We start from the raw sequence: 57,671 nt of genomic DNA on the forward strand, positions 1-57,671 counted from the left end.
TGCGCGCCGCGTAGGCGACCGAGACATCGCGAGCCAGCGGCCCGGTCGACCAGCCGTCGCCTGCGATGTGGTGCACCACTACGACAAGGACGTGGTGCTCGGGCTCCAGCTCGAACAGCGCGGCACGGATAGGCACTTCGCAGGCCAGGTCGAAGTCGTGCTCGGCCGTCTCGGCGATCGCGCCCGGGAGTTCGGCGTGTCGCACCGTGTGCACGGACGGCTCCCACACCAGGTCGTCGAGGTCGACGACCTGCTGGTACGGCTCGCCGTCGGCGACCGGGAACCGGGTGCGCAGTACCTCGTGGCGTCCGATCACGTCACGCAGCGCCGCGATCAGGGCCGGGCGGTCCAGGGGCCCGCCGAGCCGCAGCCCCATCGGGATGTTGTAGGTGGATCCAGGTCCTTCCAGCTGGCCGATGAACCACAGGCGGCGTTGCGCGAAGGACAGCGGGATGCGCACGGGGCGCGCCATCGGGACCAGTGCGCTCTGGGCCCTACCGGCACCGCCGAGGCAGGGAGCGAGTGCGGCGACGGTCGGCGCACCGAACAGGGTACGCAGGGGCACCTCGACACCCAGGACGGTGCGGATACGGCTGATGAGCCGGACCGCGAGCAGCGAGTGTCCGCCTATGGCGAAGAAGTCGTCATGGATGCCCACCGAGGGCCGGCCGAGAACCTGGGCGAAGATCCCGCAGAGGATCTCCTCATGCGGGGTGGCGGGGCCGCTGGCCGCCGAGTCCGCGCCCTCGCGGTAGGCGGGGACGGGAAGCGCACGGTGGTCGAGCTTGCCGTTAGCGGTCAGCGGCAGGCTGTCCACGATGACAATCGCCGACGGGACCATATAGGCGGGCAGGCGGCGGGCGGTGAACTCGGCGATACGTGCGACCGGTTCAAGGGGCTGTCCTGCTGGGACGACGTAGGCGACGAGCCGCTTGTCGCCGGGGTGATCCTCGCGTACGACCACGGCCGCACGGGCCACGTCCGGGTGGGAGGCCACCACGGACTGGACCTCGCCGAGTTCGATACGGAAGCCGCGGACCTTGACCTGTTCGTCGCTACGGCCCAGGTACTCGATCTGGCCGTCGGTGTTCCAGCGCGCCAGGTCGCCCGTGCGGTAGAGGCGCTGCCCGGTCGTGGAGAACGGGTCGGCGACGAACCGTTCACCCGTCTGGGCCGGGCGGCCCAGGTAGCCACGGGCCAGTCCGGCCCCCGCCACGTAGAGCTCGCCGGCGACTCCCACCGGTACCGGTGAGAGCGACCTGTCCAGCACATAGGTGCGGGTGTTGGCGATCGGGGTGCCGATCGGCACCTCAGTCACATCCGGCTCGCACCGCCAGCACGTGGCGTCGACCGTCGTCTCCGTAGGGCCGTAGGTGTTGAAGAGGGTGCGGCCACGTGCCCAGCGCTCGATCAGTGCCGCTGAGCATGCCTCGCCTCCGACTTCGAGGACCACGTCCGGGGCGATCGCCGCGACCTCGATGCCCTCCAGCACGGCCGGCGGCAGCGAAACGTGGGTGATGCGCTGCTCGGCGAGGAACGACGCCAGGTCCGGGCCCAGCCGGCGGTGCGCCGGGACGACCACCAGCGTGGATCCCGTGGTGAGGGCCAGCGACCACTCCAGGCAGAAGATGTCGAAGCTCGCCGAGGCGAATTGCGCCACCCGGGAGCCGGGAGCGGGCTGGAAACGGGCGGTAGCGCCCGCAACGGTGTTGGCGAACCCGGCGTGGGTGAGCACGACTCCCTTGGGACGGCCGGTCGAACCCGATGTGTAGATGACGTACGCCGGGTGATCCGGACGCAGCGTACAGCCCGGGGTGCCAGAGGGCAGTTGGGCGAGAGCGGTGAGGGTGTCCGCGTCGTCCAGGACGAGCACCGTGGCATCCGTAACAGGGATCGCTCCGACTGTGTCGCGGGCGGCGATAATCGCCGCCGGCGCGGCGTCACCGAGCATGTAGGCGATGCGTTCGGCCGGATACTCCAGCTCCATCGGCAGATAGGCGCCGCCTGCCTTCAGCACGGCCAGCACCGCCGTCACCAGGTCGGCGCCCCGCTCCAGGTACAGGGCCACCACGGACTCGGGACCGACGCCCTGGGCGATGAGATGGCGGGCCAGCCTGTTGGCCCTGGCGTCCAGGTCGCGGTACGAGAGGGCGACGTCGTCCACGGTGACCGCCACGGCGTCCGGGCTTCGGGTCACCTGAGCCTGGAACAGGTCGATCACTGACGCGGACGCGACGTCGACGGTGGTCGCGTTCCACTCTTCGAGCACCTGGGTGAGCTCCGCCTCGTCCAGGACCTGCACCGCGCTCAGCGGCGTGTCCTGGCCGTCGTCGAGAGCTCTTGCGAGTGCGTCCACGAGGTTGCTCGCGGCGGTGCGCACCAGGCGGCCGACCATCAGCGAGTCCACGGGGGCGACGGCGTCGACGGCCAGTTTGATGCCCTCACCGTTGTCGTCGACCGAGAGCGCGAGGGGAAAGTTGTCCCGCTCCTCGGCGAAGCGCAGGGTGATGCCTTCCAGCTCTCCCCGCGGGGTACTGCCATCGGACCGGTCGGTGTGGTGGCGGTAGTTGAATAGGGCAGTGAACAGCGGGGTATTGCCAGGGATGCCACTGGCCTGCTGGGCGACGGCCAGCGGTGCATGCTCATGCTCCAGAAGCTCCGCCAGTTGACGACGCATCGCGGAGACCGCGCCGAGCACTCCGAAGGCCTCCGTGCGCATCCGCACGGGCAGAGTATTCATGTACGGGCCGGGGACCTGGTCGGCGCCCTCGCCCGCGTTCATGCGGCCGAACAGGATCGTGCCGAACACCACGTCGTCTCGGCCGCTGACGGCAGCCAGCACCCGGGCCCACGCGACGTGCATGACAGTCGCCGGGCTCGCCCCCATGTGGCGGGCGACCGCCCGGAGCTGCCGCGTGAAACCGTCGTCGAGGCACAGCACTTCGCGGGAGGACGCCATGCCGTCGCCGCGCACGTCCGCGACGCCGAACGGTGCGGTGGGTTCGGTGACGTCGCCGAGCAGGCCGGCGAAGTACCGCTCGTGTTCCGAGCGCGCGACGGCACCACGTGTCTGGGCGACGAAGGTGCGGAACGGCAGCGGCCGGGCAAGCTCACGGCCGCGGCCGGCGAGGATGGTTCGGACCTCGTGGAAGACGATCTCCAGGGCGGTGTGGTCGCGCACCACGTGGTGCGCGCGCAGCAGGCCCAACCACCTTGTGGTGCCTGGCAGTTGCGCGGCGTGCATCTGGATCAGCGGCGCCTTACCCAGATCCATCCGATATCCGCCGACCGCCAGAAGCTGCTGCACCGGGTCGCCTTCGGCACAAAGATTCACTTCGTCGACAGGAAGTGTGGCGCGGCGCCAGACGACCTGGACGGGCTCGCGCAGGCCCTCCCATACCATGGAGGTGCGATAGATGTCGTGGCGGTCGATGACGGTCTGGAGAGCGTCCGTGAACGCGTCGAGCCGGTCTCGGGAGTCGAATTCCAAGACCGTGGGCAGGACATAGGCATCGTCCCCGCCGTCGGCCAGGAGGTGGTGGAAGAGCAGGCCTTCCTGAAGCGGGGCCAGCGGGTAGATGTCCGCGATGTTGGCCGGCCCGCCCTGCACGGTGGCAGTGATCCGCGCCAGTTCCTCGGCGCTCAGGTCGACCAGCGGCAGCATCTGCGGGGTGATCTCGGTGGCACCGGCCGGGATCAGGTTCTCCGGTACGGCGATGGGTACGGCCGCTGTCGAGGCAGCGAGGCCGGCCGGGGTGGGCGCCTGGAAGAAGGACCGAACCGACACCGAGACACCCTGCTTCTGCAGCAGGGCAACCAGTCGGATGGCGAGCAGCGACTGACCGCCGAGCTCGAAGAAGTCGTCGTGTACGCCGACACCGGCCAGACCCAATACCTGGGCGAAGGCTGCGCAGATGATCTCCTCGCGAGCGTTGGTCGGGCCTTGGTCCGCCGTGTGCGTCCCGTGGCTCGGCGCCGGCAGCGCCTTGAGGTCGAGTTTGCCGGTGGCGGTCAGCGGCAGGGCCTCGAGCGCAATCACCGCCGAGGGGACCATGTAGGAAGGCAGGAGGCCACTTGCGAACTCCGTAATGGATACGGCCAGTTCGTCGTCGTGTGCGTCAGCTATCACGTAGGCGATGAGGCGGTGGTCTCCAGGTGTGTCTTCCCTGACGATCACGGCAGCCTGGCTGACCTGAGGATGCGCAGTCACCACGGCTTGGACTTCACCCGGTTCGATGCGGAATCCGCGGACCTTCACCTGATCGTCTGCCCGGCCGAGGAAGACCAGCTGACCGTCCGCCGTCCACTTCACACGGTCGCCCGAGCGGTACATCCGCTCACCCAACGCGGAAAACGGTGAAGCAACGAAACGCTCCGCAGTCAGACCCGCACGGTTCACATACCCCCGGGCCACACCAGCACCCGACACATACAACTCACCGGCCACACCCACCGCCACCGGCTGCAGGAACTCATCCAGCACAAAAACACAAGCATTGGCGACCGGCCCACCAACCACCACACCGACAGACGAAGCCAGCCGGGCAATCGCCGTATCGACCGTCGCCTCCGTCGGGCCATAGAAGTTGAACCCCTCCACACCCTCCAGCACACGCAACCGCTCCCACAGACCGGCCGGGACCGCCTCACCACCCACCCCGATACGCGAAGGACACACAGGCCCCTCAAAGAGACCCTCATCCACCAGAACCTGCAGATACGACGGAGTGACCTCAGCAAAATCAATACGCGACGCCCGCATCCACCCGACCAGAAGACCCGCATCCAGCCACGTCTGCGCATCCACCACATGCAGCTCATGCCCCACAAACAGAGCCGACAGCTGATTCCACGACGCATCAAAAGACACCGACGTAGTCAACGCCACCCGCAACCGGCCACCACCCCCGGCAAACACCGTCCGAGCGTGCCCCTCACACAAACTCACCACACCCCGATGAGCCACCACCACACCCTTGGGCCGACCCGTCGACCCCGACGTATACATCACATACGCCGCATGCTCCGGAAGGATCGTCACGTCCGGGGCAGCATCGTCTAGCCCCGCCAGCGCCGCCACAGTCTCCGCTTCGTCGAGCATCACCACGGCCGCTTCAGTCGCGGGCAGCACTCCGGCCGTCCCGGTCGAGGCGATTACCGCCGCCGGGGCCGCGTCCTCGACCATGTAGGCGATGCGGTCGGCCGGGTAGGCCGGGTCCATGGGCAGGTAGGCGCCGCCGGACTTGAGGACGGCAAGGATCGCGACGATCAGATCCGCACCGCGTTCCAGGCACACGCCGACCACCGACTCGGGACGCACGCCCTGCGCGGCGAGGTGGCGGGCCAGGCGGTTGGCGCGGGCGTCCAATTCCGCGTACGTGACGGCAGCGCCGCCCGCGACGATGGCCACGGCGTCCGGCGTACGAGCCACCTGTGCCGCGAACAACTCCGGGAGCGACCCGGCGGTGACCTCCGCGGCGGTGTCGTTCCAGTCCACCAGCATCTGATGGCGCCCGGCGTCATCGAGGACCGGGAGCTCGCGCAGCCGGGACTGTGGATCGTTGACCAGCAGCTCGATCGCCCGGACCCAGCAGGCCACGAAGCGTTCGGCCGTTCCGGCGTCGAACAGGTCCGCCGACGCAACCACCGAACCGCGCAGACCGGCCGGTGTGCCGTGGACGTCGAAGGTCTCGGTGACCGTCGCGTCCAGGTCGAACTTGGCCGCGGACGCGCCAGCTTCGAGTCCGGAGATCCGCACACCTGGCAGGTCGAGGATGGCCTCACCGGTGTTCTGGACCTTCAGCATGATCTGGAACAGCGGGTGGCGGGCCAGGGATCGGGCCGGGGCGAGTTCTTCGACGAGCTTCTCGAAGGGCACATCCTGGTGAGCGAAGGCGGACAGACTGGTTTCCCGTACGCGCCTGAGAACTTCCAGGAACGTCGGACTTTCCGTCAGATCGGTGCGTATCACCAGGGTGTTGATGAAGAAGCCGACCAGATCGTCGAGCCCCTCATCCGTACGGCCGGCGTTGGCCACACCGATCGGAATATCTGTCCCGGCACCCAGTCGCGACAGCATCATCGCCATCGCCGCCTGCAGGATCATGAAGGTGGTCACGCCCTCGGACCGTGCCAACTGCACCAGACGCGCGTGCGCCGGCGCCGGCACGGACAGCGCGATGCCGTGCCCCAGGTGCGTGGGCACCGCGGGGCGGGGCCGGTCGGCCGGGAGATCCAGCTCCTGCGGAGCACCAGCCAGCGCCTGCCGCCAGTAGGCGATCTGGCGCCCGACCACACTTTGGGGATCCGACTCGTCGCCGAGCAGGTCCCGCTGCCACAGGGCGTAGTCGGCGTACTGGACCGGCAGAGGCTGCCATTCGGGAGCATTCCCTACGCTTCGCGCCGCATAGGCAGCCGACAGGTCCCGTGCCAGCGGCTCCATCGACCAGCCGTCGCCGGCGATGTGGTGCACGGCCATGACGAGAACATGCTCGTCGGTAGAGATCCCGAACAGACAGGCCCTGATGGGAATGTCGGCGGCCAGGTCGAAGGGGCGCGCGAGCGCGTCGGCAACAGCACCGGCCAGCTCCGCCGGGGCGACCTCGGCGACTGACAGCTCCCAATCGAGCTCACCGAGCTCAAGAATGCGCTGGTACGGCTCACCGTCCGCGACATCGAAAACCGTACGCAGCACTTCGTGCCGCCCGATCACGTCGCGCAGAGCTGCGCCCAGAGCGCCCCGGTCGAGGGCACCCGACAGCTTCAGCATCACCGGGATGTTGTAGGTGGCGCCAGGCCCGTCCAGTTGGCCCACGAACCACAGACGGCGCTGGGCGAAGGAGAGCGGGGTCCGCTGGGGGCGTGTCGCAGGAGCGAGTGCGGCGCGGGCCGCGGGCGCGCCGTCGAGGCGGGCCGCGAGCGAGGCCACGGTGGGTGACTCGAACAGCGTCCGCAGCGGCACCTCCACGCCGAGGACCGTACGCACGCGGCTGATCAGACGAGTGGCGAGCAGCGAGTGCCCGCCGAGTGTGAAGAAGTCATCGTCGACGCCCACCTCGGACAGGCCCAGGACCTCGGCGAACACGGTGCACAGCAGTTCCTCAGGAAGCGTGGCGGGGCCGCGTCCCGCGGTCGCTGCGTACACGGGGCTGGGCAGGGCGGCCCGGTCGAGCTTGCTGTTGGCCGACAGCGGCAGGGCTTCCAGGACCACGACCGCCGAGGGCACCATGTGCTCAGGCAGTCGCGCAGCGATGAACTCCCGTACGGAGGCGGCTATATCGGCGCCGTCCTCGGCGGGTACGACGTAGGCGACCAGGCGCCGGTCGCCGACGGTGTCCTCGCGGGCGACGACTGCCGCGTGGGCGACGGCGGGGTGCTGGGCGGCTACGGCTTCGACCTCTCCGGGTTCGATGCGGTAGCCGCGGATCTTGACCTGGTCGTCGGCGCGTCCGAGGTACTCGAAGCGCCCGTCGGTGTCCTGGCGTACGAGGTCGCCGGTGCGGTACATACGCGCTCCGGGCTCGAACGGCGAAGCCACGAATCGCTCGGCGGTCAGGCCCGCGCGGCGTACGTAGCCCCGGGCGAGGCCGGCGCCCGTCACATACAGCTCTCCCGCTACTCCGGGGGCGACCGGGCTGAGGCTGCGGTCCAGGACGTAAGCCCGGGTATTGGGCAGGGGACGGCCGATCAGTGGACGACCGCCCTGGTCCGTGTCGTGATACAGCACGTGCACGGTGGCCTCGGTGGGACCGTAGAAGTTGAGTCCCCGCGTTCCTGTTGCCGCGTGCAGCCGCTCCCATAGGGCGGTGCCGACGGCGTCGCCCCCCAGCAGCAGGGCGCGGAGGCGGTGCGCGGAGGCCTCGAGGAGGCCCTCGTCGAGGAGTTGCTCGGCTTGCACGGGGGTGACGGCCATCAGGTCGATGCGCCGGTCGTCGGCGTAGCGGGCCAGCGCGGTGGTATCGCGTCGTACGTCGTCCGGTACGACGTGCAGTTCGTGGCCCGCGACCATCCAGAGCAGCAGCTCCCAGGAGGCGTCGAAGGACAGGGCGTACGTCAGAGCGACCCGCATGCGCGGCTCCGAGCGGGTGACGACACCGGTGCGCTGGAATGCGGCGAGGTTGGCAAGTCCGCGGTGCGGGACGACGACGCCCTTGGGGCGACCGGTCGACCCCGAGGTGTAGATGACATACGCGGGGTGCGCGGGTCGGATCGTCACCGGCGGCGGTGTGTCCTGGCACGCCGTCAGTTCCCCGGCGGTTGTGGCGTCGTCCAGCACGAGCACGGTGGTGTCGTGCGAGGGCAGGGCGGCTGCTGTGACAGTGGTGGCGAGGATGAGGGCGGGCGCAGCGTCTTGGACCATGTACGCGATCCGGTCGGCCGGATAGGTGGGGTCGAGGGACAGGTGGGCGCCGCCGGCTTTGAGGACGCCGAGCAGGGCGACGACCAGGTCGGTGCCTCGCTCGAGGCATACGCCGACGACCGACTCGGGCCCAACACCCCGGTCCGCGAGGAGGTGTGCCAGCTGGTTGGCTCGGGCGTCCAGTTCGGCGAAGGTGAGAGTGGCGTCGTCGCCGGTGACGGCCACCGCGTCGGGGGTGCGGGCGGCCTGGACCGCGAACAGGTTGGGGACGGTTGCGGACGGCACCTCGACGGCTGTGTCGTTCCACTCGGCGAGGATCTGGTGGCGCTGGGCCTCGTCCAGGACGGGGATAGCGGTCAGCGGCCGGTCGGCGGCGCCGTCGGCGGCCGCGTCGAGTGCCTCGAGGAGCCCGGCGAGCGCGGTGCACAGGAGGGTACCTACGGTGTGCGGGTCGACGGGTGTGCGGGCGTCCACGGCAAGTGAGAAGGCGTCGCCGTCGTCGTCGACGGACACGGCGAGCGGGTAGTTGGAGCGCTCCTGGGCGAACAGGATGCGGATGCCGTCGGTGTGGAGGCCGTCGCCGGGCGTGCCCCGCCGGTAGTTGAACAGGGAGGTAAACAGGGGGGTGTCACCGGTGACGCCGCTGGCCCGCTGGGCGGCGGCGAGAGGCGCGTGCTCGTGCTCCATGAGCCGGGAGAGCTGGCCGCGCATCGCTTCGACCGCCTCGTACGCACCGAGTTCCGCGGTGCGTACGCGCACCGGAAGCAGGTTGATGTACGGGCCGGGGGCCTGGCTTTCGCCGGTGGCGGCGCTCATGCGGCCGGATAGGACGGTGCCGAACACCACGTCGTCGCGGCCACTGACAGCGGCGAGGGTCCGGGCCCAGGCCAGGTGCAGAACCGTCGCGGGGCTAGTGCCCAGCCTGCGGGTGACAGCGCGTAGGTGTGAGCCGAGTTCGGGCGCGAGGGGGACGCGGGCCCGGGACGACCCGTCGCCGTCGCCGTGTACGTCGACGAGTCCGTAGGGCGCGGTGGGTTCGGTGACGTCGCCGAGCAGCTGCGTGAAGTACGGGTGGTGGCCGGGGTGTTCGGGCCCGGTGCGCACCCGTGCGACGAAGTTTCGGAAGCGTGCGGGTACGGGCAGTTCGGCACCTCGCCCGTCCAGGAACGCGCGTACCTCCTCGAGCACGACTTCGAGGGCAGTATGGTCCTGCACCATGTGGTGTGCCCGGACCAGAGCCAGCCAACGGTCGCTTCGCGGGTCGGCCGCGATGTGCAGGTCGAGCAGCGGGGCCCGGGCAAGGTCCATCGAGCCACCCCCTGCAGCGAGCAGCTGGTGGACCGGGTCGCCGGCGTCGGCTGCCAGACGTACTTCCTCTCGGGGCACAGGACTGTGGCGCCACACGACCTGTGCGGGCTCGCGCAGGCCTTCCCACGCGATGGAGGTGCGCAGGATGTCGTGGCGCTCCACCACCTGGCGAAGGGCTTCGGTGAAGGCCTCGAGTCGTGCCCGCGAGGCGAACTCCAGGACGGTGGGCTGGACGTAGGCGTCCTGACCGCCGTCGGCGAGCAGGTGGTGGAAGAGCAGGCCTTCTTGGAGAGGTGCCAGTGGGTAGATGTCGGCGATGTTGGCCGCTCCGCCATCCACGGAGGCGGTAATCGTGTCGATTTCGGCCGTACTGAGCTCGATGAGCGGCAGCATGTCCGGAGTAATCGTCGTGGCATCGGCGGGGATGAGGTTGTCCGGTGTCCGAGCCGTTGCGGCGCCCACCGCGGCGGCGATACCGGCTGGGGTAGGCGTCTGGAAGAGGGCACGCACCGGTATGTCGGCGCCCAGTACGGCCCGGGCGCGGCCCATCAGTTCGACGGCGAGCAGGGAGTGGCCGCCCAGCGCGAAGAAGTCGTCGTCAACGCCGACCCAGTCCAGACCGAGTACGTCGGCGAATACGCCGCACACCAGTTCCTCGCGCAGGTCCGCGGGCCCTCGGCCCGCGCCGGTGGTGTGGGTGGGGGCGGGCAGGGCGTTGCGGTCGAGTTTGCCGTTGGCGGTCAGCGGCAGCGTGTCCAGCACCAGCACCGCAGACGGCACCATGTAACTCGGCAGGCTTGCACCCACATGGGCTCGAAGCTCTCCAGCATCCGTCGGCCCCTCCATTTCGGTCACCGGTATCGCATACGCCACCAGCCGAGCGTCGCCCGGTGTGTCCTCACGCACGACGACTGCGGCGCGGGCGATCCGGGGATGGCGCTCGAGGACCGCCTCGATTTCGCCCGGCTCGATCCGGAAGCCTCGGACCTTGACCTGGCCGTCTGTGCGGCCCAGACACTGCAGAACACCACCGGGACGCCAGCGCGCCACGTCTCCCGTGCGATACAACCGCTCGCCGGAGACGAATGGCGATGCAACGAATCGCTCGGCCGTCAAGCCGGGCCGGCCCAGGTAGCCACGGGCCAGCTGGGCGCCCGCGAGGTAGAGCTCTCCTGTCGAACCGGGGGCCACGGGGCGCAGCCGCTGGTCGAGGACATAGGCGCGGGTGTTCGCGAACGGCCGTCCGATGACGACGCGGCCTTCGCCGACTTCGTGGGAGGTGGCCCAGATGGTCGCTTCGGTGGGCCCGTACAGGTTCACCGCCGACACCCCGCACGAGTGGAACCGTGCGGCCAGCTCCTCGGGAAGTGCCTCGCCGCCGACCAGGGCGCGCACCAAGACGGGCCACTCACCGGCCTCCAGGAGCGCGCGCCACAGGGACGGCACGGCCTGCAGTGCAGTGGCCCCGCTGGTGCGGACCAGGTTGAGCAGAGCCTTCGGATCGCGGACCGTCTCACGGTCGGCGAGCACGACAGCGGCCCCGTTGACCAGCGGCAGGAACAGCTCGAGGGCGGCGATGTCGAAAGACACGGTGGTCACGGCCACGAACCGGTCGCCGGCGCTGAGCGGGACCCGCTCGGCGGCGGCGTGCAGGTGGTTGGCCAGCGCCCCGTGGCCGACGACGACACCCTTGGGGCGCCCGGTCGAGCCCGAGGTGTGAATGACATATGCGGGATGCTGCGGCAAAAGACCGGCCCGCCCCGGCAGCCCGGCCGCCCCAGCAGCGGGGAGTACGCCGCGTGCGAGCACGTCATCGACCACCAAGACCGGAACATCCGACGCCGGCACACCACCCGCGCAGCCGGACGTAGTCAACACACACACTGGCCGCGCGTCCGCCAGCATGTAGGCGATCCGCTCCTGCGGGTACTCAGGATCGACCGGCAGATACGCGCCACCCGCCTTGACCACCGCGAGCAACGACGCCACCAAAGCCGCGCTGCGCTCCATCTGCACCGCCACGATGGACTCAGGGCCAACGCCCCGATCAGCCAGCAGATGCGCCAACCGGTTGGCAAGCGTGTCGAGTTCGGCGTACGTGAAGCTGCGCGCTCCGTCGACCAGGGCGACCGCCTCGGGTGTGCGTGCCACCTGGGCCTCAAAAAGCTCCGGCAGGGTGGTAGGGGGGGGGTCGACTGCGGTGTCGTTCCATCCGTGCAGCACCTGGTGTAGTTCGGTGTCGTCCAGCAGGCGAAGGTCGCTGACGCGGGTCTGCGGGGCTTCGGCGATGGCCTCGACGACCCGGACGAGACGCTTGGCGATCCACTGGACGGACTCAGGGTCGAACAGGTCGGCGGCGGCGACGACCGTGCCCGTCAGGCCGCCCGGGACACCGTGGCCGTCGAACGTCTCGCCGATGCCGATCTCCAGGTCGAACTTGGCGGCGCTCTGACTGGTCGCCACGGGCTCGGCGTGGACGCCTGGAAGCCGCAGGGCCGCCTCACCGGTGTTCTGCAGCATCAGCATGACCTGGAACAGCGGGTGCCGAGACAGGGAGCGGGTCGGGGCAAGTTCTTCGACGAGCTTCTCAAACGGCACGTCCTGGTGCTCGAACGCTGCCAGGCCGGCTTCCTGGACGCGGGCGACAAGTTCGCGGAACGTGGGGTCGCCCGACAGGTCGGTGCGCACCACGAGGGTGCTGACGAAAAAGCCGATCAGGTCGTCGAGCGCCTCGTCGCCCCGTCCTGCGTTGACGGTGCCGATCGGAATGTCGGTGCCGGCGCCCAGCCGGGAGAGTGTCACCGCCAGGGCGGCCTGGAGCACGGTGAAGAGCGTGACGCCCTCGGCGAGCGCGACGTCGGCGAGACGCGTGTGCACCCGGGCGGGCAGTGTGAAGGGAACGGTGCGGCCGTCGTGGCTCAGTACAGCCGGGCGCGTCCGGTCGTACGGCAGGTCCAGTTCCTCCGGAATGTCTGCAAGCGACTGGCGCCAGTAGGCGACCTGCCGGGAGAACAAGCTGTCGGGGTCGCTCGTGTCGCCGAGCAGTTCGCGCTGCCACAGGGTGTAGTCCGCGTACTGCACGGCCAGCGGCTCCCACCGCGGTGCCTCACCCTCAATGCGCGCCGCGTAGGCCGAGGACAGGTCGCGGGCCAGGGGCCCCATCGACCAGCCGTCGCCGGCGATGTGGTGAACGACCATGACGAGCGTGTGTTCCCCGGGTGCGGTCGTGAACAGCCAGGCCTTGACAGGAATGTCGGTAGTGAGGTCGAAGACGTGGCCGACGCAAGTGTTGATCTTCTCATCCAACGCGGCCGGGGTGATGTCGGCCGTCTCCAAGTGCCAGTCCAGGCCGGCCGTGGGGAGGACCTGTTGGTAGGGTTCGCCCGCCGTGACGCCGTAGCGGGTACGCAGGATCTCGTGGCGGCCGATCACATCCCGCAGCGCGGCGTCCAGGGCGTCGCGGTCCACCGCTCCGGTCAGGCGCTGTGCAACACGAATGTTGTACACCGCGTTCGGGCCCTCCAACTGGGACAAGAACCACAGCCGACGCTGCGCGAATGACAACGGAATCATCAGGAATCCTCCTGGGTACGCATCGGCCGCAGCGCGGGCCTAGCAGAGCTCACATTTCCAAGCTGACTTATGAGGCCGGACACGGTCCGCGCCGTGAGGAGTACCCGCAGGGGCACCTCGAGGCCGAGCACCGTCCGCAGACGGCTGGTGAGGCGGGCGGCGAGCAGGGAGTGCCCACCGAGTGCGAAGAAGTCGTCGTCGATGCCGACTTCGGGGAGGCCGAGCACTTCGGCGAACGCCGTACACAGGGCTTTTTCCCGCTGTGTGGTGGGCGTCCGGCCGGTGCTCGCCGTGGGCAGGGCATCGGGCAGTGCCTGGTGGTTCACCTTGCCGTTGGCCGTCAGCGGCAAGGCATCGAGCACGACGAGTGAGGAAGGGACCATGTACTCGGGCAGCTTGTTTTGGGCGAACTTCCTTACCTCTTCCGCCAGTTCAGCTCCCCGTGTTCCGTCGTCCGGGACGATGTAGCCCACCAGCCGCTTGCCGCCTGCGTCGTCCTTGCGCGCCACGACGGCGGCCTGGGTCACGTCGGCGTGCGCAGCAAGGACGGACTGCACCTCACCCAACTCGATACGGAAACCGCGGATTTTGACCTGGTCGTCGACGCGGCTGGCGAACATCAGCCGGCCGTCGGCGGTCCAGCTCACCCGATCCCCCGTGCGGTACAGGCGCTCGCCCGCCCCGTCGAAGGGCGAGGCGACGAAGCGTTCCGCGGTCAGGGCGGGACGGCCCACGTAAGCGCGGGCGAGCCCGGCTCCCGCGATGTAGAGCTCGCCGTCGACTCCGACCGGTACCGGGCTGAGGGTGTTATCGAGCACGTATACCCGGGAGTTAGTGATCGGGGAGCCGATGCCGGGCTTGTGTTCGTCTTCGCACAACGCGTCCGACATCGTCGCGCACACGGTGGTCTCGGTCGGGCCGTAGGCGTTGACGAAGCGACGGCCGCTCGACCAGCGGGCTACGAGTTCCTTGCCGAGGGCCTCCCCGGCCGAGACCAGTGTGGTGACCGCAGCGAGATCCCCGGGCTCCAGTACGGACAGGACGGCGGGCGGCAGCGTGGCGTGGGTGACGCCGTGCCGGGCCACGAGCTCGGCGAGCCCACCGCCCGGCAGCAAGGTCTCGGCAGGGGCTACCACCAGGCGGGCGCCCGAGCACAGCGCCATGACCAGCTCCCAGGTCGCCGCGTCGAAACCGGGTGAGGCGAACTGCAGCACTCGGCTCTCTGCACCGACCTCGAACCGCTCGATCTGTGCGGTCACCAGGCTGGCGACGCCGGTATGTGGAACGACCACCCCCTTGGGGGCGCCCGTGGAACCGGAGGTGAAGATCATGTACGCGGCGTGGTCCGGCCGCAGATTGACGCCCCGTTCCGCGTCGCTCACCTCGTTGCCTGCCTGAGTCTCGATCTCCGCAGCCAGCAGCGGTTCGTCGAGTACGAACACGGGTGTCGCGGTGTCGCCCGGTATCACCGGCGCGCACAGCACCGAGGTCAAGACGGCCACCGCACCCGACTCCTTGAGCATGAACGCGATGCGTTCCGCCGGGTACTGCGGGTCGATGGGAAGGTAAGCGCCGCCCGCCTTGAGTACGCCGAGCAGAGTGACGATCAGTTCGATGCCGCGCTCGCGAACGACGGCGACCACCGACTCAGGCCCCACGTCTCTGCCGATCAGGAACCTGGCGAGCCGGTTGGCTCGCGCGTCCAGCTCCGCATACGTCAGTTCGGCGTCGTCGGATGCAACGGCTACCGCGTCCGGCGTCTGCCCCACGCGGGCGGCGAACAGCGCGGGTACGGTCGCCGGTGCCACGTCCGCCGTGGTGTTGTTCCACTCGTCCAGCACCCGGCGGCGTTCGACCACGTCGAGCACCTGAACCGCGCGCAGCGGCACTTCCGCGCCGCCGTCCAGGGCGCTCTCCGCCGCGCCCACCAGTTCTTCGATGGCGGTCCTGGCGAGGGCTGCGACCGTATGCGGATCGACGGGGGCGACGGCGTCGACGATCAGCTCTAGGCTGTTCCCGTCGTCGTCGACGAGGAGAGCCAGCGGGTAGTTGGTGCGCTCTCGCGTGAACAACAGTTTGGTGCCGGGCAGTGAGGTCTTCCACCGCTCGTCCAAATCCTCGCCGATGCTGCGCCGGTAGTTAAGGCAGGCGGTGAACAGCGGGGCGTCGCCCTCCAGATCGGCTGCCCGCTGTGCCACCACAAGTGGTGCGTGCTCGTGCTCCAGGAGGCGGGCTAGCTGGCCGCGCATCGCGGTGATGGCGCCGAGCACACCGTGCTGGGCGGTGGGCACGCGTACCGGCAGGGTGTTGATGAACGGGCCGGGCACCCGGTCAGCGCCTACGCCCGCGTTCATGCGGCCGAACAGGACGGTGCCGAACACCACGTCGTCCCGTCCGCTGACCGCCGCGAGGACCCGGGCCCAGGCGACGTGCAGAACGGTCGCCGCACTCACCCCGGTTCGCCGCGCCACATCGCGCAGCCGTCCGGTCAGTTCCGGGTCGGCTACCAGGCGTGCCCGCGCCAGGGTGGCGCCGTCGCCGCGCGCGTCCACCAGACCGAAGGGCGCCGTGGGCTCGGTGATGTCGCCGAGCAGGTCGGCGAAGTAGCGTTCGTGCTCGGCACGGTCGACCCCACCGCGTGCCTGGGCGACGAAGTTACGGAACGGCAGCGGCTCGGGAAGGTCCTCCCCCCGCCCGTCGAGAAACGCCGTCACCTCCTCCAGGAGCACCTCGAGGGCCGTACCGTCGCGCACCATGTGGTGGGCGCGGATCAGGGCGAGCCAGCGCGCCGGGTCGGTACCGGGCACCGCGGCGATGTGCAGGTCGAGCAGGGGCGCCCGGCTCAGGTCCATGCGGGCGCCACCGGCTGCGACGAGTCCGGTGACCGGATCGGCGCTGCTCGGATCGAGGACTACCTCCGTGACGGGCAGTGCGGTAAAGCGCCACACCACCTGCACCGGCTCGCGCAGACCTTCCCAAACGTAGGAAGTGCGGTAGATGTCGTGGCGGTCCACCACCCGCTGGAGTGCCTCGACGAATGCATCGAGCCGCGCCCGGGAGTCGAACTCCAGGACGGCCGGCATCACGTATGCGTCGTCGCCGCCGTCGGCGAGCAGGTGGTGGAAGAGCAGGCCTTCCTGGAGCGGAGCGAGCGGGTAGATGTCCTTCACATTGGGCGCACCGCCCTCGACGGTCGCGACGATCTGCTGTATCTCGTTGGCGGTGAGTTCAACCAGCGGCAGCATGGCGGGCGTGATCTCCGAGGCGCCAACCGGGATCAGGTTCTCCGGAACGACGACCTGTTCCGTCCCGGCGGACGCCGCGAGGCTTGCCGCGGTGGGGTTGTCGAACAGGGCGCGCACCGACACCGAAACGTTGTGCTTGCGCAGTATCTCGACCAGGCGTACCGCCACCAGCGAGTGGCCACCGAGTTCGAAGAAGTCGTCGTCCACGCCGACTTCGGGCAGGTCTAGGACCTCAGCGAAGGCGGTGCACAGAATTTCTTCGCGCACGTTGGCCGGGGCTCTGCCCGCACCTGCGACTGCCGCGAAGTCCGGGGCGGGAAGTGCCTTACGGTCGAGCTTTCCGTTGCCGGTCAGCGGCAGGGCGTCGAGGATCACGACCGCGGACGGCACCATGTGCTCCGGCAGCCGCTGTCCAGCGAACTCACGTACGGATGCCGGTAGATGGTCACGCGGCTCGTCGATGTCCGTCGGAACGGCGTACGCCACGAGCCGCTTGTCGCCCGGGACGTCCTCGCGGGCGATGACCACCGCCTGGGCGACCTGCGGGTGTGCGCCGACCACGCCCTGTACTTCGCCGGGTTCGATACGGAAGCCGCGGATCTTGACCTGGTCATCGGCCCGGCCCAGGAAGACCACCTGACCATCCGCCGTCCACTTCGCCCGGTCACCCGTGCGATACATCCGCCGACCCGACTCGAACGGGTTCGCCACAAACCGCTCCGCCGTCAGGCCGACTCGTCGGATGTACCCGCGTGCCAGCCCCGCACCCGCGACATACAGGTCCGCGACCACCCCGGCCGGCACCGGCTGAAGGAAGGTGTCCAGCACATAGAGACGGGTGTTGGCGATCGGGGTGCCGACCGGCACCACACCGGCGGCTGTCTGCTCGGCAGTCAGCCGGGTGGTCGCCACCCCGATCGTAGTCTCGGTCGGCCCGTAATGGTTGTAGACCTCCCGCTCACCGGCCACCGCGAGCAGCTCCCGCAGCCATGCCGGCGACGGAGCCTCACCACCCAGAACCAGTGACCCTGCCGGCAGCACAGCATCGAAACCACCGGCGGCGGAGAGCGCCGCCAGGTGCGAGGGCACAGCCTTGAAGTGGTCGATACGGTGCTCGGCAAGATACGCCGCAACAGCCTGCGGGTCGGTGACCGCACCCTCATCCAGAATGTGCAGCTCACCGCCGGTGGCGAGACTGGCGAACACCACCGTGTTCCCCAGATCCGTTGCCTGCGCCTGGAGCAGCGCGTACCGCGCGCCAGGCTTCCCAAAACCCACCCGGCCGGGGACGGAAGCCACATAGTTGGCCAGACCCCCGTGCGTCACCGCCACACCCTTGGGCTGACCCGTCGAACCCGACGTATAGATCACATACGCCAACGACTGCGCTTCAACACGGGTACCCGGGCGCTCTGTTGGGAGACCAGCCAGCTGCATCTGCACGAACGTGCCGTCGAGGGCAACCAGACGCGAACGCCCCGCCGGCAGATCATCCAAAAACTCCTCGGCAGTCAGCACCAGCGCGGCCCGGCTGTCCCGCAGCATGAACGCAACCCGCTCCGTCGGCTGCGCCGGATCGATCGGCAGATAACCCGCACCCGCCTTCCACACCCCCACAATCGCCGCGATCATGTCCACACCACGCGGCAGACACAACCCCACCAGGGATTCGGCACCCACACCCTGACCAATCAGATAATGCGCAATCCGGTTCGCCCGCACCTCCAACTCCGCAAACGACACCTCAACGCCCTCAGCGACAATCGCGACGGCATTCGGCGTACGGAGAGCCTGTGTCTCGAAGCGTTCGTGCATGAAGGCAGGTTCGACATCGGTGGCCGTGTCGTTCCATCCAACCAGCACCCGGCAACGCTCGGTTTCAGCCATCACGTCGATCGAGCGGAGCAGTAGGTCCGGTTCGCCGTCAAGTGCAGCCTCCAACGCGGCCACCAAGTTCTCCGTGGCTGTACGGACGGCGACACCGACCGCGTGGGAGTCGATGGGCGCGACGGAGTCCACCGCCACCTCGGTGCTGTCCCCGTAGTCGTCGATCAGGACGACCAGGGGGTAGTTAGTGCGTTCGCGCACCAGGAGCAGCCGCACGCCGTCCATGCCCTCATCGACGGCACGGCCGAGGTTGCGTCGGTAATTGAGGAAGGACGTGAACAGGGGGGTGTCGCCGGTGACTCCGCTGGCGCGCTGGGCGACGGCGAGCGGTGCGTGCTCGTGCTCGAGGAGTTCGGCAAGCTGACCGCGCATCGCGGAAACCGCCGCGAGCGCGCCCGATTCGTCGGTCCGCAGGCGTACCGGCAGGGTGTTCATAAACGGGCCGGCCACTCGGTCGGCTCCGGCGCCCGCGTTGAGCCGCCCGTACAGAACCGACCCGAAGACCACGTCCTCGCGTCCGCTGACGGCAGCCAGGACCCGCGCCCAGGCGACGTGCAGGACAGTCGCAGTGCTGGTGCCCATGCGCCGCGCCACGGCGCGCAGACGTGTGTCCAATTCCGGGGAGAACGGGACGACTTCGTGGGCCGTGTCGGCACCGTCGCCGCGCACGTCCGCCAGGCCGTAAGGGGCGGTGGGCTCGGTGACATCACCGAGCAGTTCGGCGAAGTACCGCTCGTGCTCCGAGCGGGCGGTCCCGCCACGCACCTGGGCGACGAAGTCCCGGAATGGGAGCGGTTCGGGCAGCTCCTCGCCATGCCCCGCCAGGATCGCTTCGACCTCGTCGAGGACAACCTGCAGCGCCGTATGGTCGCGGACCGTGTGGTGCATACGTACGAGAACCAGCCACCGGTCGCTGCCAGGGTCGGCGGCGACGTGGGTGCCGACAAGCGGCGCCTGGCCCAGGTCCATGTACGCGCCACCCACGGCGACCAATTCGGCCACCGGATCGGTGCCGTGGGGGTCGAGAGCGACCTCCTCCACCGAGAGGGTGCCCCGGCGCCACACGACCTGGACCGGCTCGGGCAAGCCCTCCCACACGAACGCGGTGCGATAGATGTCGTGGCGGTCCACCACCCGCTGAAGTGCGTCCGTGAAGGCATCCGCTCGCTCCCGTACATAGAACTCGAGAACCGCTCGCATCACGTATGCGTCGTCGCCGCCGTCGGCGAGCAGGTGGTGGAAGAGCAGGCCTTCCTGGAGCGGAGCGAGCGGGTAGATGTCCTTCACATTGGGCGCACCGCCCTCGACGGTCGCGACGATCTGCTGTATCTCGTCGGCGGTGAGTTCAACCAGCGGCAGCATGGCGGGCGTGATCTCCGAGGCGCCAACCGGGATCAGATTCTCCGGAACGACGACCTGCTTGGCCCCAGCGGAGGCGGCCAGGCCGACAACTGTCGGAGTATCGAACAGGGCACGCACGGAGACGGAAACGTTCTGCCCGCGGAGGATTTCGATGAGGCGTACGGCCATGAGGGAGTGGCCGCCGAGCCGGAAGAAGTCGTCGTCGACGCCGACCTGGTCGAGGCCCAGGACTTCGGCGAAGGCCGCGCACAGAATCTCTTCGCGGATATTCGCCGGACCGCGCCCCGCACCGGCCAGCCCACCGAAGTCCGGGGCGGGCAGTGCCTTGCGGTCCAGCTTCCCGTTCACACTCAGCGGCAGACTGTCCAGGGTCACGATCGCGGACGGAACCATGTAGGCGGGCAGCCGATCACCGACGAACTCAGCGATACGCAAGGAGAGTTCGGCCGGGTCTGTTTTCTCGGCCGGGACCACGTAGGCGACCAGGCGTTTATCGCCCGGGGTGTCCTCCCGGGCGATGATCGCGGCCTGGGCAACCTGCGGATGGGCGGCCACCACGGCCTGGACCTCGCCCGGTTCGATACGGAAACCACGGATTTTGACCTGCTCATCCGCCCGGCCCAGATACTCCAACTGGCCACCTTGCGACCACCGCACCACATCACCTGTGCGATACAGACGACCGCCCGTGGTGGAGAACGGGTCGGCGACGAACCGTTCCGCCGTCAGGCCCGGACGGCCCGCGTATCCCCGGGCCAGCTGAACACCCGCAAGATAAAGCTCACCCGCAACACCCACAGGAACCGGCTGCAAACCCGCGTCCAGCACATACGTCCGCGTATTGGCAACCGGAGCCCCAATCGGCACCGACCCACCCCCCGGCACACACTCCCAGGCAGTGACATCCACCGACGCCTCCGTCGGCCCATACAAATTGTGCAGCTCCACCCCCGGCAACACCGCAAAGAACGACTGCTGCACCGCCGGCGACAACGCCTCACCAGAACACACCACCCGCCGCAGAGAACCACACTCCCCCACCGACGGCCCCGCCAGAAACGCCTCCAGCATCGACGGCACAAAATGCACCGTCGACACACCCTCACCACTAATCAACGACGCAAGATACTCCGGATCCTTGTGCCCACCCGGCTTCGCCACCACCAACACCGCACCCACCAGCAACGGCCAGAAAAACTCCCACACCGACACATCAAAACCAAACGGCGTCTTCTGCAACACCCGCTCACCCGCCGACAACCCAAACCGGTCCTGCATCCACCCCAAACGATTCACAATCCCCGCATGCGACACCACCACACCCTTGGGCCGACCCGACGAACCCGACGTGAAAATCACATACGCCGGACTCTCGGCCCACACCACACACTCATCACCCGACAACCCACCACCCGCAATACCCGAAACATCCACCTCATCGAGCACCACACCATCCACACGCCCCGGCAACAAACCCACCAACCCGGAAACCGTGACCACCACAGCAGCACCCGCCGACTCCAGCACATAAGCAACCCGCTCAACCGGATACTCCGGATCCACCGGCAAATACGCACCACCCGCCTTCACCACCGCAAGCAACGCCACCACCAACTCAACACCACGCTCCAAACACACCCCCACCACCGACTCCACACCCACACCCCGCGCAATCAGAACCCGGGCCAACCGATTCGAACGCACATCCAACTCCGCAAACGACACCACCTCACCCTCAAACACCACCGCCACCGCATCCGGCGTCCGCGCCACCTGCTCCGCAAACAACCCCGGCAACGTCCCCGACACCACACCCACACCCGTGTCATTCCAATCCACCACCACCCGCCCACGCTCACCAGCAGAAAGGACATCAACAGCACTCAGGGGCAGGTCGGGTCCACCGTCTAGGGCGGATTCCAGTGCGTGGACGAGGTGTTCGAGAGCAGTGCGCACCTGCTCGGCCACGGCGGCGGAGTCGATGGGGGCGATCGCGTCAACGGACAGTCCGACCTCGTTTCCGTTGTCGTCGACGAGGAGTGCGAGGGGGTAGTTGGAGAGCTCGCGTGCGAACAGCAGGCGCGTGCCCTCCATGGCAGCGTCCCAACTCGTTTCGGCGTCCAGGCCGGCGTTGTGCCGGTAGTTGAGGAAGGACGTGAACAGGGGGGTGTCGCCGGTGGCTCCACTGGCGCGCTGGGCGACGGCGAGCGGTGCGTGCTCGTGTTCGAGGAGTTCGGCAAGCTGGCCGCGCATCGCGGAAACGGCGGCGAGGACACCGAGTTCGCCGGTGCGGGCGCGCACGGGAAGCATGTTCATGAAGGGGCCGGGCACGCGGTCGGCGCCCGAGCCGGCGTTCATGCGGCCGAGCAGGACGGTGCCGAAGACCACGTCCTCGCGGCCGCTCACCGCCGCAAGGACCCGCGCCCAGGCGACGTGCAGGACGGTCGCGGTGCTGACGCCTGCGCGGCGCGCGGCTGCGCGGAGCCGTACGGTCAGCTCCTGCTGCAGTGGAAGTAGTTCGAGGACAGCGTGCGAGCCGTCGCCGCGCACGTCCGCCAGGCCGTAAGGGGCGGTGGGCTCGGTGACATCACCGAGCAGATCGGCGAAGTACCGCTCGTGCCCGCTGCGGTCCATCGTGCCGTGCGCCTGTGCGACGAAGTTGCGGAACGGTAGGGGCTCGGGCAGTTCTTCCCCCCGGTCTGCGAGAAACGCCTGCACCTCGTCGAGGACGATTTGGAGGGCGGTGTGGTCGCGGACCGTGTGGTGGATGCGCAGGAGCACGAGCCAGCGGTCGCTGCCGGGGTCGGCCGCCACGTGCAGGTCCAGCAGTGGGGCCTGCCCCAGGTCCATGCGCGCGCCGCCGGCGGTGACGAGGGCGGCGACCGGGTCGGCGCTGAGTGCGTCAAGGACCACATCCGTGACGGGCAGGGTGGCGTGGCGCCACACGACCTGGACCGGCTCGAGGAGGCCTTCCCAGGCCAGGGACGTGCGGAAGATGTCGTGGCGGTCCACCACCCGCTGCAGTGCGTCCGCAAAGGCATCGATGCGTACGTGTGCGTCGAACTCGAAGACGGCCTGCATCACGTATGCGTCGTCGCCGCCGTCGGCGAGCAGGTGGTGGAAGAGCAGGCCTTCCTGGAGCGGAGCGAGCGGGTAGATGTCCTTCACATTGGGCGCACCGCCCTCGACGGTCGCGACGATCTGCTGTATCTCGTCGGCGGTGAGTTCAACCAGCGGCAGCATGGCGGGCGTGATCTCCGAGGCGCCAACCGGGATCAGATTCTCCGGAACGACGATTTCTTCGGCGCCCGCGGAAAGCGCCACCGCGGATGGCGTAGGAGCGTCGAAGAGGGACCTCATTGAGATCGAGACGCCTTGTCCGCGGAGGATTTCGATGAGGCGTACGGCCATGAGGGAGTGGCCGCCGAGCCGGAAGAAGTCGTCGTCGACGCCGACCTGGTCGAGGCCCAGGACTTCGGCGAAGGCCGCGCACAGAATCTCTTCGCGGATATTTGCCGGACCGCGCCCCGCACCGGCCAGCCCACCGAAGTCCGGGGCGGGCAGTGCCTTGCGGTCCAGCTTCCCGTTCACACTCAGCGGCAGACTGTCCAGGGTCACGATCGCGGACGGAACCATGTACTCGGGCAGCCGCTGGGCGGCGAACTCCTGGATGGATTCCTCGAGTCGGCTGCTGTGCGCGGCGGTCGGGACGATGTAGGCGACCAGGCGCCTATCCCCGGGCACGTCGTCGCGGGCGATGATCGCGGCCTGGGCAACCTGCGGATGGGCGGCCACCACGGCCTGGACCTCGCCCGGTTCGATACGGAAACCACGGATTTTGACCTGCTCATCCGCCCGGCCCAGATACTCCAACTGGCCACCTTGCGACCACCGCACCACATCACCTGTGCGATACAGACGACCGCCCGTGGTGGAGAACGGGTCGGCGACGAACCGTTCCGCCGTCAGGCCCGGACGGCCCGCGTATCCCCGGGCCAGCTGAACACCCGCAAGATAAAGCTCACCCGCAACACCCACAGGAACCGGCTGCAAACCCGCGTCCAGCACATACGTCCGCGTATTGGCAACCGGAGCCCCAATCGGCACCGACCCACCCCCCGGCACACACTCCCAGGCAGTGACATCCACCGACGCCTCCGTCGGCCCATACAAATTGTGCAGCTCCACCCCCGGCAACACCGCAAAGAACGACTGCTGCACCGCCGGCGACAACGCCTCACCAGAACACACCACCCGCCGCAGAGAACCACACTCCCCCACCGACGGCCCCGCCAGAAACGCCTCCAGCATCGACGGCACAAAATGCACCGTCGACACACCCTCACCACTAATCAACGACGCAAGATACTCCGGATCCTTGTGCCCACCCGGCTTCGCCACCACCAACACCGCACCCACCAGCAACGGCCAGAAAAACTCCCACACCGACACATCAAAACCAAACGGCGTCTTCTGCAACACCCGCTCACCCGCCGACAACCCAAACCGGTCCTGCATCCACCCCAAACGATTCACAATCCCCGCATGCGACACCACCACACCCTTGGGCCGACCCGACGAACCCGACGTGAAAATCACATACGCCGGACTCTCGGCCCACACCACACACTCATCACCCGACAACCCACCACCCGCAATACCCGAAACATCCACCTCATCGAGCACCACACCATCCACACGCCCCGGCAACAAACCCACCAACCCGGAAACCGTGACCACCACAGCAGCACCCGCCGACTCCAGCACATAAGCAACCCGCTCAACCGGATACTCCGGATCCACCGGCAAATACGCACCACCCGCCTTCACCACCGCAAGCAACGCCACCACCAACTCAACACCACGCTCCAAACACACCCCCACCACCGACTCCACACCCACACCCCGCGCAATCAGAACCCGGGCCAACCGATTCGAACGCACATCCAACTCCGCAAACGACACCACCTCACCCTCAAACACCACCGCCACCGCATCCGGCGTCCGCGCCACCTGCTCCGCAAACAACCCCGGCAACGTCCCCGACACCACACCCACACCCGTGTCATTCCAATCCACCACCACCCGCCCACGCTCACCAGCAGAAAGGAGGTCTGCTTGGGCAACGAGGGCGTCGGGGGCGGCGGCCGCCAGCCAATTCGCCACGCTCAGGTAGTGGCGGGACACCGCTGCTATTTCTGCGAGGTCATGGACGTCGGGGTTGGCATCGACGTTGATCTGCATGCCGTCGCGGGCGTAGATGTCGATGCGGAGGTCGTCAACGGGGCCGGTCGACAGGTTGTGGGTGATGGTGGGGCAGTCACCGAAGCGCAGGTCGTAGTCGAAGGCCATCACATTGATGTGCAGCCCGCACAGGTCGCCGTCGACGATGTTGAGGTCGTTCAGCATGTCCTTGTAGCGGTACTGCTGGTGGCGCATTCCTTCACGTATCGCACTGGAGGTCTGACGGATGACCTGCTCAACGGTGGTCTCGGGACCGATGCTCAGGCGCAGCGGCAGGATGTTCGAGGTCATTCCGGGGACACCGAGGGTTCGCTTGTCCGGGCGTGCCCGTACGGGCAGGCCGACGGTGATCTCGCGCTCGCCGGTGACACGGTGCTCGTAGATGGCGGCGGCGGCGATCATCAGTCCGGGGAAGCTGGTAACGAGGCGGCGTGCACCTGCTTTGAGCAGGTCGGCCGCCGTGCTGGCCACGCCGTCGGTGTGTCGCAGCGGAGCGTGTTGGGCACGGCGGGACTTGTGTGCGTCGGTGCCGCGCACGGCGGGGTGGTCGGAGAGCCGGTCGAGCCAGTACTGCCGGTCGGCTTCGTACTGCGCCGATGTGCGGTAGGCCCGGTGGGCATCGTGGAGTACCGAGAACGGCTCGGGGGCGCCCTGCGAGGGGTCTCGGTCTTCCAGCAGCGCGCGGTAGATGTCAGCAGCCCGCTGGGCCAGGACGAAGCCGCTCTGTCCGTCGAAGATCAGGTGATGGGGGCGTACATACCAGTAGTGGAGCTCTTCTTCGACTTTGATGATCGCGTTGTTGAACAGCGGTCCGCCGTCGAGTTCGGCCGGGCGCTCGAGGTCGGCCTCCATCCAGGCCCGGGCGGCGGCATGAGGGTGGGCTTGGGCACTGACGTCGATGATCTGGACGGGATAGTCGTCGGCATCGTGCAGGTACTGCATCGGGGTTCCGTCGATGACGCGCATACGCAGACGCACGGTCTCGATCTCACGGACGCGGAGGCCGGCAGCCTGGACCAGCAGGTCGTGGTCGATCCTTCCGTGGATCTCGATGTACTCCGAGAGGAAGAAGGACCGGTTTTGGGGGGCGAGTTTCTGTGCGTACCAGATGCCGAGCTGCCCGCCCATCAATTCGCAAAGGCCACCCTCGTTCTTGGTCATGCCCGCGCACTCCAATCGTTTGACTAGTCGACCGGAACAGCACGGGATGCCTCAACCGGGGCATGCTCACGGCCGCCCAGCTCCTCTTGCACAAAGCTGTGACCCGAAAATTTCCACACTCAATAAAGCACCTGAAGCGGCGGCCAACTATGGCCCACCTTCACACGGTGATCAATGCGCATTCGGCAGCGTTCAACCGCGCAAGTACGGCAGTTGGACGGTTACGGCACAGGTTCCCTGGACGGTCTTGACACGCCGCGATGGCGCCTGGGACGGTGAATGACACCTATAGCCAGAGCGCGGATCGGATGATGGATCCAGTAAATTCCGGACTTAATCCCGGTCGTGTCACGCGTCGTCGCAACGTTCCTAATCATCCATATATTTTGTGAGGCACCCATATGCCTGAGCCAGCGCCGCACATCGACCTGACGGATCCCGAACTCTATTCCCATGGCGATCCGTTTGCGCAGTGGAAATGGCTGCGCGCGAATGATCCGGTGCACTGGCACGAGCCGGCCGAGCTGCCAGGTTTCTGGTCGCTGACCCGCTACCACGACATCCGCACGGCGTACCGGGACGCGGATACGTTCAGTTCGGCGCAGGGCATTCTGCTGCGGCCGACCGAGCACGGCGCGGACCCGGGCGGCGGTCGCACGCTGGCGCTGACGGACGCGCCACGGCACAAGCAGCTGCGGGGGCTGGTCGACGGCTGGTTCGCGGTGCGGTCTGTGCGCGCGCTGGAGTCGGAGATGCAGGGCATCGCCCGGGGTGTGGTGAACACCGCGTTGGAGCGGGGAAATTGTGACTTCGTTGCGGATGTCGCGGCGCGGATTCCACTCTATGTGATCTGTAAGATGATGGGGGTGCCGGAGTCTGACTGGGAGTATCTGTACGACCTGACGAGCCAGGCGTTCGCGGCCGGCGACCCGCCCACGCGCCGCTTTGCGCACCTCAACATCCTCGGGTACTTCGAAACACTCCAGGCGGAGAAGGCAGAGGACCCGGGCGATGACCTGGTGAGCGCGCTGGCAACGGCAGAGGTTGAGGGAGAACGGCTGAGCCCTGACGACATCATCCTCAACTGCGACAACCTGCTGGTCGGTGGCACCGAGAACACCCGTATCGCGGCCGCCGGCGGCATGCTGGCACTTCTCGAACGCCCTGAGCAGTGGCAGGCGGTGCGCGATGACCGCGGGCTACTGGCGTCCACGGTCGAGGAGGTGCTGCGCTGGACTTCGACGGCTACGCACATCATGCGGACGGCGGTGCGGCCGACGGAGATCCACGGACAGCGGATCGAGGCGGGTGACAAGGTGGTGCTCTGGCTGCCTTCAGCCAACCGCGACGAATCGGTCTTCACTGATCCCGGGGTCTTCGACGTGCGTCGCACCCCCAATCGCCATCTGGCCCTGGGCTTTGGTGAGCACTTCTGCCTGGGCAGTATGTTGGCTAAGGTCGAATTGCGCCTGCTGTACGGTGAGTTGCTGAGTCGGGGTGTGCACATCGAACTGGACGGCCAGCCGAAGCTGCTGGACTCGATCGTGGTCAACGGCCCGGAAGCCATGCCGGTGCGCATCAAGTCCGCGTGAACGGCACGTGGATGGGGCGCCCGCCGTGCTGGTGGGCGCCCCATCCGTGTGACCGGGGGTGGCTCAGTCGGACATGGCGACCAGCACTCTGCGATCCCCGGTGAAGGGGCGTCGACCGTGCCCCACCGCGACATTGTCGATGACCATCAGGTCGCCCTGCTGCCAATCGACATCGACGGCCATCTCCAGGCCCCGGTCGTGGATATGGAGGATGTATGCGTCGGGGATGGGGCTGCCGTCCGCGAAGGTGACGGACTGGGGCAGTTCTTCGCGCGGAAGGATCTGCGCGAGTTCTCGCGCGGTCTCGTCGCCGAGGGCGGCCGGGTGAAAGTGGTCGGCCTGGTTGAACCACACCGCAGTGCCCGTTATGGGATGCGTGTACGTGGCCGGACGGATCGGGCTGATCATCCGCAGTCCGCCGTCGGGGGTCCAGTTCCAGTCGAACGTGCCGGACTCCAGGAAGGCTTCGACCGTTTTCCTGTCATCCGTCTCAAAGGTCTCGCGCCAACTGCGGCCGAGCCCGAAGCCGTCGTGCAGGTTCTGGGTATAGCGGATGCCGGCGGCAAAGGCCTCGCGGACCTCGGCATCGAGAGACTCCATCCACAGCCCGCCGTCCACGACCGGTGTGGCCCCGCCGGAGCCGGGGGTGGTGGCACAGTAGAAGAAGAGCCGCTCCGGCCAGTGGTGGCTGTAGGACAGCTCGTTGTGCATGGCGATGGTCATGTGCGGCGGGTATTCGGTGGAGGTGTACAGATTCCCGCCGAGCTGGGTGCGCGGCGAGGTGCCGTGCATATAGCCGAGCCGGTTGGGCAGCAGCAGGGCGCTCACTGTCGCGACATCCTGTTCGGCCACCGCGAAGCCGCGGAAGACCACGGCCTTGGCCCGGGCCAGCAGCTCGCCGAAGTCGCCCAGGGCAGCAAGGCGTTCTCGTATGCCGTCGGCGCCGGTGGCCCCGGCGGGGCGTATCTCCCGTGGCTTCCAGTTCCGCAGGTCGTTCGTGGGGATCGTGTCGCCGGTGGTGCTCAGGTCGGTCATGGTGCAGACTCCTCGACTGCTAGCTGGTTATCCGTGCCCAGGCGGCATCGTCGTGCTGGAACACCTGGTCCTTGATCTCGGGCGGCCGCATCCCGGATGCCAGCCGTCGGTGCCAGTGCTCGGTGAACGTGGCGGCGGACACCACGACGACGCGCGCCGGGCCGAGCGCGCCCATAGACCGGGCGTGCCGGTAGGTGCGACTGACGCGGCCCAACTCCTTGTCCACCAGGTCCTGGAAACGGAGCAGCATGGTCAGGGGTAGCGGTTCCCGCGTGGCGACGGCCAGCGTGTAGTGGGGCTGCAGAGAGTCGCGCTGTTCGATGCGGCAGGTCACGTTGACGATGTCGACGCGAGCGCTGCGGGTGGCCTCGCGCAGTGCGCGCACGATGTGCAGTTCGCGCAGGCGCTCGCCGGCGATGTCGCGGAGCGTGTCGCGCCCGGCGTATTCGACGCGGGGCACATCGTGGACCTGGTCGACGACGTGCACGATGTCGCCCAAGGCGTAGCGGTACAGCCCTCCGTGGTGCGAGAGCACGACATGGTAGTCGTGTCCCGCCTCGAGCTCGTCGTAGAGCAGAGTGGGGCTGTCGGGGGCCACGTCCATGTCTGCGTCGACGAACTCGTACAGCGCGCAGGAGACGGCCAGCGGGCCTGCGGTGGGGTGGGCGTCGAAGGGGACGCCGACGGGCCCCTCGGAGGCTGCGGTGGGTGCGGGAAGCACCGCGACGTTGGATCCGTACGCTTGGGTCAGCCGGGGCAAATAGAGGGCGGCCGCACCCCCGGTCCAGCAGTACAGGAGCCGCATGTGGGGCCAGATCGCCGCCGGTGTGGGCCTGCCGTGGGGCAGGGCGGCCACGCGGCGCTCCAGCTCGGCGGCGCGCGCGGGATTCGGGATCCCGCCCCGGCGTGTCAGGTACGTGCCGTCGCGAATGTCCCTGAGGAGGGCGGGCCACCATTGCGCGAGCAACTCCGGCAGCATCGCGAGCATCGTCGGGTTGCGGCCGATCACGGATCGCACATCGTGCTCAGCGGCCATGCGTACACGGACATACAGCTGGTCGAGGTGGGCGTCGTCGGCCAACGGCACGGGGAGCTCCGCCCAGGGGGCGCGCGAGCCCGGTTCCTCCAGGCGCACACCGAATCCACCAAGCAGGTCCGCCTGGCCGGGGGCGAGACTGGGCCGGCCAGAAGGGCTGCTGGCGGGGTACGCGAGGCGATCGTGGTGCAGGTTGAGCGATGCGGCGCCGCGTGCGAAGGCTTCGGGGTGGTACAGGGCCGGCACGCCCATCGCCGCCTGGAGGGAGGGCAGATATCCCCGTCTGAGGAAAGTTTCCGTGACAGGAATGCGCTTGCGGTCGCCGGTGGAGCCGCTGGTGGTGCACAGGATGCGGGGCTCTTCCGGCGTGAGGACGCGCCGCTCTCCGGCGGCGGACCGGTCCAGCCATGACGCGTAGTCGGGTTGCGTGCGCACGGGGACGGCCGAGCGGTAGTCGTCGATGGTGCGAATGCTGCCGAAACCGTGTTCGCGGCCGAAGGCGGTATCCGCGTTGTCGGCGAGCAGTTCGCCCAGGATGCGCCGTTGACACGCCGCGGCGTGCAAGTGTGTGGCCGTCAACTGCTGCTTGGTGTCGATGAACCGGCGGCGGTAGGCGGCTTCACTGTCGGGTGTGGCGTCGGTGGGGCGGGCCCAGGCCTCGCTCATGGTCATGGCTGCTCCTTGACGGCCCGCCGTGGGGGTTCGCCGGCACGACAGGCGTATGCGCGTAGCCTTCCGGTCCGCGAACGATCCTGATGTGTCCTCACATATACGGCGTCGGCGGAGTGTCCGGTGCTGTGCGCGGCGTGCTGCACGGTGACCTTGCCCGGGGCGATGGCCCCAGCCCGCCGGGGTCCGGCGCGTGCATGATTCAGCTGGGCCAGATACTGCGAGATCGGTGCGATCGGCACGGGAGCGAACAGAACGCGCCGTACGGGCTCGGCGGCGGTCGGCTGGCGCAGGGGCACATCGTCCTCCGTCGGATGCGTCATGCGAGCGGTCCGTGCTCCCGGCTCCCGACCGGACGGGGGGCGGGCGGAAGCCGGGAGTTCCGAGGCTGGAACCCCGGCTTCGGCCACGTCGTCGGATGAGCCGACGGCAGGGCCGGACGGCCACTATGCCCCCGCTGTACGCGGCCGGGTCAACGCTGGGCCGCTGATCGTTCAACTGCGCGCACGCCCCGGTTGGACAGGACTGACACACCGCCTCGGGTGCTCAACTGAGCTTCTTGATGGGCCGGTTGGGGCGGTGTCATGGTGGGGCCCGGAAGGGTCGTCGGCCGCGGTCCGGTGTCGACTGCCCCATGCGTCGCATGCGTGACCGGCCTGGCCCGATGGCCGCCCTGGACGCCCACGGTGGTCCGTGACGTATGTGTCACGGTCCGCCCGCTTGCCTTGCCACGATTTCGCCGATGACGACCTGGAGGCCCTCTTGCACCCCAAGACTGCTACCGAGGGCACGCCATGCCCTATATGACGTCGAACGGCATCCGGCTGTCGTACCAGCGCCTGGGCCAGGGCGACCCGGTGCTCCTCATCATGGGCTCGGGCGCTGCCGGGCATGTCTGGACCACACATCAGACGCCGGCTCTGCACGCCGCCGGTTACGAGACCGTCATCTTCGACAATCGGGGTATCGGCGCCTCCGACGCTCCGCCTGGCATGTATTCGCTGGCCGAGATGGTCGCCGACACCAAGGGGCTGATCGAGTCACTGGAGCTCGGGCCGTGCCGCGTCGTCGGCACCTCCATGGGGGCGATGATCGCGCAGGAGCTGGCGAGCCAGTTCCCGCACCTGGTGCGCTCGGCCGTGCTGATTGCCACGCGGGCACGCTCCGATGCGACGCGACGTGCGCTGACGGAAGCCGACCGCGCGCTGCGGGAGAGCGGCGTCCAACTGCCGCCGAAGTATGAGGCCATGCGCACCGTCTTGGAGATGCTCTCCCCCGCGACCCTCAACAACGACACTGCCGCGAAGAGCTGGCTGGAGATCTTCGAGCTCACCGGAGGCGGCAGGGGCGGTGAGGGGCAGGCGGGCGTGGACCGGGCGGGTGACCGTCGCGAGGTGCTGCGCTCGATCACTGTGCCGTGCCGCACGATCGCGTTCTCCGACGACTTGATCTGTCCGCCGCACCTGGTGGTGGAGGTGGCGGACGCCATTCCCGGCTGCGACCACGTGGAGATCCCTTCCTGCGGGCACCTGGGAAATCTGGAGCGGCCCGACGAGGTCAACGCGGCGATCGTCGAGTTCCTCGACAAACACTGACACCCGCTTTTCCCTCTCACCTAAGGCCTCTCTGTGGAACAGACTGAGTTCATTGATTCGGGCGCTGCGGCGAAGATCGTGCAGCAGGGCGTCACCACCTGGACGCTGCGGATGTCGTCGCCCGGCCAGCTGCGGCCGGTCCGCTCAAACACCCCGATGCGGGTGGAGCGCTCGCAGGTGCCGTCGATCGATTTAAGTCGTGCCCTGTACGCCGCTGTCGGCTCCCACGTCTGCTGGACGGACCGGTTCGCCTGGAGCCACGAGACGTGGGAGGCGTGGGTCCAGCGCGAGTCCATGGGCACCTGGATCGCTACCGTCCACGGCACGGTTGCCGGGTTCTTCGAGCTGGAGGCCCAGCCGGGCGGGGCCGTGGAGATCGTGCTGTTCGGGCTCCTGCCGCAGTTCTACGGCCAAGGCCTGGGCGGCGCGTTGCTGACGGCCTGCGTCGAGCAGGCCTGGCGCGGCGGAATCGACTGGGGAGGTCCGCACGCCACGCCGGCCTCCCACGTCTTTCTGCGCACGAGCACACTGGACCACCGTCATGCCGTGCGCAACTACCTTGCGCGCGGGTTCGAGACAGCCGAAGCCGAGACCTCCAACAAGCGGATCCCCGATCCGCGCATGGCTCCTTGGCCGCTACCGCGTGATCCGCGGCAGGTTTCCGCAAGTGACCGGTAGGTCGGACGCCTCCGCGTGACCCCACGTCCGACGCCGGACACCGATGGAACCTGATCAATATTTTCGCAGCTCGGCGGGCACTTCAGGTCAGGGCTGTCCGCATGCCTTGTCCACGCGGGTCGGCGCTGTTCCAGCTGTGCCAGGCCCGGCTGTGCCTGGACGCGCCGGCGTGCACACTGCGTCGCCTCCCGCTCACTTGTGGCACTGCAGCCCCGGTTCTGCCAGCCCGCTTCTACGGCCAGCGCCCGGCAGGGCTGGCGGCCTCAGCCGGTTTTGTGGGTGCTGGCCGGGCCGGCGTACCGCGAAAAGGCTGCCATCGTGCGCGAGGACGCCCAGTCGCCGCCTCGGCTGCTCCTCCGGCAGCTGCCTCGGCGAGGTCTGCACCCAGCTCTTTTACGAGCGCACCGCCCACACACTGCTCGACGGCATCGACGCCCGGCAGCTCTACCAGCAGGGCACGGGCCCCGATGAGGCGCAGAATCTGGTTGGCGAGGAGGCCGTCAGAGTGTTTGGCGGATATGGGGAAGGAGTGGGCGGCGCCCCGGATCACGACCTGTGTGCATCGATTTGACCCTCACCCTTTCGGCTGGCGATCAGGGTGGCCGCTGCTTCCCGTCTACCCCCGCGGCGCAGACGGGAAGGGGGGCCGGCCGGTACTCGCCACCAGGTGCGTCTCGTACGCAATGATGACCAAGTGAACCCGGTCACGGGCTCCGAGCTTGGCCAGCAGTCGGGACACGTAGGTTTTTGCAGTGGCCATGCTGATGTGCATCTGGTGCGCAAGTTCGGTGTTGGACAGGCCCTGCCCCACCAGGACGAGCACTTCGCGTTCCCGGTCGGTCAGGCCATCGAGTACGGGGGGCGGCGGGCCGGCCTCGGGACGCTGCGCGAACTCGCTGATCAGCCGACGCGTAACCGTCGGAGCGATCAGTCCGTCCCCCGCAGCGACGATACGAACGGCGCCCAAGATCTCCTCCAGCGCCATGTCCTTGACCAGGAAGCCGCATGCCCCGGCGCGCAGCGCCCCGTAGACGTGGTCGTCCTCGTCGAACGTGGTGAGGACGATGACCTTCGGGCCGTCGCCGCGTTCCGTGATGCGACGGGTCGCCTCGATGCCGTCCATCACTGGCATCCGGATATCCATCACCATGACATCCGGCCGCTCATCCGCGGCCAACTGGACTGCTTCTTCGCCATTCGCTGCGTGGCCGACTACCTCCAGGTCTTCGGTCTCGGCGATCACCATCTCCAGGGCGACGCGGATGAGGGGCTGGTCGTCGACGAGTGCGACACGGACGGTCATCGTGCTCCTGTCGGGGCAGGCTGCGGCCTGGACGGCGCCAGCGCAGGCGGAATCGGGAGGCGGGCGGTGACCCGGAAGCCGCCTTCGGGGCGGGGCAGGGCGCTGAACTCGCCGTGCAGGAGGGTCACACGCTCGCGCATTCCGGTAAGGCCGAAACCGGTGCCCTGCGTGTTACCGGTACCCGAGCCCTGGTCGGTGACCGTGATGGCGAGGTCCCTGGCGCGGTAGTCGACGCTCACCTCGCAGGTGTCTGTGTGCGCGTGGCGTACCACGTTGGTGACGGATTCCTGGATGATACGGAAGGCCGAGAGATCAATCTCGGGGGGCAGTGGGCGCTGTTCGCCCCGCCACTGCACCGTGACGTTCACCCCAGCTGCGGTGGTCTCCGCCGCGAGCCGCTCGATGTCGGTAAGTCCCGATGCGGGCGCCAACAGGGGGCCCATCCGGCCGTTCCCGTCATGGCCATGCTCGTCGGGCGTCTCCCGGAGGGCGACCAGCATGCGCCGCAGTCCGGCCAGGGTGTCGCGGCCCGCACTCTCCACGGCCAGCATCGCCTGGCGGGCGCTCTCCGGCTGCGTGCCGAGCACTCGCGCAGCAGCACCGGCTTGCAGCGCGACGATGCCGATCTTGTGGGCCACCATGTCATGCAACTCCCGTGCGATGCGCAGGCGTTCGGCTGCTACCGCGCGTGCCGCGATCTGCACAGCGAACTGAGCCCGTAGTTCTTCGGCGTAGGACCGCGACTGGTGAACCGAGTGGCCGATGAGCCACGCTACGACAACGGTCACCGCGACGTAGGGCTCCGAGGGCGTCCCGCTCTCCGCACCGCCCGCCAGGCGAACCGTCAGGAAAGCGGCCAGGACGGCCAGTGCCACCCCCGCGAACGGAAGTGAGGCGCGGCGCGACCGGGTGGCGGCCAGGTGGCCGACCGCCACATCGACGGCGAGGAACTGTAGAGGGGAAAGCTCACATTGCCGCCATGCCAGGGCGAAGACCCCCGTGCCGAAGAGCAGTATCGCCAGCCCCGCCCACGGGCGGCGTGTGAGCAGGGCGCAGGCGGTCAGGGCGAGTACCAGGGACAAGGACAGAGACAGCTGGCTCCACCCGTTGTCCATGACCTCGCGTTCCGAGCCGGACTGGTCGGCGCGGCCCTGGCTGTGCCAGATGATCGGGTAGAGAGCTGCGATGCACCAGACGGCGCCGGCCCAGACGCCTGCCGGCACCTGCCTGAGGAGTGTGTGGCGGGGGGTGGCCATGAATGAATCGTAGCGACACGGTTCCGGGCGGTGATCGGACCACGGTTGTACAACCAGGGATGACAGGGGTGTTCAACCGGTGTCCACCCTGGACCGATGACGTGCCGGGTGACGCCGGTCATGATGAATTGCATGATCGAAGTCAGGGAACTCACCAAACGTTATGGCTCGACGACCGCCGTCAGCGACCTGAGTTTTACCGTGAGATCAGGACAAGTCACCGGATTTCTCGGACCCAACGGCGCGGGCAAAAGCACGACTCTGCGCATGATGCTCGGCCTGCACCGCCCCACTAGCGGCAGCGTCACCGTCGACGGACGTTTCTTCGCAGACCAGCCGCGTGGCATGCGCCACGTCGGGGCGCTCCTCGACGCGCATCAGGTGCACGGTGGCCGCACCGCCCGCGCCCACCTGACGGCACTGGCCGTCAGCAACCGCCTGCCGCGCCGCCGGGTCGGCGAGGTACTCGAGGAGGTAGGTCTCGGCGACGTCGGCGACCGGCGCATCGGGGGCTACTCGCTGGGCATGAAGCAGCGTCTGGGCATCGCCACCGCGCTGATGGGCGACCCGCCGGTCCTGCTGTTCGACGAGCCGCTCAACGGGCTCGACCCGGAAGGCGTCAAATGGGTGCGCGGCCTGTTCCAGCTCCTCGCCGCCGAGGGCCGCACCGTCTTCGTCTCCAGCCACCTCATGTCCGAGATGGAGAACACCGCCGACCATCTTGTCGTCGTCGGCAAGGGCCGGCTGATCGCCGCGGAGAGCCTCAAGGACTTTTCTGCTCGCGGCACCCGTCAGGACGTCAGCATCCGCACTCCCGAAGCGGACACGCTGCGTACCGTCCTGAGCAACGCGGGCGCCACGGTGGAACAGCACACCGGCGACGCACTGACAGTGACCGGACTGAGCGCGGCCCGTATCGGGGACCTCGCCTTCCAGAACATGGTCCGCGTCCACGAGCTCACCCCGCACACTGGCTCGCTGGAGGCGGCGTTTATGGAACTGACCGCCGACAGCGTCGAGTACGCCGCAGGAGACACCCCGTGACTGTCACATCCACTCCCCCCGCCACCGGTGACCAGGCACGACCTGTCGTGGAGCCCGCGCCCCGCGCACGCTTCAGGGACCTGGTCTTCGCCGAGTGGATCAAAATGTGGTCGCTCCGCTCCACCGCGTGGACCATCGTGATCGGCACACTGGCCATCATCGGCTTCAACGCCTTCACCGCATACAACGACTACACCAACTGGACCGGCTGGCGAGCCGAGGAGAAGGCCGCCTTCCTGCCCAACTTGGCCATGCTCGATGCCTTCACCGATGCCGCCTTGCTGACCCTCATGCTGACCGCGAGCGCCATGGGCGCCCTCACCGTGGTCGGCGAGTACAGCACGGGACTGATCCGTACCACCTTCGCGGTCGTACCCGCCCGCCGCTCCGTGATGGCCGCCAAAGTGCTCGTCGTCACTGCCGTCACCACCGGACTCGGCCTGATCGCCGCCGGCGGCTCCTTCTGGGCGACCCAGGCAATCCTCTCCGCCCGCCACACCGGCCTGTCGCTGGCGGATCCGGGAGTTGCGGCCTCCCTGCTCGCCTCGGCTCTCGCCGCCCCTGTGGCCGCACTTGCGGGCATGGCCATCGGGACGGTCGCCAGGGCCAGCGCGGCCACCATGGGTGTCAGTTTCTCGCTCCTGCTGCTCGTCCCCATGGCCGTCAGTGACGACCATTACGGCACCGCTCTCGTCGACCACACGCTGCCCTACAGCGCCTGGGCTCGGCTGGTGCAGGTGGCAGAGAAGCCCGTGGACTTCCCCTGGTCCGCCACCGGGGCATGGATCGTGTACGCGGTGTGGGGTGTGGCCTCGGCCGCCGTCACCATTCTCGCGGTGCAGCGCCGCGACCAGTAGCCCACGTTTCCCAAGAAGCCGCTGCCGGGCCTCCGACAGCGGCTTTGTCGTGTTCAGGCAGCCATCTCCTGCACTGAGTTGAACGGATGCCTGTTGGCGCTCCTATTTCTAGGATGGGACGCAAGTCAAGATCATTATCCACGCCTCGAGCAGGGCCCGTGCCAGGGCCGTACGGCCCCCCGAAGGGGCACTCTCTCCTTCATTTTCCCTCAGATCGCGGAGGCACAGTGCACTCCAGTCCCGAAGAAACCGAGCCACCCAACGCATTCGAACGCCTGCAGGACATGCTTTCGTCCGGATCAATCTCCTACCGCATCATCCGCCATGCACCCGAAGGGTCCACCGAGGCGGCCAGCAGACTGCGCAGGCACCCGCTGGAGCAAGCCGCCAAGTCGATTGTGGTCCGCGTGGCGACGGGCAAACGCTCACGGCGCTACGTCCTTGCCGTGGTGCCCGGAGACCGCCGCGTCGACCTGGGCGCTCTCGCGGACCGATACGGCGGCCGCCGGGCGTCGTTCGCCGACCGGGCGGTGGCCGAGCGGCTGGCCGGCAGCGTCAGCGGTTCGATCGCGCCGTTCGCATTCTCCTCCGAGCTGGATCTCCTCGTCGACAGAGGCCTGCTCGTGCACGACGAGATCTACTTCAATGCCGGGCGGCTGGACCTTTCTGTCGCCCTGTCCGTGTCCGACTACCTCAATCTCGCCGAACCGGCTATCGCACCGATAGCAGCCTGACGGAGCGGCATGGAGGCCCTGAACTTCCCACCCGCGCGGCGCGGGCGCGGTGTTCAACTGATGTGCATCGACAGTTGGACACCGGGCCGCGCGCCGGCATTTCGTATGGCTCGTGACTATGCCGGCCTCACTGTTCAACCACCGCAGCCTGGTGCGTATTGATCGACCCCGCCCGCTCCAGTCATTCTGCTGCAGCAGGGTGTTCCGAACGATGCTCGGAGTCCCGCATCTCCCTTGTCCTTCTCACGGTCCGCTATGGCGTCATGCTGGGCACGCGTTGCCCCCGGGCGGTCCTCTTTATTGGTTCTCCTGGAGGGAATGCACACATGGCTGACGAACAGCTGTTTCTGCGGTCGAAAGCAATCATCGAGCCGCTCGTGGACAGGTTCTTCGCCTGGCCCTACACCATTGCGCCCGTCCAGGCCGCGATGAACCTGGCATTCCTCCAGGTTCCGCTTCTCGAGTCCTACCTGCAGTCCCCGCAGGTGCACGTCGCGGCCAGCAACAACCCGGAGCTGCGCGGCGGTTACTTCATCAACATCCCCGAACAGCGGGCCGACGAGGTCCGTGACCTCCTCGCGACGATCAAGCACGAGCGTGCCGACATGCTCCGGTTCGCCGAAGCGATAGCCGCCGGACAGGAGATCCTGCGCGCCAACGCCACCGGCTTCGACCTCACCCCGCTCTACCCCAAGCTCCCCACCGAGCTCGCGGGCCTAGTCGAGCTCGCCTACGACACCGACAACCAGGCGCAGATGCGCTTTTTGGAACCGGTGGTCTACACGAGTAACGTCTATCAGGAAGCCCGCCAGTCGGTGCAGCTGTCCCTGGAGACGGGTATCGAGCGCCCGTTCATCCTCAGCACCCCGCGCCTCGCCTCGCCGGACGTACTCGAACTGCAGATTCCCTTCCGACACGAGGGCCTCACGGAGCTCTTCAAGAGCCGTGTGCATCCCACGACGCTCGCCCACCTTCGCGATGCGCTCGGTCTCGACGACGCCCAGGCACAGCAACTACGCACGCTTCTCACGGACAAGCCGAGCCTGTCCGAGGACCGCCACATCGACAGCGGCGGCCGCATCCGCTACTTCGGTCACGCCTGCCTCGTCCTGCAGACGCCGCAGGCCGCCATCGTCACCGATCCGTTTATCAGCGCGGACAGCGACAAGACCGACCGGTACACGCTGAACGACCTGCCCGACTACATCGACCTCGTCCTGATCACCCATGGCCACCAGGACCACATCGTCCTCGAGACTCTGCTGCAGCTGCGTGGCCGTCTCGGTGCGATCGTCGTCCCGCGCTCCTCCCGCGGCAACCTGGCCGACCCGGCGATGGCCCTGATGCTCAGGAACCAGGGCTTCAACGTGATCGAGGTCGACGACTTCGACGAGGTGGAGTTCCCGGGCGGCAAGATCACCGCAACGCCATTCCTCGGCGAGCACTGCGACCTCGACATCCGCGCCAAGTCGACGTACTGGGCGGAGCTGGCGGGCAAGAAGGTCTTCATCGGTGCCGACTCCTCCGGCATCGAACCGTCTCTCTACCGCTACGTGAGGCAGCACCTGGGCCGGGCCGACATGGCCTTCCTCGGCATGGAGTGCGACGGAGCGCCGCTCACCTGGCTCTACCAGGCCCTGCTGACCATCCCGGTCACCAAGAAGATGAGCAACTCGCGCAAGCTGTCCGGCTCCAACGCCGAGCAGGCCGCGGCGATCATGACCGAGCTGGATGCCGGTGAGGCCTACGTCTACGCGATGGGCGAAGAGGACTGGCTGGGCCACGTCATGGCCACCACGTACACGGAGGACACGTACCAGATCAAGCAGATCGACGAGTTCCTGACCTGGTGCAAGGACCGCGACATCACGTCCGGCCACCTCTTCAAGCAGCAGGAGTGGCGCTGGTAGCCACTACTTGTTCACGCCACTGACGACACCCGGGCGGGACGCCTACGAAGGCCGCAGCAGCGGCGAGGTGCCCCGCCCCCCCCCTTCCAATTAGCACCGACTCAGGGCATGTGCCTATCAGGAGGCTCTCTCCATGGTTGTGCAAGACATCGCTTACGTGGAGCTGTTCACCAGGGACAAGCGCTCAACCCTCGACCATCTCGTCACCGCCATGGGTTTCACGCCGGTTGCCGATTCCGTCGAGGTCGACCGCAGTTCTATGCTGCTGAGACAAGGCGACGTACGAATCATCGTCACCTCCGGCCGGGGCATCTGGGGATTCCTGGACGCACATGGAGACGGCATCGCGGACATCGCACTGACGTGTGACGACGTGGAAAGCACCCGGGACGCAGCGCTGCTCGCGGGCACCGAGCCGGCGGCCTCTCTGCGAGGCAGCACCGTCGTGTCGGGCTTCGGTAACGTGGTGCATACCCTCATACCGGCGGCCGGAGCCTCGGCAGACCGACTCCCGCCCGACCGCACTTGGATCCCCTCATTCGGTATGCGGCGCCCGCAGGGCCGCATCCGGTCGCTGGACCACATCGCGGTATGCCTGGCCGGCGGCACACTCACCGAGTACGCGGACCTTTACCGCGACGGCTTCGGATTCTCCCGCTTCTCCGCCGAGTATGTCGCCGTCGGCGGGCAGGCCATGGACTCCATTGTCGTGCGCAGCGCCACCGGCGGCACCACGTTCACCCTGGTCGGACCGGACCCGTCCAAAGAACCCGGCCAGCTCGACGCATTCCTGGAGCGCAACGGCGGACCCGGCGTACAGCACCTGGCCTTCCTGGTCGACGACATCATCCCGGCGGTACAGGAGTTCCGGAATCGTGGCGTCCATTTCCTGACCACCCCCGACACCTACTACGACCTCCTCGGCGAGCGGCTCGACGGGCTCAACGGGCTTGACGACATGGTCGGCCAACTCCGCGACGCCCAGGTGCTGGCCGACCGCGACGAATGGGGCCACCTCCTCCAACTGTTCAGCCGCTCCCCCTACGAACGCAACACGCTCTTCTTCGAGCTGATCCAGCGCCAGGGGTCCCGAGGCTTCGGAAGTTCCAACATCCGCGCCCTGTACGAAGCGGTGGAGCGCGAGCGGCTGACCACCAGATGAACGGATCGGCCCCTGTCTTCACCGTCCCCGTCACCCTGGCCGACTACGCAAAAGCAGCACAGGCGCGCTTCGCGCGCCCTGACTGGGACTTCTTGGAAGGCGGCGCGGGCGACGAGCGCACCCTGGCCGCCAACCTCGCCGCCTTCGACCAAATCTCACTGCACCCCCGGGCGCTGGCCGGCATCGGCTTGCCCGACACCAAGACGGAGATCCTGGGGCGTACTTGGGCTGCCCCCCTCGCCATCGCGCCGATGGCCTACCACACCCTTGCCCGCCCCGAGGGCGAAGTGGCCACCGCACGTGGCGCGGGGGTGGCGGGCCTGCCCCTGGTCGTCAGCACCTTCGCGAGCCGCACCTTCGAGGACATCGCGGCAGCCGGCACCGGCCCGCTGTGGCTCCAGGTGTACTGCTTCCGCGACCGCGCCCTCACCCAGGCCCTAATCGAACGGGCGGAGCGCTCAGGCATGGAGGCCCTGGTCCTCACGGTGGACGCACCACGCCTGGGACACCGGCTGCGCGACGTGCGCAACGCCTTCCGCCTGCCCGCAGGCATCACACCCGCCAACCTCACCGGCAACGGGTTCGACTCGCCCAGCGTGCACGCGCAGGGCGAGTTCGACCCGACACTCGACTGGTCGGTGATCGGCTGGTTGAGGTCAATCAGCGCCCTACCGGTCCTCGTCAAGGGGATCCTCACTCCCAAAGACGCCCTCCGGGCGGTTGCCGCGGGCGTCGACGGCATCGTAGTCTCCAACCACGGTGGGCGCCAGCTCGACGGCGCTCCCGCAACGCTCGATGTCCTGCCGGACATCGTGGCGGCCGTCGCCGGATTCTGCCCGGTGCTGCTCGACGGCGGTATCCGACGGGGAACGGACGTACTTGCAGCCCTCGCCCTGGGCGCCGACGCCGCGCTGCTCGGACGTCCGGCCCTGCACGGGCTGGCCGTAGCCGGAGCAGACGGAGTCTCAGATGTGCTGGGCATCGTCACCAGCGAGCTGACGACGGCGATGGCGCTCACCGGCACGGGCTCGGTGGCAGCAGCCGGCCGTGAACTGGTCGCAACCCAGCGGCAGGGCAACAGCGCGTACACCTCACCGCCCGCCGCCACCCCGCCACCCCGACGGGCCGGCGCCGCAAGTCTGCGCAAAGAGGAGCTGCACGGCAGTGTCTCGGACCCGGTCCTGGACACGATGAACTTCCTCAACGAGATCACCACCCGCTACCCCGAGGCGGTTTCCTTCGCACCCGGGCGCCCCTACGACGGTTTCTTCGACACCGAGCAGATCTTCACCTACCTGCGCCGGTACCTCGACCACCTCGAGACGCAGGGCGCATCACCCGAACAGGTGCGCTCCGCGCTTTTCCAATACGGTCCGACCAGCGGCCAGATCCGGGAGCTGATCGCCGACTTCCTACGCAAAGACGAGGGCATCGACGTCCCGCCCGAGTCGATCGTGGTGACCGTCGGCGCCCAGGAGGCGATGCTACTCACGGTGCGCGCGCTCATCGCCGGTCCACAGGACGTACTGCTGGTGTCCAGCCCCTGCTACATAGGCATCACCGGCGCGGCGCGGCTGCTCGACATCCACCCGGCCCCCGTCGAAGAGACCGAGGCAGGGTTCAGCGTCCCCGCCGTGACAGCGGCCCTCCATGCCGTACGTGCGCAGGGGCAACGCCCGCGCGCCTTCTACGTCATACCCGACCACTCCAACCCCTCCGGCATCACCATGTCGATGGAGACCCGCCGGCGCCTGCTCAATATGGCGGCTCGCGAGGACATCCTGTTGGTCGAGGACAGTCCCTACCGGCTGGTCAGCCCGGGCCCGCAGCTGCCCACCCTCAAGTCCATGGACACCGGCCGCCGGGTCGTCCACCTGGGTTCCCTGTCCAAGACCCTCTTCCCCGGGGCACGAGTCGGCTTCGCCGTCGCCGACCAGACCGTCACGGATACGACGGGCCGCACGACGCTGCTCGCCGACGAGTTATCCAAGATCAAGTCCATGGTGACAGTGAACACCTCGCCGGTCAGCCAGGCCCTGGTGGCCGGCATGCTGCTGGCAGCAGACGGGCGGGCCTCCAACCTGAACGTGGCCACAGCCAGGTACTACGGAGACGCGATGCGCGCCACCCTGGAAGCCCTCGAGCGGGCGTTCCCGCGCCGCGAACGCGAAAGGACCGGTGTGCGCTGGAACGAGCCCAGCGGAGGCTTCTTCCTCTCCGTGACGGTGCCGTTCCGTGCGGACACTGCTGCACTCACCCGCTCGGCGGAAGACTTCGGTGTCATCTGGACACCCATGTCGTACTTCTACCCAGGGGGCGGCGGCGAGTGCGCACTGCGGCTCTCTGTCAGCTCCCTGACGCACCCACAGATCAAGGACGGTATTGGCCGGCTCGCAGCGTTCATAAAAGAGCAGGCGCCACCGACCCGGGCATAAGCGTGCTCACGTCCCCGCCACCACGACCGAAGCGAAGCCAGGGCCAGCTGCGCCCGGGTTTCCCTCCAGGGCCGGATACCACGTAAGCAGCACGGCCATAATCCGGCCTGCGCTAAAGGCCCCCGGTCCGAGGACCGCGGGCAGAACCTCGGCCCCCTCCATGGCCGCCCAGCTCAGCGACGGTGCCCGTGGACGCTTCCCATACGCCTGGTCAGCTTCTTCAACAGTTCCTGGGCCTGCCGGTGTTCAGGTTCCCACTCCTGGCACTGACGCAGCACGTCGGCGGCCTCGGCCACGCTTCCCTGTGCGGCGAGTTCGACGGCGTGGGCGTAGGAGTGCTGGACAAGGATTCCGCGCAAGGCGTCGTTGCTGGGGTCGTGGGCGTGGGCGCAGACCAGCCAGCGCCGGGCATCCTCGAACAGCGCGGGATCGGGCGCGGCAGCGGCGGCAGCGTCGCAGTGGACCCTGGTCATGGCCTCGAAGACGTCGGGGTCCTCGGGCCGGGCCCGCCAGGCGCGGTGTGCGGCGTGGACTGCCTGCTCGAAGCGTTGCTGGTCGAGGTGTTCATGGGCAAGGCCCAGCCAGTCACCGGCCGTTGCGGTGTTCTGCAGGGCCTGAGCGGGCGCACGGTCCGGCTCCGTACTCGGCTGCAGGACCGAAACCGGAACCGGGCGCGAGTCCTGCATCGGGGCCGGGTCCGGGAGCGAGACCAGGTCCGGGCCCGGGACCGGTCGCGAGTCGAGCCCGGGGAGCTTGGCGAGGAGGCCTTGCGCGTCGTCGATGATGCGCCGCAGCAACGCGCTTGCCTCCATGGGCCTGCCGTCGTCAAGGAGTCTGCGGGCCTGACGGATGCCGGGGACGCGCACCGGCGCGTCGAGCACCTGGGCGTCGGGCAGCGGGAGCTCGGCCAGGCCGGCGGTAGCCCCGGAGTCCCCGCAGGCCTCCACGGTCGCAGAGTCGTCCCGATCCCCGCCCGGCCTCTGCGCGTACCGCAGCGCACCGTGCGCCAGCAACTCCGGTGCACCCCTGACCAGTTCGCCGCCAAGCCGGGCGGCCGCCTCCGCGAACCCCCCGATCGCCGTCGAGCGGCCGATCAACAGGACGGTGTCCACGTCCGACGCGGAGAGCCCCGACTGGCCGACGAGTGCGGCGGCACGGTCCACTGCACCGCGGGCCTGCCGCAGGAGCAGCTCGCCCAGCTTGGCCCGGTCGAAGCCGACCTGTCCTGACATGCCGCCAACGGGAGGCAGTCCGACCCGCCCCGAGGTGCCCTCCTTGAGACGCTGCATCACCTCGCGCAGCCGCAGCCAGTCCTCCTCACTCAGACCGTCGGAGTCCCCCTGACCCCAACTGCCGGCATACCGAAGGGCTTTCAGTACACCGTCCAACAGCCAGGTGTCGAAGGAAGCGCCGCCGGGGGCGGCCGCCCCCTCGTAGCCCAACGCCCGGAAGTGGCCGCGCACGGCACGGACCAGGCCGGCCTCGTACCCGCCGTACCCCAGGGAGAGCACCAGCACGGTGCCGCTGCCCGCACCCGCCGTATGCCCGATAACCGCCGCGACCGAGTCGCTGACCAGTCTGACCTGGGTCAACCCTGCCTCCCCTGCCGCGTCGCGCAGCTCCGTGCGGGCGGCCGACCCGTACCGGGCGGGCACAGCGATCGCAGTGGGGCCGACCGAGCAGGACGACTCCTTCTCGACACCCTCGCGCAGTGCGCGCAGCGCCCTGACAACGAGCGGCTTCGCCTCGGCGCGTGCCTCCCCCAACAGATCCTTGACACTGGGGAATCGCACCGGGGGCGCCCCTCCCCGCAGGATGTCGCAGGCCGGCCACGGCCACAGCTCACGCGGCAGCACAACGGCCCTGGCCTGCTCATTCGGCGGAGCGAAGGCAGCACGCAACGCAGTGCTGCCGAAGTCCACTCCGAGACTCACCTCAGGCACAGGGCCCCTCCTGACTCATTCCTGACGCGTTCGAGAATTCTTCGCGGCTCGTGTGCGGGCTCATCCACCGATAGGGACAGGCCGGCAAAGCCGACCGCTCGTCGATCTCCGTGACACAGCGCCCAGCAGTCGCCCGGGCCCTCTGCGTCCACAGCAACCCCCCTTACCCAAAGACCAGTTCACCGTACGGGATCAGGCCACGCCCCCGCAGCCCCGCCGTGCTCGGCGGTGTACGTCTTGGCATGCGGACGATGCGCATCTGCTGATCGACGATCATTCCGGTCGTACCGCCGACGTGCCCGCGCTGACACGCTCGTTGAGCGCGCCCCGGGCCACACGCGACCCGGCCAGGGTCCGGCAGTCCGAACGGAAGCCTTCACCACCAGGCCCGGACATGCAGCTGCGCCTCATCCAGGCCAAGCGCACCAAGAACACCGTGCCTACCGAAGCCGTCCGCGCCCTGGCCGGGGTGATGCACGACAAGGCCGCCGCGAAAGGCATCCTCATCACCACCGCCTGGTTCGGGAAAGCCAGCCGCGACTTCGCCCAACGCACCGGCCGTATGGAACTCATCGACGGCCGCGGCCTCAAAGCCCCCCTCCTCGAACACCTGAGCATCGACGCCCTCATTGGCCTCCCGAAACTCCCCCCAGGCTGGGAGACCCGCGACGTCCATTGACCTTCGCACTTCCCTGCTCACCGACGTCGGTTTCGAAGCTCGGTCGGCGGAGTCGATGTCGCCCGCCTGGAGGTGGGCCTCCCCGAGCCAGTAGGCGGTGATCGCCTGCATCGGGAGGAAGTTCAGCGTGTCGGCGAGCCGCCGGTCCTCGGTCAGGGCGGCCCGGGCGGCGGGCGCATCGCCCAGGCTCAAGTGTGTCTGCCGATGCACTGCAGGGCGTTCAACTCCTCGCCCCTGTCGCCGACCCTCCGGGCCAGCGCCGTCGCCTTGCCGGCGGCCCGCAGGGCCGCCCGGTAGTCGCATCCGACCCGGTGCGTGCGGGCCAATCGGCTCCAGGCCAGCGCCTGGCCGTGCCCATCTCCCAGGTCCTCGAACAAGTGCAGAGCTTCCTGGATTTGCGCCTCCCCCAGTCGCGGGTCGTGTTCGCCCGAAACCACCCCCCGCAGGACGAGTATCGCTGCGGTGCCGCGGACGTTGCCGGCTGAGCGCAGGGCTCCCAGCGCGGTGTCCAGGACGGCCGCCCAGCCGGGGGTCCGGTCGCTGGCCCATAGGGTGGGCGCGCGGGCGGCGAGTTCCCAGCACAACTCATCCAGGCCCGCCGCGGCGGCCTGCCTTACGGCGGCGGGGAGCGCCAGGTGCTCCGATCGCAGCCAGGCCAGCGAGGGCGGGGAAGCGAGCCGGACTCGGGGGGGGCGTTACCCCTCAGGACGGTGTAGTCGCCGCCGTAGTACCGGTAGCGGACCAGATCGATGCTGCGCCGGTGCTGCCGTACGGCATGCGCGTCGTAGCGGGTGAAGTCGCCGGCCACACAGATCAGTCGAGGTGCACTCCACAGGATCTGGGAAGCGGCCGCCGTCCCGAGCCGGTCGCGGACCAGCCCCCGGAGAGCATCCTTGTGGGTCGTCAGCCAGGCCATGTAGTAGAGGCCCTGGTTGATCACGCCTGCGTCAGTGCCGCGCTTGTATTCCACATTACCGACCGCAGGAGCTCGGATACTGGCTCTGAACTGCGACGATTCATAGACTACATGTCCGCGACGGGGAGTTGAGGCTGTTGCCGTAGCTCGTCCGAGTGGTCTCGCGCTGGAGCCCCGGAGGCCAAGATTTGGCGTTCGTGGCTAGTTGTTCTGTCCACGGAGGTTGGTGACGGATCCCACGGCTTGAGGATCTTGAACGAGTGAGGGCCTTCCGGGTTCGGTGTGGATTGCGACATCTACACGGAACGATCAGAAGGCCCTCATGCCCCACCGTAATGCACCCCTGACCGAGACCGGGCGTCTGCGTCTGGCCCGCTGCGTCGTCGAGGACGGCTGGCCACTGCGCCGGGCCGCCGAGCGCTTCCAGGTCTCGCCCACCACGGCTCAGCGCTGGGCGGGCCGCTACCGCGAGCAGGGCGAGGCCGGGATGATCGACCGCTCCTCCCGGCCTCACCACAGCCCCCGCCGGACACCGACCCGCACCGAGCGGCGGATCATCAAGGTCCGTGTCCTGCGGCGCTGGGGACCGGCCCGCATCGCCTACCTGCTCGGGCTGAACCCAGCCACGGTCCACCGCGTCCTGACCCGCTACAAGCTGGCCCATCTGGCCCACCTGGACCGGGCCACCGGCCGGGTGATCCGCCGCTACGAACACGCAGCCCCCGGCGACCTCGTCCACGTCGACATCAAGAAACTCGGGAACATCCCCGACGGCGGCGGCCACAAAGCCCTCGGCCGGCAAGCAGGCCGCAAGAACCGGGCAGGCGCCGGCATGAGCTTCCTGCACAACGCCGTCGACGACCACTCCCGCCTCGCCTACAGCGAGATCCTCACCGACGAGAAGAAGGAAACCGCCGTCGGATTCTGGCAACGGGCCCACGCCTACTTCACCGCCGCCGGGATCACCGTCAAGCGGGTCCTCACCGACAACGGCGCCTGCTACAAGTCCCACCTCTGGCGCAACTCCCTTACTAATCAAGGAGTTTCACACACGCGCACCCGTCCCTACCGGCCCCAGACCAACGGAAAAGTGGAGCGGTTCAACCGCACCCTGCTGGACGAGTGGGCCTACGCACAGCCCTACCGCACGGAAGCCGAACGACGCGACGCCTACCCGCGATGGCTCCACACCTACAATCACCACCGCGGACACACCGCGCTCAAGGGCCAACCACCCGCCAGCCGCGTCCCCAACCTCACGGGTCAGTACAGCTAGTGCTCTGACCGCATGGGTTCGCCGGGTGGAGGCAGGGTCTCTGGAGCGTTCGGACGTGAGCATCCGATGTGGGGCTCAGGAGATAGTTGTGTACGAACCAGTGCGAGTGCGCTGGTAACGCGCGGGCGTGGTGCCGACGTGGCGTGTGAAGTGGCGGTTCAGGTGGGCTTGGTCGTGCAATCCAACGGTTGTGGCGACCTCGGCGGGCCGGTGACCGTCGAGGAGAAGGCGACGCGCGTGTTCGACTCGCTTTCCAGTGAGGTAGGCGTGTGGCGGAAGGCCGTATGTCTGCTTGAAGCAGCGGATCAGGTGGGTGGGGTGGGCGTGCAGGGTGGTACTGAACTTGATCGGGTGATGTCGGGCTGTTCGCCGGACAGCGCGCGGGTGGCTTCGGTAGTCCTGGTGCGGTGAGATATCCGCAAGGCGGCGGCTTGAGCGACGCCGAGAGGGTCGCGCGGGAACGGGTCCGGCTCCAGGCCGTGGCTTGCTTAGAGAGTGGGGGGAAGAACCGGGAGATCGCCGCCGCGTTGCGGGTCTCAGAGCGGTCGGTGGAACGCTGGCGGCGCCAGTGGCGCGAGGACGGCGAGGCTGGGGTTGCGTCGAAGGGCTCGCCCGGCCGACCTCGACTGTCTGGCGCGCAAATGGCCAGGCTGGAACGGGAGTTGGATCGCGGCCCACTGGCGCACGGGTGGGCCGACCAGCGGTGGACGTTGGCCCGGGTGAAGACGATGATCGGCCGGCTGTTCCACGTCTCGTACACCGTCGAGGGCACATGGCGGCTGCTGCGGCGGCACGGCTGGTCGTGGCAGCAGCCCGCCCGACGCGCGATCGAGCGTGACGACGAAGCGGTGGAGCTGTGGAAACGGGAGGTCTGGCCGCGGGTAAGACCACCGCGGCGGTGAACAACGCCTGGGTGGTCTTCGAGGACGAAGCCGGCCAGTCAATGACGCCGCCGCGCGCCAGGACCTGGGGCCGCAAGGGCAGCACCCCGGTCGTCCGCGTGCGCGGACGGGGCTCGGGCCGTGTCTCCATGGCGGGAATGACCTGCTACAAGCCCGGCGAGCGGTCCCGTCTGATCTACGCGATCCGCGAGTACCGGGGCCGAAAGGACGAACCGAAGGGCTTCGGCTGGAAGGACTACCGCGACCTGATCATCCGCGCCCACACCCAGCTCGACGCCCCGATCGTGCTCGTATGGGACAACCTGCGCACGCACCTGGTCGCGCCACTGCGGGAGTTCATCGAGGCCAACACCGACTGGCTCACCGTGTTCCAGCTGCCGACCTACACACCGGAACTCAACCCGCAGGAGGGCATCTGGTCCCTGATCAAGCGTGACATCGGCAACCTGGCCGCCGCCGACCTCGGCCAGGTCACCCGCGCAGTGAAGCGCAAGCTCAAGATGCTCCAGTACCGGTCGGAGGTCATCGACGGCTGCCTGAGGGGCACCGGCCTGACCCTGCCAGCGTGACCGTCAGAAGAAGCCGAAGAAGCGAGCCCACCAGGTGGGCCGCTGAACGTGCGAGGGCAGTCGGCTCGGCCCGTCGTAGTCGCTCTCCAGCAGTTCCTCTGCCACCACGACATAGCCGACCTCGACCAACGCCCGGTTGACCTTGGCAAGATCCGCGCCGTCCAGCTCGCCCTCGGCCTGGGCTTCCTCCGTTCCGAGGAAGGCGCCCGGGTTGTCCGCGCAGACCAGAGCCAGTGAGCCGAACTTGCTCACGCAGACGACGATCCGGGTTCCGCAGACGGTTGCGTCCCTGGGCACGACGACGCGTCCGTACTCGCTGGAGTCCTGGGTGTCCTGCTCGGCCGTGCAGGGAGCTGCGAAGTCGCCTTCGAGCCGAGCCACCAGGGCACCGAAGTGGACTGCGGTCTCGCCACGGTCGTAGTGCTGCGGCCACTCCAACCACTCCGGATCATCGAGCTTGCGCAGCAAAGCCAGCAGATCCGCTTCACTCTCGGTCATGCGCCCATCTTGACGCAGCAGGCACCCACGGAGACGCCCTGGGCACCACCACGCTCACCGCTCCCCGACATCACCTATTCAAGTTCAGTAGCAGCCTCGCGCAGAGAAAGGCCGGCGTGGATCCGGGAGTCCAGTAGGTCCCGCAGCTCAGCGGCGAGCCGATTAGTCTCACGCCCCGGTACGCGGGGCTGGAGCGCCGCGAGGTGGAAGTGGAGCCGTTCCCGAATGAACGAGAGGCGTGACTCAGCTTCGAACCCGTCTCCGATGTGGAGGAGAGCTGCGTGCAGCTGCTCGATCCGGCAGCGTAAAAGCCCATCGCTGAGGACCGGCGTGTCCACTGCCCTGTCCGCCAAACGCTGCGGGAGCACGGAGTCGTCGAGGTAGAGGTTGCGCTTGCGGAACCCGGACGCAGTGACGGTCCGACCGTCATGCGGGACCCCGGGAGGCAGCAGGAGGACGCTGTCGCTACCGGTCGCCCCATGACGGCGACGGTCGAGCGCGAAGTCCACTGAGCCTTCGTCGAGGATCATCAAGTCCCACGTGTCGTGTGTATGGGCCGGATACGCGTGGTCGGTGAAGTGCGCGTGGAAGACCTCGGCGATGCCAGGGACCGGTGGCCGCCAGGCATTGATCGACGAGCGTGGGCGGTCAGAGGCCATGTCAGGAACGTACAAGACCGGCGGAGCCGGTGCGCGGCAGGCTCGCAATACCGGCTGGAGGGCCTGATCGCTCCCGGCCCTGAGGGAGGATGCCGTATGTCCAGATCCACCGTTCCCGTCAACCTCGCCGACAAGCTTGCGCAGTTCAGCGAGCTGTGGTCGCAGAAGAACGTGGCAGTGCTCAACGACTACGAGGTCAAGCTCGCCAAACTGAAGGGGGAGTTCGTCTGGCACGCCCACGAGGACACCGATGAACTGATCATGGTCATCAGCGGACGGCTCACGATCCGGCTCAGGGATGGCAGTGTGGTGTTGGAACCCGGCGAGCTATTCGTAATTCCCCGCGGGGTCGAACACTGCACGGTGACCGACGAGGAGACCGCGATCCTGTTGCTCGAACCGGCGGGGACGATCAACACCGGTGACGCAGGCGGGGCGATGACCAAGGCTGCGGAGATCCTCAACTGAGGGTGCGGCGTCAGGCCGCGGCCTTGAGGGAGCCTCCACCCCAGCGGATGCCCTTCTCGGAGCGGACGCGGGCGCGTTCGCGTCGTTGGGCAGCCAGCATGTCGGGGTGGCGGGTGTTGTCGTTGCGCCAGCGCAGGTAGCGGTACAGCTCCCGGCTCATGAACCCGTTCCGGCGATCTGCGCTTCGAGGTCGGCAACGCGGCGATCCTGGAAGCGTAGGTTCGAGCGGGCGCCCTTGAGTCGCTCGTCGAGGGTGCGGTTGTCGGTGGCGAGTTGGCGGACCCGCTGTTTGAGGGTGGTGTTCTCGGTGGTGATCCGATGGAGGGTCTCCTCGGTCCATTCGTCCTGCACGTCGCGGATCTGGCCGAGGAGTTCGCCGATGCGGACTCGCTGGGCGAGGATCTCGGCGTGGGCGGCCTTGAGCGCGTCCTCGGCGTTCAACGCGCGTTCCCGCCAGGGCGCCTCGTGCGCGCTACCTGGATCGATGATCTGGGACCGGCGCTCGCCGGCTTCGGCCATGGCGGCGGCGACCGTCGCTCTGGCCTCGGGGTTGTCGTAGAGGAAGGTGCGGGAGACATTTGCGCGGCGGGCGACGGCGGCAACGCTGACCTGGGCCTTCTCGCGCCGGAGCCGGGTAATGGCCTGGTGGATCCGCTGGAGTGCTGCCTCGGCTTTGCGGCGGCGGGCTGCCAGGGCCGCGGCCGTGCGGGGTTCTGGAACAGCAGCGGTCTTCATGCGATGTCCTGATCGGAGTCGTCGTCGGCTGTGCACGTATCGCTGTACTCGCCCTCGTTCTGGTCGACGTTGCCCGCATCGGCGAGGTCGGTGGCACGGAAGGCGGTGGACCAGATGCGGTGGAAGTAGTCCTGGGGTTTGCGCAGGTCCAGGGCGAGGGCGTCCTCGAGCAGGCCGAGGCCGGCCAGTGCCTTTTCCAGGCCGTCGATCGCGCGGGCGGTGGGCTCGAAGTGCTGGTGGAGGTAGTCGGCGGTCGCGTCGTCCGGGGCGCCCTCGGCCAGCAGCCGCCACTGTTCTCGTTTGCGCCGCCAGTAGAGGAGGTCAGCGCCGGAGAGTACGAACTTGTCGCAGTTGTGGCAGTCCATGTTCCAGGGGCAGGCGCCGCCGTTGACGACGGGCTGGAAGGTGCAGAAGCCGCCCTCGGCGGGGGTGCTGCGGCGGGACAGATCGATGGCCAGGGTCTGGGCCTGCTCACGGGTGAGCGGGGTGGTGGCCTCTGTGAGGAGTGCGCCAGGGCTGGCAGTGCCGGGGCCGGCGACCCAGACGTGCTGGAGGACGTCGTCAAGATCAGACTGAGTGAGGTGGACGTAGTGCTCGGCCATGCGGTCGGAGACTTGGCCCAGGTAACGGCGGATGTGGGTCAATGTCGCGCCGTGCCGCAGCAGCCGGGTGGCCAGCGTGTGCCTCGCTTGGTGGGCGACGTAATGGCCGCCGAGGTCGAGGTCCGCGATCCAGCTGCGAAAGCCGGTGTGGAACCAGGTGTAGGACAGGGCGCGGTGGCCGTCGGGGTTGAGGATGCGAGTCGGGAATAGGGCGAGTTGGGCGCGCTCGGCGGCGGCGGGTGGGCGGCCGGCGTGGTGGTCGGTGAACCGGGCCAGGGTTTTTCGGCGGCGTTCTTCGAGTCGGTCCAGGAGTCGGTCGGGGATGCGGACGGCCGCGTTCAGGTTGCCGACCTTGGTCTGGTCGTGCCAGAGCAGCGGCAGTCCGCCGTAGCGGCCGGTGCAGTCCAGGCGGAGCTGGATGACTTCGTTGGCGCGTCGGCCGGTGGCGATGATGGTTTCCCACATGTCCCGCAGGCCGTGGTCGTGCGGGTCGTAGTCGTCGGCGAGTTGCTGCAGGTTGGCCTCGTCTGCCAGGGCGCGGGCGACCTCGTCGGGGAAGGGGGTGCGGCTGCGGGGTGTGCCGGGGCCGCCGACCGGCAGGGCGGTGATGAAGCCGCGGCCGAGGCCGATCTGCTCGGCGCTGCCGTTGTCCAGCGCCCCGCGCAGCAGGACTCTGCCGTAGTTGAACACCAGCCGCCGCGAGTTCTCCGTGACCTTCGACTTCTTTCCGTCCAGGCGGGCGTGGCCCCGGAAAGCAAGGCCGAGGCGTTCGCGGTTGCGCAGGTCCGCGACGAAGCGGTGAGCGTGCTCTTCGCTCAGTGCCTTGGGATCGTGGCCGCCCTCCGGCGCCTCGGCCTCCAGGAACGCGGACAGCTCGGCGCCCGCGCGGCGCAGGAAATCCACCGGCTGGGCGCTGCGTGGGCACGAGGGCGAACGCAGCACGTCGGCGATGTGGTCCCACAAGAGATCGCGTAGCCACCACTGGGAGACGCAGGTCAAGTCGACGTAACTGGAGCGGTGCGGGAAGCGCACCCCGAAGTGTTCGGTCTCGATGTAGCCGGCGTCGCGGGCTTCGGAGGGGACGAAGTACACCTTCCGCAGGGCTTGTTGCATCTCCTGGACCATGCGCTGGTGGTAGTCACGGCGGACGACGGACGTCTCCAGGCCGGCCAGGGATGCCACGTCGCGGCGCTGGCACTCGTCCGCGAGCGTCTGCACCCACGTCAGGTTCCACACGGTGAGGGGCTGCAGGCCGTGGACATGCATGCCCCACTGGAACTCGGCCCGCAGCAGGGGCCGCAGCCCGCGCAGGTTGACCTGCCCGGTGCGGTGCACTGGCAGCTGCGCGCGGCACCAGGCACGGAAGGCGACCTGGTCCTCGCAGGTCACGGGGACGGGGCGAGCGTGCCGCTCGTAGGTGGCGAAGAAGTTCTTCGGTAGCCGGGCCCCGCCCGGGCGCCGGGCCCGGATGTAGCCGCGCTCGTGGGCGCCGCACAACCCCAGCGGCGACGCGGCCAGCTCGTCACACACATCCGTGCGGCACTCCCCGTAGCCCGCGAGAGGTGGCTGGCCAGCCAGCCACCGCTCGAACTCCCCCTCACCCGGGCAGGGGTCGCGCTTGAGATGGCTCAGCCACCGGTTGCGGTGGCGAAGGCACAGCGCCAGCTCCAAGCTGAATGCCGGGCGCTGCGGGCAGATCCGGCACATCATCTCCTCCGGCACATCCGTGTGCGGCAAGGGTTCTGCCTCACGCAGGAACTGAGTCCGGCTCACTCCGCGCCCCTCGGCCTCCTGCCGCTGGATGGCGTGCGCCGAGCACATCGCGTAGCGCCGCCAGCGCGGTCGCTCGCAGTCGGGGACCGTGCAGTTCCACGGATAGACCGGGTGGTTCGGCGGGATCTTCAACACCGAGCCGCGCAGCACCGCGTCGAACTCCGGGCCGCCGACCAGCGCCGTGAGCACCTCCAGCCGATCCCGCAGCGTGCGGGTTTCCTCCCGCAGCAGGGCCAGGGCCGTCACGTGTCCTGCCCCCAGACCGTGCGCAGGGCGGTATCGAAGTCGGGATCATGGATGTCCACGTGGCCGTAGACCTCATCGACCATGGCGGCCGAGGCCCAGCCACCGGCGTCCCGGGCAATCAGCAGGTTGCCGTCGGCGGCTTCAAGGACCGCAGAGGTGAAACTGTGCCGGAAGGCATGGGGTTTCACGAGCCCCAGACCAGCGCGTTTCCCGGCCCGGCCGAGCATTCGACGGGCCCCGACCGGCGCCCACGGCTGTCCGGTACCGGCGCCGTGCAGCTGGACCAGCAGCATGCCGTGCCCGGCCCCGCGCGGGTACTCGGTAGTGACGTACTCGAAGTAGGAGTGCACCATCGCCGGGCTGACCCGCTTGATCAGCCCGCCGGTGACAGTGCCGTGCTCGATCTGCCACGGCAGCTTGGTCTTGGCCTCAGCGCGGTTCGGGTTGCCGGGCCGGTGGCAGACGTGGAGGTGCGGGGCCCGGCACTCGTTGCAGGCCGCGTTCTCGCGCAAGTGCAGGTCGACCAGGTGCAGCCCGCAGAGTTCCCCGATCCTCAAGCCTCCGTCAGCGAGCCAGTCGACGACCAGCCGGTCACGGGCGGCGTTCACCGTCTCCAGCAGCCTCTCTCTCGCCCCGCCCGGCAGCATCTTCGGATGCAGACGGTGCGGCCCCTTCGGCGCGAGCGGATTCGTGGGCAGCGCGTTCTTCACGTGCCCGAGGAACGAACGGCGACGATCCACCCGCGACGGCAGCCGGGACCGATCGAGCTTCTTGCCGAGTTCACCGTTGACACCGAGGCCGGACTGGTGGAGGTAGAAACCCTTCAGGCAGGCCGCCGCGGTCGATAGCGCGGCGCGTCCGTAGGGGCGCTTACCCACCCGCCACGGCTCACCCAGCGGCATGCGAACCTCGGCGCCCAACATGCCCATGTACCGTTCCAGGTCCCGCAGTTGGACCGCATCAAGGGTCAGGCACTCGCGCTCCAGCCAACGCAAATGATCCACCAGCAGGTACGCGTACGTTCGCTGTGTGCCCGAGCCATCATGCCGACGCAGGAACCGATCCGCCTCCTCATAGACCGTGCCCTCGGGCCAGACGATCGTCCACGACCGCCACCCGCCCTTCCGCTCGATCGCCTGGACCCGCAAGTCCCCGACCACGACACGCCGTACCACTTGTCCTCCGCACCGACTCCGGAACATGACAGACGTCCCGGTCCCGGTCGGTAAACGAGCCCACGACGTCCACGTCACAGGCCCAGACAGACATCACGGACAGCACAACCGGCGGTCGGTAAACTCGACGATCACGGGCGCACCGTTCTCGTCGAGCCCCAGGGAATCGATACGCCCGCCGTCGACGCAGTCGATCACGTACTCGCTCGCGAGAAACGTGACGCCCAACATCGCCTCCATGTGCGCCTCGACGAGATCCTGCACATCCGCCTCGACAGCAGCAAGCCGCGGCGTGACCTCAGTCACGCCGCTATTCGTCGTGTGGAACAGCTTCAGGCCCGACACCTTCCCCTCCTCGGCTACGAGATCGACAACGTCGGGCGGGTGCAGATTTGTTTCCAGACAGGGGCCACGGAGCCGTGAAGAAACCGTGCAGATGGAGCCTCTCCCTACTCACCCTTCGCACTGGTCACTGCACCGTCCGAAACCCAGCACGGGCGCTCTCATCCCATCCCAGCACGATCCCAGCACGGTAGGGATGAGCAGGGGGAATGAGAGGTGGCGAGGGTTCAGCTATCCCAGCACCATCCCAGCACGGGAAAAACAAAGGGCCCGACTCCGCAGAGTCGAGCCCTCCCTGACCTGTATGTTTGCCAGATCAGCGACGTGGAGATACGTCACCCGCCCCACATTGGGGCGGAATTCGGCCAAGTCAGAACATCAAAAAGCCCTTCGGCAGCAGCCAAGCCCACCGCGCCCTCGTCCGTCTATCGAAAGCAAACCTGGGATCGTCCAGTGGCAGCTGAAAGGGCTCAGTAGCCTGAACTCCTGGCTTCAAACCGTCAGCGCCGGTGAACCCGGCTGTCTACAGCCGATGACCACAACACCAGCAGGGCGCGCGGGCGCGCCATGAGCCCGCTGGCAACTGATCGCCAACGCCGCCGGCAGTCGCAGGAGCGGGCGGGTGAATGGCCTAGGCGGATATGAAGGTTATTCGGGGCTGCCTTCGTCTGTAGTGGTCTCGTCGTCGATCAGCCCGTAGGGGGGCCGGCCCTCGTCGCGGCTGTACCGGACCACGACGTTCTCTTCCACGAGCATGGGCGGACTGTTGTCGACGATGATCACCTGGGCGCCAGCCCCCTGTTCAGCCAGCCAGCTGGCCAGGTGGCGGTAGAAGTCGTCGATGGCGATCGCGTCTGCGATTACCGCGTCCCGGGTGGCGCCATGGCCCAGGTTCTTCTGCGGGCTGTCGATCATGAGGAAGCCGGGGTGGGCGGCCGATGTTTCAACAGCCACCTCGAAGACGGCCAGCTGCCAGGCCAGGGTCAGCAGTGTTCGGGCGCCGGATGATGCCTCGCGGTATGAGTCGCCGCGTACGTGAGGAACCAGGTTCGTGTCGATCATCGGCTGGCTGAGTTTCGGGTAGCGCCACTGCCGCAGGAGTTCGTTGTACCGGCCGCTGATCCGGCCGACGACCAGGTCCCGGTCCTGTGCGGCATCTCCCAACCGATCGCGTTCCTCCCGCAGGCGTTCGATCTGTGCCTCCTGTCGCTCCACGAGCGCGGCGCGCTTCTCCAGGCCAGCCTGAAGCTTCGTCGCGTTCTCGGCGTGCTGGAGATGACGGAGGACTTCCTCGCGCCGGCGCTGGAGGTTGTCGCGAGCGGCGAGGAACGGGGTGACGGTGGGCGAAGTGGCTTCGTCAACCGCGGCCGCGGCACGTTCTTCATCGATGGCGGCGTCTTCTGCCTGAAGCTTCAACGTGGCGAGCGAGCTGTCCAGATCCTC

Annotated in this window: 30 protein-coding genes and 3 pseudogenes (2 of these 33 cut by a window edge); 14 read left to right on the forward strand and 19 right to left on the reverse strand. The window is 68.1% G+C overall.

The features are described from left to right. Nucleotides 1–13,240, reverse strand: the 5' portion of a protein-coding gene (locus OG584_RS02860; RefSeq protein ID WP_405774633.1) for a non-ribosomal peptide synthase/polyketide synthase. It extends 5,870 nt beyond the left edge of the window; the window shows 13,240 of its 19,110 coding nt (coding positions 1–13,240); it begins with the start codon at nucleotides 13,238–13,240; the stop codon falls past the left edge of the window. Next, the gene (locus OG584_RS02865; protein WP_405774635.1) at nucleotides 13,240–26,139 is read right to left on the reverse strand and encodes an amino acid adenylation domain-containing protein; all 12,900 of its coding nucleotides are present in this window, start codon (nucleotides 26,137–26,139) and stop codon (nucleotides 13,240–13,242) included. Before OG584_RS02865 ends, OG584_RS02860 begins: the two co-directional genes overlap by 1 nt. A 401-nt stretch (nucleotides 26,140–26,540) precedes the next feature. Here OG584_RS02865 and OG584_RS02870 point away from each other — a divergent pair, with 401 nt between their 5' ends. Then, nucleotides 26,541–27,731: a cytochrome P450 gene (locus OG584_RS02870; protein WP_405774637.1), complete on the forward strand. Its 1,191-nt coding sequence runs from the start codon at nucleotides 26,541–26,543 to the stop codon at nucleotides 27,729–27,731. Nucleotides 27,732–27,794: 63 nt separating this feature from the next. On the opposite strand, the gene OG584_RS02875 is transcribed toward OG584_RS02870, so the two are convergent. Genes OG584_RS02875 through OG584_RS02885 form a run of 3 tightly spaced genes read right to left on the reverse strand, consistent with a single transcriptional unit; the run spans nucleotide 27,795 to nucleotide 30,794 of the window. Further along, the gene (locus OG584_RS02875) at nucleotides 27,795–28,766 is read right to left on the reverse strand and encodes a TauD/TfdA family dioxygenase (RefSeq protein ID WP_405774639.1); all 972 of its coding nucleotides are present in this window, start codon (nucleotides 28,764–28,766) and stop codon (nucleotides 27,795–27,797) included. 19 nt (nucleotides 28,767–28,785) lie between these two features. After that, the gene (locus OG584_RS02880) at nucleotides 28,786–30,474 is read right to left on the reverse strand and encodes a GH3 auxin-responsive promoter family protein (RefSeq protein ID WP_405774641.1); all 1,689 of its coding nucleotides are present in this window, start codon (nucleotides 30,472–30,474) and stop codon (nucleotides 28,786–28,788) included. Then, nucleotides 30,471–30,794, reverse strand: coding sequence for a DUF6182 family protein (locus tag OG584_RS02885; protein WP_405774643.1), 324 nt, complete (start codon nucleotides 30,792–30,794; stop codon nucleotides 30,471–30,473). The genes OG584_RS02880 and OG584_RS02885 overlap by 4 nt, the downstream gene beginning before the upstream one ends. Nucleotides 30,795–31,265: 471 nt before the next feature. Here OG584_RS02885 and OG584_RS02890 point away from each other — a divergent pair, with 471 nt between their 5' ends. Both OG584_RS02890 and OG584_RS02895 read left to right on the forward strand, forming a co-directional pair. After that, on the forward strand, nucleotides 31,266–32,066 hold the full coding sequence (locus OG584_RS02890; RefSeq protein ID WP_405774645.1) for an alpha/beta fold hydrolase: 801 nt from the start codon (nucleotides 31,266–31,268) through the stop codon (nucleotides 32,064–32,066). A gap of 33 nt (nucleotides 32,067–32,099) precedes the next feature. Then, nucleotides 32,100–32,744 carry a GNAT family N-acetyltransferase gene (locus OG584_RS02895; RefSeq protein ID WP_405774647.1) on the forward strand — a complete coding sequence of 215 codons (645 nt, stop codon included), beginning with the start codon at nucleotides 32,100–32,102 and terminating at the stop codon, nucleotides 32,742–32,744. 616 nt (nucleotides 32,745–33,360) lie between these two features. On the opposite strand, the gene OG584_RS02900 is transcribed toward OG584_RS02895, so the two are convergent. Beyond that, complete coding sequence (locus tag OG584_RS02900; RefSeq protein WP_405774649.1) at nucleotides 33,361–34,047, reverse strand: response regulator; 687 nt, start codon at nucleotides 34,045–34,047, stop codon at nucleotides 33,361–33,363. After that, entirely contained in the window at nucleotides 34,044–35,303 is a 1,260-nt protein-coding gene (locus OG584_RS02905; protein ID WP_405774651.1) for a sensor histidine kinase, read from the reverse strand. The genes OG584_RS02900 and OG584_RS02905 overlap by 4 nt, the downstream gene beginning before the upstream one ends. 132 nt (nucleotides 35,304–35,435) lie before the next feature. Between OG584_RS02905 and OG584_RS02910 the strand changes: the two genes are divergently transcribed. The 6 genes from OG584_RS02910 (at nucleotide 35,436) to OG584_RS02935 (ending at nucleotide 43,445) form a co-directional block, all read left to right on the forward strand. Beyond that, nucleotides 35,436–36,347 (forward strand): ABC transporter ATP-binding protein, encoded by a 912-nt coding sequence (locus tag OG584_RS02910; protein ID WP_405774653.1) that lies wholly within the window; start codon nucleotides 35,436–35,438, stop codon nucleotides 36,345–36,347. After that, nucleotides 36,344–37,204 (forward strand): ABC transporter permease, encoded by an 861-nt coding sequence (locus OG584_RS02915; protein WP_405774655.1) that lies wholly within the window; start codon nucleotides 36,344–36,346, stop codon nucleotides 37,202–37,204. The genes OG584_RS02910 and OG584_RS02915 overlap by 4 nt, the downstream gene beginning before the upstream one ends. Nucleotides 37,205–37,488: 284 nt before the next feature. Next, entirely contained in the window at nucleotides 37,489–37,938 is a 450-nt protein-coding gene (locus OG584_RS02920; RefSeq protein ID WP_405774657.1) for a YbaK/EbsC family protein, read from the forward strand. Nucleotides 37,939–38,264: 326 nt separating this feature from the next. After that, a complete protein-coding gene (locus tag OG584_RS02925; protein ID WP_405774659.1) occupies nucleotides 38,265–39,848 on the forward strand; it encodes an MBL fold metallo-hydrolase in 1,584 nt (527 codons plus the stop codon). Nucleotides 39,849–39,981: 133 nt separating this feature from the next. Beyond that, complete coding sequence (gene hppD / locus OG584_RS02930) at nucleotides 39,982–41,010, forward strand: 4-hydroxyphenylpyruvate dioxygenase (RefSeq protein WP_405774661.1); 1,029 nt, start codon at nucleotides 39,982–39,984, stop codon at nucleotides 41,008–41,010. Continuing rightward, the gene (locus OG584_RS02935) at nucleotides 41,007–43,445 is read left to right on the forward strand and encodes an aminotransferase class I/II-fold pyridoxal phosphate-dependent enzyme (RefSeq protein ID WP_405774662.1); all 2,439 of its coding nucleotides are present in this window, start codon (nucleotides 41,007–41,009) and stop codon (nucleotides 43,443–43,445) included. Before hppD ends, OG584_RS02935 begins: the two co-directional genes overlap by 4 nt. A gap of 173 nt (nucleotides 43,446–43,618) precedes the next feature. Here OG584_RS02935 and OG584_RS02940 read toward each other — a convergent pair whose 3' ends face one another. Further along, nucleotides 43,619–45,388: an Hsp70 family protein gene (locus OG584_RS02940; RefSeq protein ID WP_405774664.1), complete on the reverse strand. Its 1,770-nt coding sequence runs from the start codon at nucleotides 45,386–45,388 to the stop codon at nucleotides 43,619–43,621. 394 nt (nucleotides 45,389–45,782) lie between these two features. On the opposite strand from OG584_RS02940, the gene OG584_RS02945 reads away from it, so the two are divergent. Then, nucleotides 45,783–46,067, forward strand: coding sequence for a restriction endonuclease (locus OG584_RS02945; RefSeq protein ID WP_405774666.1), 285 nt, complete (start codon nucleotides 45,783–45,785; stop codon nucleotides 46,065–46,067). Nucleotides 46,068–46,255: 188 nt separating this feature from the next. On the opposite strand, the gene OG584_RS02950 is transcribed toward OG584_RS02945, so the two are convergent. Continuing rightward, nucleotides 46,256–46,651 (reverse strand): hypothetical protein, encoded by a 396-nt coding sequence (locus tag OG584_RS02950; RefSeq protein ID WP_405774668.1) that lies wholly within the window; start codon nucleotides 46,649–46,651, stop codon nucleotides 46,256–46,258. A 128-nt stretch (nucleotides 46,652–46,779) separates the two neighbouring features. Further along, nucleotides 46,780–47,055: pseudogene (locus OG584_RS02955) on the reverse strand (transporter); the annotation flags it as partial. Nucleotides 47,056–47,305: 250 nt separating this feature from the next. Between OG584_RS02955 and OG584_RS02960 the strand changes: the two are divergent. Continuing rightward, nucleotides 47,306–48,259 (forward strand): IS481 family transposase, encoded by a 954-nt coding sequence (locus tag OG584_RS02960; protein WP_405774670.1) that lies wholly within the window; start codon nucleotides 47,306–47,308, stop codon nucleotides 48,257–48,259. Nucleotides 48,260–48,334: 75 nt separating this feature from the next. Here the strand turns inward: OG584_RS02960 and OG584_RS02965 are convergent, their stop codons facing one another. Further along, nucleotides 48,335–48,673 carry a helix-turn-helix domain-containing protein gene (locus tag OG584_RS02965; protein WP_405783845.1) on the reverse strand — a complete coding sequence of 113 codons (339 nt, stop codon included), beginning with the start codon at nucleotides 48,671–48,673 and terminating at the stop codon, nucleotides 48,335–48,337. On the opposite strand from OG584_RS02965, the gene OG584_RS02970 reads away from it, so the two are divergent. Together OG584_RS02970 and OG584_RS02975 are read left to right on the forward strand one after the other, a co-directional pair. Beyond that, the gene (locus tag OG584_RS02970; RefSeq protein WP_405774672.1) at nucleotides 48,667–49,161 is read left to right on the forward strand and encodes a winged helix-turn-helix domain-containing protein; all 495 of its coding nucleotides are present in this window, start codon (nucleotides 48,667–48,669) and stop codon (nucleotides 49,159–49,161) included. The genes OG584_RS02965 and OG584_RS02970 overlap by 7 nt on opposite strands. Nucleotides 49,162–49,202: 41 nt before the next feature. Further along, entirely contained in the window at nucleotides 49,203–49,730 is a 528-nt protein-coding gene (locus tag OG584_RS02975) for a transposase (protein WP_405783846.1), read from the forward strand. Nucleotides 49,731–49,733: 3 nt separating this feature from the next. Here OG584_RS02975 and OG584_RS02980 read toward each other — a convergent pair whose 3' ends face one another. Further along, a complete protein-coding gene (locus OG584_RS02980; RefSeq protein ID WP_405774674.1) occupies nucleotides 49,734–50,228 on the reverse strand; it encodes a hypothetical protein in 495 nt (164 codons plus the stop codon). A 74-nt stretch (nucleotides 50,229–50,302) separates the two neighbouring features. Next, the gene (locus OG584_RS02985) at nucleotides 50,303–50,887 is read right to left on the reverse strand and encodes an AraC family ligand binding domain-containing protein (RefSeq protein WP_405774675.1); all 585 of its coding nucleotides are present in this window, start codon (nucleotides 50,885–50,887) and stop codon (nucleotides 50,303–50,305) included. Nucleotides 50,888–50,983: 96 nt separating this feature from the next. Here OG584_RS02985 and OG584_RS02990 point away from each other — a divergent pair, with 96 nt between their 5' ends. After that, a complete protein-coding gene (locus OG584_RS02990) occupies nucleotides 50,984–51,355 on the forward strand; it encodes a cupin domain-containing protein (RefSeq protein WP_405774677.1) in 372 nt (123 codons plus the stop codon). Nucleotides 51,356–51,365: 10 nt separating this feature from the next. Here OG584_RS02990 and OG584_RS02995 read toward each other — a convergent pair. The 6 genes and pseudogenes from OG584_RS02995 to OG584_RS03020 all read right to left on the reverse strand — a co-directional run. Next, nucleotides 51,366–51,512 (reverse strand): annotated as a pseudogene (locus OG584_RS02995) (IS630 family transposase); the annotation flags it as partial. Further along, a complete protein-coding gene (locus OG584_RS03000) occupies nucleotides 51,512–52,090 on the reverse strand; it encodes a DUF6262 family protein (RefSeq protein WP_405774679.1) in 579 nt (192 codons plus the stop codon). The gene OG584_RS03000 and the pseudogene OG584_RS02995, both read right to left, overlap by 1 nt. Then, the gene (locus OG584_RS03005; RefSeq protein ID WP_405774681.1) at nucleotides 52,087–54,711 is read right to left on the reverse strand and encodes a tyrosine-type recombinase/integrase; all 2,625 of its coding nucleotides are present in this window, start codon (nucleotides 54,709–54,711) and stop codon (nucleotides 52,087–52,089) included. The genes OG584_RS03000 and OG584_RS03005 overlap by 4 nt, the downstream gene beginning before the upstream one ends. Further along, on the reverse strand, nucleotides 54,708–55,886 hold the full coding sequence (locus tag OG584_RS03010) for a tyrosine-type recombinase/integrase (RefSeq protein ID WP_405774683.1): 1,179 nt from the start codon (nucleotides 55,884–55,886) through the stop codon (nucleotides 54,708–54,710). The genes OG584_RS03005 and OG584_RS03010 overlap by 4 nt, the downstream gene beginning before the upstream one ends. A 120-nt stretch (nucleotides 55,887–56,006) precedes the next feature. Continuing rightward, a pseudogene (locus OG584_RS03015) lies at nucleotides 56,007–56,231 on the reverse strand (transporter); the annotation flags it as partial. A gap of 645 nt (nucleotides 56,232–56,876) precedes the next feature. Continuing rightward, nucleotides 56,877–57,671 carry the end of a DNA recombination protein RecN gene (locus OG584_RS03020; RefSeq protein ID WP_405774685.1) on the reverse strand. It continues 1,212 nt past the right edge of the window, so 795 of the gene's 2,007 nt are visible here — the last part of the coding sequence; the start codon falls outside the window, past its right edge — the gene reads right to left on this strand; its stop codon occupies nucleotides 56,877–56,879.

Source organism: Streptomyces sp. NBC_00859, from assembly GCF_045161865.1.
In the GTDB taxonomy this organism is placed as follows: domain Bacteria; phylum Actinomycetota; class Actinomycetes; order Streptomycetales; family Streptomycetaceae; genus Streptomyces.

Excerpts from the sequence above, each read along its gene's own strand:
- OG584_RS02865 (WP_405774635.1), bottom strand. The coding sequence starts at position 26,139 with ATGACCAAGAACGAGGGTGGCCTTTGCGAATTGATGGGCGGGCAGCTC.
- OG584_RS02870 (WP_405774637.1), top strand. The coding sequence starts at position 26,541 with ATGCCTGAGCCAGCGCCGCACATCGACCTGACGGATCCCGAACTCTAT.
- OG584_RS02875 (WP_405774639.1), bottom strand. The coding sequence starts at position 28,766 with ATGACCGACCTGAGCACCACCGGCGACACGATCCCCACGAACGACCTG.
- OG584_RS02880 (WP_405774641.1), bottom strand. The coding sequence starts at position 30,474 with ATGACCATGAGCGAGGCCTGGGCCCGCCCCACCGACGCCACACCCGAC.
- OG584_RS02885 (WP_405774643.1), bottom strand. The coding sequence starts at position 30,794 with ATGACGCATCCGACGGAGGACGATGTGCCCCTGCGCCAGCCGACCGCC.
- OG584_RS02890 (WP_405774645.1), top strand. The coding sequence starts at position 31,266 with ATGCCCTATATGACGTCGAACGGCATCCGGCTGTCGTACCAGCGCCTG.
- OG584_RS02900 (WP_405774649.1), bottom strand. The coding sequence starts at position 34,047 with ATGACCGTCCGTGTCGCACTCGTCGACGACCAGCCCCTCATCCGCGTC.
- OG584_RS02905 (WP_405774651.1), bottom strand. The coding sequence starts at position 35,303 with ATGGCCACCCCCCGCCACACACTCCTCAGGCAGGTGCCGGCAGGCGTC.
- OG584_RS02910 (WP_405774653.1), top strand. The coding sequence starts at position 35,436 with ATGATCGAAGTCAGGGAACTCACCAAACGTTATGGCTCGACGACCGCC.
- OG584_RS02920 (WP_405774657.1), top strand. The coding sequence starts at position 37,489 with ATGCTTTCGTCCGGATCAATCTCCTACCGCATCATCCGCCATGCACCC.
- OG584_RS02925 (WP_405774659.1), top strand. The coding sequence starts at position 38,265 with ATGGCTGACGAACAGCTGTTTCTGCGGTCGAAAGCAATCATCGAGCCG.
- hppD (WP_405774661.1), top strand. The coding sequence starts at position 39,982 with ATGGTTGTGCAAGACATCGCTTACGTGGAGCTGTTCACCAGGGACAAG.
- OG584_RS02935 (WP_405774662.1), top strand. The coding sequence starts at position 41,007 with ATGAACGGATCGGCCCCTGTCTTCACCGTCCCCGTCACCCTGGCCGAC.
- OG584_RS02945 (WP_405774666.1), top strand. The coding sequence starts at position 45,783 with ATGCAGCTGCGCCTCATCCAGGCCAAGCGCACCAAGAACACCGTGCCT.
- OG584_RS02960 (WP_405774670.1), top strand. The coding sequence starts at position 47,306 with ATGCCCCACCGTAATGCACCCCTGACCGAGACCGGGCGTCTGCGTCTG.
- OG584_RS02975 (WP_405783846.1), top strand. The coding sequence starts at position 49,203 with ATGACGCCGCCGCGCGCCAGGACCTGGGGCCGCAAGGGCAGCACCCCG.
- OG584_RS02980 (WP_405774674.1), bottom strand. The coding sequence starts at position 50,228 with ATGACCGAGAGTGAAGCGGATCTGCTGGCTTTGCTGCGCAAGCTCGAT.
- OG584_RS02985 (WP_405774675.1), bottom strand. The coding sequence starts at position 50,887 with ATGGCCTCTGACCGCCCACGCTCGTCGATCAATGCCTGGCGGCCACCG.
- OG584_RS02990 (WP_405774677.1), top strand. The coding sequence starts at position 50,984 with ATGTCCAGATCCACCGTTCCCGTCAACCTCGCCGACAAGCTTGCGCAG.
- OG584_RS03000 (WP_405774679.1), bottom strand. The coding sequence starts at position 52,090 with ATGAAGACCGCTGCTGTTCCAGAACCCCGCACGGCCGCGGCCCTGGCA.